The sequence below is a fragment of the Mammaliicoccus sp. H-M34 genome, from assembly GCF_022386495.1.
GTDB lineage: Bacteria > Bacillota > Bacilli > Staphylococcales > Staphylococcaceae > Mammaliicoccus > Mammaliicoccus fleurettii.
Genome location: NZ_JAJNIK010000006.1, coordinates 1 through 57,671, shown reverse-complemented (window position 1 = coordinate 57,671; position 57,671 = coordinate 1). Strand labels below are relative to the sequence as shown.

The 57,671-nt window shown below is 31.3% G+C and carries 57 protein-coding genes (1 of these 57 running past the window's edge); 42 read left to right on the top strand and 15 right to left on the bottom strand.

What is annotated here, in order from left to right; genetic code table 11:
- The 6 genes from LQ608_RS08870 to LQ608_RS08845 all read left to right on the top strand — a co-directional run.
- A protein-coding gene (locus tag LQ608_RS08870; protein ID WP_078358228.1) for a YerC/YecD family TrpR-related protein crosses the window boundary here: on the top strand, nt 1–11 show its final stretch. It extends 292 nt beyond the left edge of the window; the window shows 11 of its 303 coding nt (coding positions 293–303); its start codon lies off the left edge, out of view; the stop codon is at nt 9–11.
- Nucleotides 12–739: 728 nt separating this feature from the next.
- A complete protein-coding gene (locus tag LQ608_RS08865) occupies nt 740–1,441 on the top strand; it encodes a M15 family metallopeptidase (protein WP_239751369.1) in 702 nt (233 codons plus the stop codon).
- Between the two features lie 107 nt (nt 1,442–1,548).
- Nucleotides 1,549–2,232 (top strand): heptaprenylglyceryl phosphate synthase, encoded by a 684-nt coding sequence (gene pcrB, locus LQ608_RS08860; RefSeq protein WP_239734531.1) that lies wholly within the window; start codon nt 1,549–1,551, stop codon nt 2,230–2,232.
- A 12-nt stretch (nt 2,233–2,244) separates the two neighbouring features.
- Nucleotides 2,245–4,425, top strand: a complete 2,181-nt coding sequence (pcrA, locus tag LQ608_RS08855; RefSeq protein ID WP_078358233.1) for a DNA helicase PcrA — start codon at nt 2,245–2,247, stop codon at nt 4,423–4,425.
- A 3-nt stretch (nt 4,426–4,428) separates the two neighbouring features.
- On the top strand, nt 4,429–6,432 hold the full coding sequence (gene ligA / locus LQ608_RS08850; protein WP_239751367.1) for an NAD-dependent DNA ligase LigA: 2,004 nt from the start codon (nt 4,429–4,431) through the stop codon (nt 6,430–6,432).
- 11 nt (nt 6,433–6,443) lie between these two features.
- Nucleotides 6,444–7,631: a CamS family sex pheromone protein gene (locus LQ608_RS08845; protein ID WP_239751364.1), complete on the top strand. Its 1,188-nt coding sequence runs from the start codon at nt 6,444–6,446 to the stop codon at nt 7,629–7,631.
- 95 nt (nt 7,632–7,726) lie between these two features.
- Here the strand turns inward: LQ608_RS08845 and putP (LQ608_RS08840) are convergent, their stop codons facing one another.
- Both putP (LQ608_RS08840) and putP (LQ608_RS08835) read right to left on the bottom strand, forming a co-directional pair.
- Complete coding sequence (gene putP, locus LQ608_RS08840; protein ID WP_275583068.1) at nt 7,727–9,259, bottom strand: sodium/proline symporter PutP; 1,533 nt, start codon at nt 9,257–9,259, stop codon at nt 7,727–7,729.
- A gap of 256 nt (nt 9,260–9,515) precedes the next feature.
- The gene (gene putP / locus LQ608_RS08835) at nt 9,516–11,039 is read right to left on the bottom strand and encodes a sodium/proline symporter PutP (RefSeq protein WP_239751363.1); all 1,524 of its coding nucleotides are present in this window, start codon (nt 11,037–11,039) and stop codon (nt 9,516–9,518) included.
- Between the two features lie 165 nt (nt 11,040–11,204).
- Between putP (LQ608_RS08835) and gatC the strand changes: the two genes are divergently transcribed.
- The 10 genes from gatC to LQ608_RS08785 all read left to right on the top strand — a co-directional run bounded on the left by gatC (nt 11,205) and on the right by LQ608_RS08785 (nt 22,257).
- Nucleotides 11,205–11,504, top strand: coding sequence for an Asp-tRNA(Asn)/Glu-tRNA(Gln) amidotransferase subunit GatC (gatC, locus tag LQ608_RS08830; protein ID WP_078358244.1), 300 nt, complete (start codon nt 11,205–11,207; stop codon nt 11,502–11,504).
- A 3-nt stretch (nt 11,505–11,507) separates the two neighbouring features.
- Complete coding sequence (gene gatA, locus LQ608_RS08825) at nt 11,508–12,974, top strand: Asp-tRNA(Asn)/Glu-tRNA(Gln) amidotransferase subunit GatA (RefSeq protein WP_239751360.1); 1,467 nt, start codon at nt 11,508–11,510, stop codon at nt 12,972–12,974.
- A 6-nt stretch (nt 12,975–12,980) separates the two neighbouring features.
- Nucleotides 12,981–14,408 carry an Asp-tRNA(Asn)/Glu-tRNA(Gln) amidotransferase subunit GatB gene (gene gatB, locus LQ608_RS08820; RefSeq protein WP_078358248.1) on the top strand — a complete coding sequence of 476 codons (1,428 nt, stop codon included), beginning with the start codon at nt 12,981–12,983 and terminating at the stop codon, nt 14,406–14,408.
- A gap of 532 nt (nt 14,409–14,940) precedes the next feature.
- The gene (locus LQ608_RS08815) at nt 14,941–16,401 is read left to right on the top strand and encodes a helicase HerA-like domain-containing protein (RefSeq protein ID WP_239751358.1); all 1,461 of its coding nucleotides are present in this window, start codon (nt 14,941–14,943) and stop codon (nt 16,399–16,401) included.
- Between the two features lie 71 nt (nt 16,402–16,472).
- Complete coding sequence (locus LQ608_RS08810) at nt 16,473–17,438, top strand: diacylglycerol kinase (RefSeq protein ID WP_078358251.1); 966 nt, start codon at nt 16,473–16,475, stop codon at nt 17,436–17,438.
- Between the two features lie 60 nt (nt 17,439–17,498).
- On the top strand, nt 17,499–18,872 hold the full coding sequence (gene rlmD / locus LQ608_RS08805; RefSeq protein ID WP_239751356.1) for a 23S rRNA (uracil(1939)-C(5))-methyltransferase RlmD: 1,374 nt from the start codon (nt 17,499–17,501) through the stop codon (nt 18,870–18,872).
- 132 nt (nt 18,873–19,004) lie between these two features.
- On the top strand, nt 19,005–20,141 hold the full coding sequence (locus tag LQ608_RS08800; protein WP_239751354.1) for a PQQ-dependent sugar dehydrogenase: 1,137 nt from the start codon (nt 19,005–19,007) through the stop codon (nt 20,139–20,141).
- Between the two features lie 99 nt (nt 20,142–20,240).
- Nucleotides 20,241–20,786: a DUF3267 domain-containing protein gene (locus tag LQ608_RS08795; RefSeq protein ID WP_239751352.1), complete on the top strand. Its 546-nt coding sequence runs from the start codon at nt 20,241–20,243 to the stop codon at nt 20,784–20,786.
- Between the two features lie 69 nt (nt 20,787–20,855).
- Nucleotides 20,856–21,923 carry a DNA polymerase IV gene (dinB, locus tag LQ608_RS08790; protein ID WP_239751350.1) on the top strand — a complete coding sequence of 356 codons (1,068 nt, stop codon included), beginning with the start codon at nt 20,856–20,858 and terminating at the stop codon, nt 21,921–21,923.
- 118 nt (nt 21,924–22,041) lie between these two features.
- The gene (locus LQ608_RS08785) at nt 22,042–22,257 is read left to right on the top strand and encodes a hypothetical protein (protein WP_078358259.1); all 216 of its coding nucleotides are present in this window, start codon (nt 22,042–22,044) and stop codon (nt 22,255–22,257) included.
- 44 nt (nt 22,258–22,301) lie between these two features.
- Here the strand turns inward: LQ608_RS08785 and LQ608_RS08780 are convergent, their stop codons facing one another.
- Complete coding sequence (locus LQ608_RS08780) at nt 22,302–22,856, bottom strand: 3'-5' exonuclease (RefSeq protein WP_239751349.1); 555 nt, start codon at nt 22,854–22,856, stop codon at nt 22,302–22,304.
- 349 nt (nt 22,857–23,205) lie between these two features.
- On the bottom strand, nt 23,206–23,712 hold the full coding sequence (locus LQ608_RS08775) for a ferritin (protein WP_078358494.1): 507 nt from the start codon (nt 23,710–23,712) through the stop codon (nt 23,206–23,208).
- Nucleotides 23,713–23,859: 147 nt separating this feature from the next.
- Between LQ608_RS08775 and murT the strand changes: the two genes are divergently transcribed.
- Together murT and gatD are read left to right on the top strand one after the other, a co-directional pair.
- The gene (gene murT, locus LQ608_RS08770; protein ID WP_078358495.1) at nt 23,860–25,170 is read left to right on the top strand and encodes a lipid II isoglutaminyl synthase subunit MurT; all 1,311 of its coding nucleotides are present in this window, start codon (nt 23,860–23,862) and stop codon (nt 25,168–25,170) included.
- Complete coding sequence (gatD, locus tag LQ608_RS08765; protein WP_239751347.1) at nt 25,170–25,892, top strand: lipid II isoglutaminyl synthase subunit GatD; 723 nt, start codon at nt 25,170–25,172, stop codon at nt 25,890–25,892. Before murT ends, gatD begins: the two co-directional genes overlap by 1 nt.
- 110 nt (nt 25,893–26,002) lie before the next feature.
- Here the strand turns inward: gatD and LQ608_RS08760 are convergent, their stop codons facing one another.
- Nucleotides 26,003–26,998 carry an FUSC family protein gene (locus tag LQ608_RS08760; RefSeq protein WP_239751345.1) on the bottom strand — a complete coding sequence of 332 codons (996 nt, stop codon included), beginning with the start codon at nt 26,996–26,998 and terminating at the stop codon, nt 26,003–26,005.
- A gap of 98 nt (nt 26,999–27,096) precedes the next feature.
- Here LQ608_RS08760 and map point away from each other — a divergent pair, with 98 nt between their 5' ends.
- The 5 genes from map to LQ608_RS08735 all read left to right on the top strand — a co-directional run bounded on the left by map (nt 27,097) and on the right by LQ608_RS08735 (nt 30,841).
- A complete protein-coding gene (gene map / locus LQ608_RS08755) occupies nt 27,097–27,852 on the top strand; it encodes a type I methionyl aminopeptidase (RefSeq protein ID WP_239751343.1) in 756 nt (251 codons plus the stop codon).
- A gap of 214 nt (nt 27,853–28,066) precedes the next feature.
- Nucleotides 28,067–28,456 (top strand): hypothetical protein, encoded by a 390-nt coding sequence (locus tag LQ608_RS08750; protein WP_078358499.1) that lies wholly within the window; start codon nt 28,067–28,069, stop codon nt 28,454–28,456.
- A 15-nt stretch (nt 28,457–28,471) separates the two neighbouring features.
- Nucleotides 28,472–29,182, top strand: coding sequence for a cell wall-active antibiotics response protein LiaF (gene liaF, locus LQ608_RS08745; RefSeq protein ID WP_239751341.1), 711 nt, complete (start codon nt 28,472–28,474; stop codon nt 29,180–29,182).
- Nucleotides 29,179–30,222, top strand: coding sequence for a sensor histidine kinase (locus LQ608_RS08740; protein WP_239751340.1), 1,044 nt, complete (start codon nt 29,179–29,181; stop codon nt 30,220–30,222). The genes liaF and LQ608_RS08740 overlap by 4 nt, the downstream gene beginning before the upstream one ends.
- Complete coding sequence (locus tag LQ608_RS08735; protein WP_078358502.1) at nt 30,212–30,841, top strand: response regulator transcription factor; 630 nt, start codon at nt 30,212–30,214, stop codon at nt 30,839–30,841. The genes LQ608_RS08740 and LQ608_RS08735 overlap by 11 nt, the downstream gene beginning before the upstream one ends.
- A 496-nt stretch (nt 30,842–31,337) precedes the next feature.
- Here LQ608_RS08735 and LQ608_RS08730 read toward each other — a convergent pair whose 3' ends face one another.
- From LQ608_RS08730 to LQ608_RS08715, 4 genes are all read right to left on the bottom strand, one after another.
- A complete protein-coding gene (locus LQ608_RS08730) occupies nt 31,338–31,907 on the bottom strand; it encodes a beta-class carbonic anhydrase (RefSeq protein WP_107509732.1) in 570 nt (189 codons plus the stop codon).
- Entirely contained in the window at nt 31,891–32,958 is a 1,068-nt protein-coding gene (locus LQ608_RS08725; RefSeq protein ID WP_078358504.1) for a YihY/virulence factor BrkB family protein, read from the bottom strand. Before LQ608_RS08725 ends, LQ608_RS08730 begins: the two co-directional genes overlap by 17 nt.
- 72 nt (nt 32,959–33,030) lie before the next feature.
- On the bottom strand, nt 33,031–33,330 hold the full coding sequence (locus LQ608_RS08720) for a YtxH domain-containing protein (RefSeq protein ID WP_078358505.1): 300 nt from the start codon (nt 33,328–33,330) through the stop codon (nt 33,031–33,033).
- Nucleotides 33,331–33,491: 161 nt separating this feature from the next.
- On the bottom strand, nt 33,492–33,857 hold the full coding sequence (locus LQ608_RS08715; protein ID WP_078358506.1) for a PH domain-containing protein: 366 nt from the start codon (nt 33,855–33,857) through the stop codon (nt 33,492–33,494).
- A gap of 137 nt (nt 33,858–33,994) precedes the next feature.
- Between LQ608_RS08715 and LQ608_RS08710 the strand changes: the two genes are divergently transcribed.
- The 4 genes from LQ608_RS08710 (at nt 33,995) to LQ608_RS08695 (ending at nt 36,313) form a co-directional block, all read left to right on the top strand.
- Nucleotides 33,995–34,198 (top strand): DUF1128 family protein, encoded by a 204-nt coding sequence (locus LQ608_RS08710; RefSeq protein WP_078358507.1) that lies wholly within the window; start codon nt 33,995–33,997, stop codon nt 34,196–34,198.
- A gap of 19 nt (nt 34,199–34,217) precedes the next feature.
- Nucleotides 34,218–35,447, top strand: coding sequence for an aminopeptidase (locus LQ608_RS08705; protein ID WP_239751338.1), 1,230 nt, complete (start codon nt 34,218–34,220; stop codon nt 35,445–35,447).
- An 81-nt stretch (nt 35,448–35,528) separates the two neighbouring features.
- Nucleotides 35,529–35,708, top strand: coding sequence for a hypothetical protein (locus LQ608_RS08700; protein WP_078358509.1), 180 nt, complete (start codon nt 35,529–35,531; stop codon nt 35,706–35,708).
- Between the two features lie 92 nt (nt 35,709–35,800).
- A complete protein-coding gene (locus LQ608_RS08695; protein ID WP_239751336.1) occupies nt 35,801–36,313 on the top strand; it encodes an acyl-CoA thioesterase in 513 nt (170 codons plus the stop codon).
- 85 nt (nt 36,314–36,398) lie between these two features.
- Here LQ608_RS08695 and yfkAB read toward each other — a convergent pair whose 3' ends face one another.
- Nucleotides 36,399–37,526, bottom strand: a complete 1,128-nt coding sequence (gene yfkAB, locus LQ608_RS08690) for a radical SAM/CxCxxxxC motif protein YfkAB (protein WP_078358510.1) — start codon at nt 37,524–37,526, stop codon at nt 36,399–36,401.
- A gap of 137 nt (nt 37,527–37,663) precedes the next feature.
- On the opposite strand from yfkAB, the gene LQ608_RS08685 reads away from it, so the two are divergent.
- From LQ608_RS08685 to LQ608_RS08675, 3 genes are all read left to right on the top strand, one after another.
- Complete coding sequence (locus LQ608_RS08685; protein ID WP_088369017.1) at nt 37,664–37,825, top strand: SE1561 family protein; 162 nt, start codon at nt 37,664–37,666, stop codon at nt 37,823–37,825.
- A gap of 133 nt (nt 37,826–37,958) precedes the next feature.
- Complete coding sequence (locus LQ608_RS08680; RefSeq protein ID WP_239751333.1) at nt 37,959–38,474, top strand: type 1 glutamine amidotransferase domain-containing protein; 516 nt, start codon at nt 37,959–37,961, stop codon at nt 38,472–38,474.
- 92 nt (nt 38,475–38,566) lie between these two features.
- On the top strand, nt 38,567–39,454 hold the full coding sequence (locus LQ608_RS08675) for a nuclease-related domain-containing protein (protein ID WP_239751331.1): 888 nt from the start codon (nt 38,567–38,569) through the stop codon (nt 39,452–39,454).
- Nucleotides 39,455–39,646: 192 nt separating this feature from the next.
- On the opposite strand, the gene LQ608_RS08670 is transcribed toward LQ608_RS08675, so the two are convergent.
- Entirely contained in the window at nt 39,647–41,380 is a 1,734-nt protein-coding gene (locus LQ608_RS08670) for a pyruvate oxidase (protein ID WP_239751328.1), read from the bottom strand.
- A gap of 162 nt (nt 41,381–41,542) precedes the next feature.
- Here LQ608_RS08670 and sgtB point away from each other — a divergent pair, with 162 nt between their 5' ends.
- The 5 genes from sgtB (at nt 41,543) to LQ608_RS08645 (ending at nt 45,895) form a co-directional block, all read left to right on the top strand.
- Nucleotides 41,543–42,361 carry a monofunctional peptidoglycan glycosyltransferase SgtB gene (gene sgtB / locus LQ608_RS08665; RefSeq protein ID WP_107509726.1) on the top strand — a complete coding sequence of 273 codons (819 nt, stop codon included), beginning with the start codon at nt 41,543–41,545 and terminating at the stop codon, nt 42,359–42,361.
- A gap of 83 nt (nt 42,362–42,444) precedes the next feature.
- Nucleotides 42,445–43,248 carry a recombination regulator RecX gene (gene recX / locus LQ608_RS08660; RefSeq protein WP_239751325.1) on the top strand — a complete coding sequence of 268 codons (804 nt, stop codon included), beginning with the start codon at nt 42,445–42,447 and terminating at the stop codon, nt 43,246–43,248.
- Complete coding sequence (locus tag LQ608_RS08655; protein WP_078358480.1) at nt 43,241–43,558, top strand: YfhH family protein; 318 nt, start codon at nt 43,241–43,243, stop codon at nt 43,556–43,558. The genes recX and LQ608_RS08655 overlap by 8 nt, the downstream gene beginning before the upstream one ends.
- A gap of 12 nt (nt 43,559–43,570) precedes the next feature.
- Nucleotides 43,571–45,118 (top strand): ABC transporter ATP-binding protein, encoded by a 1,548-nt coding sequence (locus LQ608_RS08650; protein ID WP_239751323.1) that lies wholly within the window; start codon nt 43,571–43,573, stop codon nt 45,116–45,118.
- A 9-nt stretch (nt 45,119–45,127) separates the two neighbouring features.
- Complete coding sequence (locus LQ608_RS08645) at nt 45,128–45,895, top strand: ABC transporter permease (protein WP_078358482.1); 768 nt, start codon at nt 45,128–45,130, stop codon at nt 45,893–45,895.
- Nucleotides 45,896–45,976: 81 nt separating this feature from the next.
- On the opposite strand, the gene LQ608_RS08640 is transcribed toward LQ608_RS08645, so the two are convergent.
- Nucleotides 45,977–46,951, bottom strand: a complete 975-nt coding sequence (locus tag LQ608_RS08640; RefSeq protein ID WP_107509723.1) for a metal-dependent hydrolase — start codon at nt 46,949–46,951, stop codon at nt 45,977–45,979.
- A 93-nt stretch (nt 46,952–47,044) separates the two neighbouring features.
- Between LQ608_RS08640 and mutY the strand changes: the two genes are divergently transcribed.
- The 4 genes from mutY (at nt 47,045) to LQ608_RS08620 (ending at nt 52,171) form a co-directional block, all read left to right on the top strand.
- The gene (gene mutY / locus LQ608_RS08635; RefSeq protein ID WP_239751321.1) at nt 47,045–48,076 is read left to right on the top strand and encodes an A/G-specific adenine glycosylase; all 1,032 of its coding nucleotides are present in this window, start codon (nt 47,045–47,047) and stop codon (nt 48,074–48,076) included.
- Between the two features lie 81 nt (nt 48,077–48,157).
- A complete protein-coding gene (gene ntdP / locus LQ608_RS08630; protein WP_078358485.1) occupies nt 48,158–48,706 on the top strand; it encodes a nucleoside tri-diphosphate phosphatase in 549 nt (182 codons plus the stop codon).
- A gap of 67 nt (nt 48,707–48,773) precedes the next feature.
- Nucleotides 48,774–50,513, top strand: a complete 1,740-nt coding sequence (locus LQ608_RS08625; RefSeq protein WP_239751318.1) for an ABC transporter ATP-binding protein — start codon at nt 48,774–48,776, stop codon at nt 50,511–50,513.
- Between the two features lie 65 nt (nt 50,514–50,578).
- A complete protein-coding gene (locus LQ608_RS08620) occupies nt 50,579–52,171 on the top strand; it encodes an FMN-binding glutamate synthase family protein (protein WP_239751315.1) in 1,593 nt (530 codons plus the stop codon).
- 67 nt (nt 52,172–52,238) lie between these two features.
- Here the strand turns inward: LQ608_RS08620 and LQ608_RS08615 are convergent, their stop codons facing one another.
- Nucleotides 52,239–53,333 (bottom strand): FUSC family protein, encoded by a 1,095-nt coding sequence (locus tag LQ608_RS08615; RefSeq protein WP_078358488.1) that lies wholly within the window; start codon nt 53,331–53,333, stop codon nt 52,239–52,241.
- A gap of 95 nt (nt 53,334–53,428) precedes the next feature.
- Nucleotides 53,429–54,715 (bottom strand): glutamate-1-semialdehyde 2,1-aminomutase, encoded by a 1,287-nt coding sequence (locus tag LQ608_RS08610; protein ID WP_239751314.1) that lies wholly within the window; start codon nt 54,713–54,715, stop codon nt 53,429–53,431.
- Between the two features lie 84 nt (nt 54,716–54,799).
- Here LQ608_RS08610 and bcp point away from each other — a divergent pair, with 84 nt between their 5' ends.
- The 3 genes from bcp to perR all read left to right on the top strand — a co-directional run bounded on the left by bcp (nt 54,800) and on the right by perR (nt 56,748).
- Nucleotides 54,800–55,258, top strand: a complete 459-nt coding sequence (gene bcp, locus LQ608_RS08605) for a thioredoxin-dependent thiol peroxidase (protein ID WP_239751312.1) — start codon at nt 54,800–54,802, stop codon at nt 55,256–55,258.
- Nucleotides 55,259–55,263: 5 nt separating this feature from the next.
- The gene (locus LQ608_RS08600; RefSeq protein ID WP_239751463.1) at nt 55,264–56,217 is read left to right on the top strand and encodes a phosphoglycerate dehydrogenase; all 954 of its coding nucleotides are present in this window, start codon (nt 55,264–55,266) and stop codon (nt 56,215–56,217) included.
- A gap of 78 nt (nt 56,218–56,295) precedes the next feature.
- A complete protein-coding gene (perR, locus tag LQ608_RS08595) occupies nt 56,296–56,748 on the top strand; it encodes a peroxide-responsive transcriptional repressor PerR (protein ID WP_078358491.1) in 453 nt (150 codons plus the stop codon).
- 27 nt (nt 56,749–56,775) lie between these two features.
- Here perR and LQ608_RS08590 read toward each other — a convergent pair whose 3' ends face one another.
- Nucleotides 56,776–57,216 carry a YgzB family protein gene (locus LQ608_RS08590; RefSeq protein WP_078358492.1) on the bottom strand — a complete coding sequence of 147 codons (441 nt, stop codon included), beginning with the start codon at nt 57,214–57,216 and terminating at the stop codon, nt 56,776–56,778.
- Between the last annotated feature and the right edge of the window lie 455 nt (nt 57,217–57,671).

Genomic DNA, 57,671 nt, shown 5'->3' with positions numbered 1-57,671 from the left:
TTGAAAAATAAATAGTATGAATACTTTTTAAGATTAGGATATAAATGTCCCAGAAATTTATTAAGAACAGAAACTCATTATTAATAATGAATTTCTGTTCTTATTTTTTATGAAAATATTACCCGAAAAGTAATAGACTTTGTTGGCATTTTTTTATGCGCATGCTTTCCGCGGGCAGGTAAGAGGTACGTTAAAAGCAGATTTGAATACAAAATGGAGCTTAAGACATAAATATCCTAAAACTTTAAAAAGAGCAGAAATTCATTATTAAAATTGAATTTCTGCTCTTATTTTTGTATAAAAACGGATATTTCTAACGATTTTGTAAGTGCTGACGCCTGAGGGAATAGTATGCGTGAGAGACTACAGGCTCGAACCATACCCCTAGGCAAGCATGCACGAACAAAATCGTAAGATTTTATAAAAATGGTTATTAGTAGTGATTTTGTAAAGTGCTGACGCCTAAGAGAATAGTATGAGTGAGAGACTACAGGCTCGAACCATACCTAGGCAAGCATGCACGAACAAAATCGTAAGATTTTTATAAAACTAGTTTATTGGTAGTGATTTTGTAAAGTGCTGACGCCTGTGGGAATAGTATGAGTGAGAGACTACAGGCTCGAGCCATACCCCTAGGCAAGCATGCGCGAACAAAATCGTAAGATATGCTTATTTATTTTGATTAATTATTAAAATAGTAATATAATAATTAAATTCAGTAAATTAAGGAGCGTTACACATGAAGAAACTATTTTTAATCGTTGGAATAACTTCTATAGTGTTAAGTGCATGTGACGTAAATAATGATTCAAGCAATCATTCAAATACAGAGGATAAATCATCTACAGAAGAACAATCTAATGGTCAAAATAACAAAAGTAATCAAAAAAATGAGCAACCTAATATTAAGAAGAAAGATGGCATAACTTATGTTGATGGTCATGTTTTCGCAAATAAGAAAGTAGACTTACCTAGTGATTACGCACCAGGTGAAAATAGAACTGCAAGAAATCAATTGAACCAACTGATTCAAGATGCTAGAAATGATGGATTAGATGTTGTTTTTAGAAGTGGATACCGTTCATATGAAGAACAAGAACAGTTATATAATGATTATGTAGCAAGAGATGGAGAAAAAGCAGCAAATCAATATAGCGCGAAACCAGGTAAATCTGAACATCAAACTGGATTAGCATTTGATGTGGGATCTAATAAAGCGACTGATGATTTTAGAAAATCTTTTGGTAATACAAACGAAGGAAAATGGATTAAAGAGCATGCACATAAATATGGTTTTATCGTGAGATATCCTAATGGTAAAGAGAACATTACAGGTTATCAATATGAACCTTGGCATTTAAGATATGTAGGTAAAGATTTAGCAAATGAAATAAATAAGCAAAATACAACATTAGAAGAATACTATAATTATGGTATGTAAGAAGCGAAAAGTTCGCTTCTTTTTTTATGTGAATTAACCTATTTAGTTTCGGAATTTAAAGGTAAAAATGCTATAATTAATCTTATGATATTTAAAGGAGTTTAACTATGTACGATATAAAGTTATGGAAACATGTGTTTAAATTAGATCCTGCTAAATCCATTACAGATGAGGATTTAATGATGGTATGTGAATCTGGTACTGACGCCATTATAATTGGTGGTACAGATAATGTTACAGAAGATAATGTATTAAATCTTATGAGTCGTGTTAGACGCTATCCATTACCATGTGCTTTAGAAATTTCTAATATTGAAAGTGTTGTACCTGGTTTTGATTTTTATTTTGTACCGAGTGTATTAAATAGTAATAAAGTTGATTACCACAATGGTATACTTCAACAAGCAATAAAGAAATATGGTTACATGATGGACTTTGATGAAATATTTCTTGAAGCTTATGTCGTCATGAATGAGGATAGTAAAGTTGCTAAACTGACAGAAGCTAGAACTCAATTGGATATTGAAGATTTGATAAGTTATGCAAGAATGGTCGACAAGTTATATCACATGCCAATATTTTATTTAGAATATAGTGGGAAATATGGAAATGTTGATGAAGTGAAAGAAGTGAAAGAACATTTAGAAAATGCTCAGTTAATATATGGTGGGGGCATTAACAATAAAGAAAAAGCTAAAGAGATGGCTGAATTTGCTGATACAATCGTTGTTGGCAATATTATATATAAAGATTTGAAGAAAGCTTTACAAACAGTAAAAGTAAAACAATAAAGGAAGGTTTTTATGAACGCATTGTTAGATAGAATGAATGACGAACAAAAACAAGCAGTCCAAACAACTCAAGGCCCATTACTTATTATGGCAGGTGCTGGTAGTGGTAAGACAAGAGTGTTAACACATAGAATCGCATATTTATTAGATGAAAAAGAAGTTAATCCTTACAATGTGTTGGCTATTACATTTACAAATAAAGCAGCTAAAGAGATGAAAGAAAGAATTAGTCATTTAGTTGGACCTGAAGCTGAAAGCATTTGGATTTCAACATTCCACTCAATGTGTGTAAGAATCTTAAGACGCGACATTGATCGAATAGGAATTGAAAGAAACTTTACTATTATTGATCCTACTGACCAAAAATCTGTTATAAAAGAAATTTTGAAAAAGGAAAACATAGATAGTAAAAAGTATGAACCTAGAACATTTATTGGAGCAATATCAAACCTCAAGAATGAATTAAAGACTGCTGAAGATGCAGAAAAAGAAGCAAATGATTTCTATGCAATGATGGTTGCACGTGTATATAAAGGATATCAAAATAAATTATTGAGAAATCATGCGTTGGATTTTGATGATTTAATTATGATGACGATTCAACTGTTTGATCGTGTACCTGAAGTATTAGAATTTTATCAAAATAAATTCCAATATATTCATGTGGATGAATATCAAGATACAAACAAAGCGCAGTATACACTTGTTAATTTATTAGCAAGTAAATTTCAAAATATTTGTGTAGTGGGTGACTCTGACCAATCTATTTATGGTTGGAGAGGCGCGGATATTAAAAATATTTTATCGTTTGAAGAAGATTATCCAAAAGCACAAACAATCTTTTTAGAACGCAATTACAGGTCTACAAAAACGATTTTAACAGCTGCTAATGAAGTAATACGTAATAATTCAGAGCGTAAACCAAAAGCTTTATGGACAGATAATACATCAGGTGAAAAAATTAAATATTATGAAGCTACAACTGAAAGAGACGAAGCGGAATACGTTATTCGTGAAATCTTAAAGAAAAAACGAGAAGGCTATAATAATCAAGATATAGCTATATTATATAGAACGAATGCTCAATCTCGTGTACTTGAAGAAACATTCTTGAAATCAAATATTCCTTATACAATGGTTGGCGGAACGAAATTCTATGATCGTAAAGAAATTAAAGACATACTTAGTTATTTAAGATTAGTATCAAACAGTAATGATGATATAAGTTTTGAAAGAATTATTAATACACCTAAACGTGGTGTAGGTCCAACATCTGTTCAAAAAATCGCACAATATGCAGCTATGAATAACTTGAGTTACTTTGATGCTTTAGGTGAAGTTGATTTTATAGGATTATCTAAAAAGGTCACTCAAGAGGGTGCTGATTTTTATGAGATGATGAATAACTTAATGCAACAGCAAGAGTTTTTATCTATTACTGAACTTGTTGAACAAATATTAGATAAATCTGGATATAGACGTATGCTTGAAAATGAACAAACTATTGAATCTCAAAGTAGACTTGAAAATATTGATGAATTCTTATCAGTTCCTAGAGACTATGAGAAAAATACACCTATAGAAGAACAATCACTTATGAATTTCTTAACAGATTTATCATTAGTTGCAGATGTTGATAATGCTGATCTAGAAGCGGGCGTTACATTGATGACAATGCACTCTGCAAAAGGATTAGAATTTAAAGTTGTCTTTATAATTGGTATGGAAGAAAGTATTTTTCCACACTTTAGAAGTTTACAATCTGGCGAAGAACATGAAATGGAAGAAGAGCGAAGAATAGCATATGTTGCTATAACACGTGCTGAACAAGAGCTTCATTTATCTCACGCCACAACGCGTACTTTATTTGGTAGATCTCAAGCTAATATGAAATCTAGATTCTTAAAAGAAATTCCAGAAGATTTACTGGATGGTGTTAAGCCGAAAACTTCATTTAAAACAAAACAGACTTCTGCACCGAAACGTGGATTTGCAGGACGTATGAATACGCAACAAAAACCAGAAACTTCATGGAATGTCGGTGATAAAGTTACTCATAAATCATGGGGAGAAGGTATGGTCAGTGCTGTAAATGATAAAAATGGTTCAGTTGAATTGGATATTATATTCAAAAAAGAAGGACCAAAACGTTTATTAGCTCAATTTGCACCAATTGAGAAAAAGGGAGAGTAAACTATGGATGAATTAAAAACAAGAGTTGAAGAACTCCATCAACTGTTACATCGTTATAATCGCGAATATCATGTATTAGATAACCCAACTGTACCTGATAGTGAATACGATAAGTTATTAAATGAATTAATTTCTATAGAAGAACAGCATCCTGAATTAAAGACGGCTGATTCACCAACTGTTAGAGTTGGTGGACCACCGTTATCTCAATTTGAAAAAATTAATCACGACACGCCTATGTTGTCTTTAGGGAATGCTTTTAATGAGGAAGACTTAAAAAAGTTTGACCAACGAGTTAAAGAAAAAGTAAATCATGTTAAATACACTTGTGAATTGAAAATTGATGGGCTTGCAGTTTCACTAAAGTATGTTAACGGACGCTTTGTGCAAGGCTTAACACGAGGTGATGGTACAACAGGTGAAAATATAACCGAAAACTTAAAAACAATACATGCAATCCCTTTAACAATTAAAGAACCACTATCTATAGAAGTTCGTGGTGAAGCATTTATGCCTAGAAAGTCATTTATGTCTTTAAATGAAATTAAAGAGCAAAAAGGTGAACAACTTTTTGCCAATCCAAGAAATGCAGCTGCAGGTTCTTTAAGACAGCTCGATTCTAAATTAACCGCAAAAAGAAAACTTGATATATTTCTATATAGTGTAAATGATTTGACAGAAATAGAAGCGGCTAGTCAATCTGAAGCATTGAATAATTTAGACGAATTAGGATTCAAAACGAATAAAGAAAGAGAAACTTTTGATGATATTGATGGGGTCTTATCTTTTATTAGTAAATGGACGGAACAAAGAAATCAACTGTCCTACGATATTGATGGTATAGTCATAAAAGTAGATGACCTCAGTCAGCAAGAAGAACTGGGCTTTACACAAAAGTCTCCGAGATGGGCAATTGCATATAAATTCCCAGCTGAAGAAGTGTTAACAACTTTAAAAGATATTGAGCTTAGTATTGGAAGAACTGGTGTCGTAACACCTACAGCAATACTAGAACCTGTTAAAGTAGCAGGGACAACTGTATCAAGAGCATCTTTACATAATGAAGACTTAATACACGAAAAAGATATTCGTATAGGTGATAAAGTTATTATCAAAAAAGCTGGAGATATTATACCTGAAGTTGTTAGAAGCATTGCTGAAGATAGAACTGACGATAGTGAAGTTTACCATATGCCAACGCACTGTCCTAGCTGTGAACATGAGCTAGTCAGAATTGAAGGAGAAGTTGCGTTAAGATGTATAAATCCTAAATGTCCTGCACAACTTGTTGAAGGTATGATTCACTTTGTTTCTAGACAAGCAATGAATATTGATGGTCTAGGTGATAAAATAATAGAACAACTTTATCAAAATGATAAAATTAAAGATGTTGCTGATTTATATTACTTAACAGCAGAAGATTTGTTACCTTTAGAACGTATGGGTGAGAAAAAAGTTCATAATTTATTAACTGCAATCGAAGCATCAAAAGAAAAGTCTTTAGAACATTTATTGTTCGGATTAGGTGTTAGACATCTTGGAACAAAAGCTAGTAGAATTATATCTGAAAAATATGAATCAATTGATCGATTATTTGAAGTGACAATTGATGATTTAACATTAATACCTGATGTAGGGCATAAGATGGCTCAATCACTTGTTACTTATATGGAAAATGAAGATATTAAAGTATTAATAGACAAGCTAAAAAAGAAAAATGTTAATATGTCTTATACAGGTACAAAACAATCTGAAATAGAAGGTCATCCTGATTTTAGTGGAAAAACATTTGTGTTAACTGGTAAAATGGCAGAGATGTCAAGACCAGAAGCTACAAAAGTAATCCAATCACTTGGTGCAAAAGTAACAGGAAGTGTAACAAAAAATACAGATGTTGTTATTGCTGGTGAAGATGCAGGTTCCAAACTAGAAAAAGCTGAAAAATTAAATATCGAAGTTTGGTCAGAAGAAGATTGGTTAAACAAATATCGTAATATCAATGAATAGAGGTTAAAGATATGAAAAAAGGGTTTCTTATTTTAGCGTCTGTAATATTGCTTTCAGCATGTTCATCAGATACTACTCAAAAAGCAGATCAAGAAAAATCTGATAAAGAAAAAGAGCAAACAAAACAAATATCTACAGGTATGCAAATTTCTAGCGATTATTACCGTACTTTATTACCATTCAAAGTCAGTGCTGCTAGAGGATTAACACAAGACAACATGATTTCAAGTTATAACAGTGAAGCATTCGAAAGTGGTTTGTTAGATATAAGTAAACAAACATTTTCACCAGATGATTACCTATATAGAGATGGACAGTTTTTAGATAAAGATACTGTAAGTGCGTATTTAGCACCTAAATATACTAAAGCAGAAATTAAAGATATGAGTGATGAAGAAAAAGAGCAAAGTAAAGCTAAAGAAAACCTAGGACTCAATCCAACGCATGATGGAGAAACAGATCCTGAAAAAATAGCAGAAAACTCACCTACATACTTATCTCATATAATCGAACAAGATTATTTCACAGAAAGTGATGCTAAAAAACAAAAAATATCTGGAATGACAATTGGATTAGCAATGAATAGTGAATATGTTTATCAAAAAGAAGATTATGGTGAAACTTATACTAAAAACTTAGATAATAAAGAAGTTCAGAAAAAAGGTAAAGAAATGGCTGAAGAAATATTATCTCGCTTACGTGTAAGAGATGATCTTAAAAATGTTCCTATTAATTTCGCTATCTTCATTCAATCAGGTGAAGGTGATATTAAACCTGGAAAATTTGTTGCCCATGCATCTAGTGAAGGCGGTAAAAGAACAGTAAAAAGTTGGGAAAAAATTAATCAAAAACATGTTACACTCCCATCTTCTGAAGCATCAAACTTAGATAAAAATTTAAATACTAATTTTGAACAGTTTAATCAAGACTTACAAAAGTACTTCCCGAATTTCACACAATCAGTTGGTACTGGTAAGTTTGATGATGATAAACTTACTGAACTTGAAGTGAAAATTCCACTTGATTATTATGGAAAAGCTGAAGTAATAGGGGTTACACAATATGTAGCTGATTTATCTCAAAAATATTTCAAAGGTGTAGATGATATTGAAATATCAATTGTTGATGGGGAAGAACCACAAGCTTTAATTACAAAAGATAAAGACGATGATGAACCACAAATTCATATTTATAAATAGTGATTAGAACAGAAATTTGTTTTATAAAAATGTTTCTCTATAACAAAAAAAGCTCTGAACAACCTTTAATAGGGTGTTCAGAGCTTTTTGTTTAATTAGTCTTCTTTTAAAATACGATTCATATGATCTAAACTATCAATAACTTCTTTTGTTGGTTTTTTAGTAAATGAACTTACTACTACTGTAACAACGATGTTCGTAAAGAAACCTGGAATGATTTCATATAGTTCGAATATGCCGCCATGACTCTTCATCATAATCCAGAATAATACAACGATAGAAGAAGTAACCATACCTGCAATAGCACCGTTCTTAGTTAAACCTTTCCAATATAATGACATTAATACAAGTGGACCAAATGCAGCACCAAATCCTGCCCAAGCATTACCTACAAGGTTTAAGATTGTGTCGTTTGGTGTCCATGCAAGTAATATAGCTATAATTGCAACTAATAATACTGCAAATCTACCTATCAAAACAAACTCTTTATCACGGTCTGCTTCAAGACCACGCTTTTTAGTTATGATTCTGTAGAAGTCTTGTGTTAAAGCACTTGATGTTACTAATAATTGTGAAGATATTGTACTCATAATAGCTGCTAAAATAGCTGCTAAGAAGAATCCACCAACTAATGGATGGAACAATACTTGACTCATTAAAATAAATATTGTTTCTGGATTATCGATTGTATGACTTGTTTCATGAATGTAAGCAATACCTGTTAAACCTACTAAACATGCACCAATTAATGAAATAGCCATCCAACCTATACCAAAACGTCTAGCTTTAGGTAATAATTTGTGAGATTTAATTGACATAAATCTTACTATAATATGTGGTTGTCCAAAATAACCAAGTCCCCATGCAATTAGACCAATAATACTAATAGCTGAAGTACCTTTAAATAAATCTAAGTTTGATGGTTTAACTTCTGCCACTGTATTAAAAGTGTCTAAACCATTTAATGTTAATAATGCCGCAATAGGTACCATTACCATTGCTATTAACATAATCACACCTTGGAAGAAGTCTGTAAGTGAAACAGCTAAATATCCTCCAAAGAATGTATATAATACAACTATACCACCCGTTATGATAATACCTAGTCTGTAGTCAACTCCGAAAGCACTTTCGAATAAAGTACCACCAGAAACCATACCTACTGAGGTATACAACGTAAAGAATACTACGATAATAATCCCTGAAATAATTTTTAATACATGTGTATCATCTGCGACACGTTTCTCAAAGAAATCTGGAATTGTAATTGCATTTCCAGTATGTTCAGTATAAACACGTAATTTCGGTGCTACTAATATGTAATTTAACCATGCACCTACTGTTAAACCGATTGCTAACCATGTTGCTGATAATCCAATGTTGTAAACTTCACCTGGAAGTCCCATAATCATCCAACCACTCATATCGGATGCACCAGCGGATAATGCTGTTACGTAAGGACCTATACTACGGCCACCTAGCATGTACTCATCTAAATTGCTTGTTGATTGTTTATAAGCATAATAACCAATTGCTAATAAAACTACAAAGTAGACTATAATCATGAAGTAAGTCTGCCAGCCTGAAGCAACTCCAGAACTAGCGTCAATTTGTCCTAAAATAAACATATTCCCGCTCCTTTATTTTTTATATTTTTTAAAGTTGCACGTTGACCATTATACACAACTGAAATAATAATCAAAGGGTAAAAAGTAACTTTTGTGCATATCCAGTCTACCATGTTTATTAAATTGTGTCACAATTTGTCCACAAATATAAATTATGATAAGTTGCTTAATAGCTTGTACTATAAGCGTTTCCGCAAGATGTGATTTAATATTTTTATAAGTCTAAATTTTAATGAATAAAATTTTAAAAAGAATTTTAATTTTTTAATATTTTTTCCATTTCGCCGAACTTTTTAATGTCTTCAGGAGCTTTCGTAAATAGACTGACTAATATTGTTAATACGAGACTTGATATAAATCCTGGAATAATTTCATAGAATTCAAAAATGCCACCGTGATCTTTCATGTAGATCCAGAAAATAACAACGATTGAACCAGATAAAATACCTGCAATTGCTCCATATTTAGTGAGTCGTTTCCAATATAAAGATAACAAGACGAGTGGGCCAAAAGCTGCACCAAATCCAGCCCATGCATTACCAACTAAATTTAAAATCGTATCATTTGGGTTCCAAGCTATGTACATTGCAACTATTGAAACGATTAATACTGATAAGCGTCCTACAAGAACGAATTCTTTTTCGTGATCTTTATCTTGTAATGTTTTGCCTCTCATTAACATATAAAAATCTTGAGTTAATGCACTTGAAGTTACAAGAAGTTGAGAAGAAATTGTACTCATTATGGCAGCTAAAATTGCTGCTAAGAAGAAACCAGCAATTAATGGATGAAACAAAATCTGGCTCATAACAATGAATATTGTTTCAGGATTATCCACTTTTACATTTGTTTGTTCGACAAAAGCAATGCCAAGAAGTCCTGTAATACATGCTCCGATTAATGAAATTGCCATCCAAGATATTCCAATTTTACGAGCTTTAGGCATAAGTTTATGTGATTTAATAGACATAAAACGTACTATTATATGTGGTTGTCCAAAATATCCTAATCCCCAAGCAAGTAAACTGATAATGCCAACAGTCGTCGTACCTTTAAACCAATCTAAGTTCGTTGGCTTGAGTTGACCGACTTCTGCAAAAGTATCTAGTCCATTTAATTTTAATAAAGCTACTATTGGAACAAGGACTAAAGCAAGTATCATAATGACACCTTGAAAGAAATCAGTTAATGAAACGGCGAGATAACCACCAAATAATGTGTATAGAATAACGATACTCGCAGCTATTAATAGACCTACGTGGTAATCTATACCGAAAGCACTGTTGAATAACACACCACCTGCAACCATTCCTGAATGTGTGTATAAAGTGAAAAATACTATAATAACTAGTCCGGAAATCACTTTTACAATTCTTGTATTATCTGATAAACGCTTTTCAAAATAGTCAGGTAAAGTTATCGCATTATCGGTTAACTCAGTATAAATTCTTAATCGAGATGCAACGAGCATATAATTTAACCAAGCACCGATTGTAAGTCCTATCGCTATCCAAGTTGCAGATAAACCAGTACTATAAACGGAACCAGGTAACCCCATGATCATCCAACCACTCATATCTGAAGCACCTGCTGATAGGGCAGTTACTAATGGCCCTAAGTCTCTACCACCCAACATATATTCATCGAGCGTACTCGTCGAACGTTTGTAAGCATAAAATCCAATTGCTAGTAGAATTGCAAAATAAACAGCAATCATGACATATGTTTCCCAAGTAGTTTCGACCTTAACATTCTTAAATGCATTTCCAAGTATAAACATGAAAAACCACCTCTCACTCATTGACATAAAATTCAGAAAAAATTCTGATAATTTATTATACACAATGTATACGCTTTCATGAAGCTAATTTTCAATAACTTTAGATTTTTATATGAAAATTTGGTAAAATTGTATGATGTTAGATTAACTAAGGAGGCGTCGCACATGACGAAGGTAACATCTGAGCAAGTTGAACATGTTGCTAATTTAGCTAGACTTGAAGTTTCACAAGACGAAGTCAATGAATTCACAAAATCTTTAGAGAAGATCTTAAACTTTGCAGGACAATTAGATGAAGTAGATACTGAAAATGTTGAACCAACATTCCATGTATTGGATTTACAAAATGTTCTAAGAGAAGATAAGAGTGAATTAGGAATTCCTCAAGAACAAGCATTACTTAATGCTAAAGAAAAAGAAGCGGGACAATTTAAAGTTCCAGCTATTATGAATGAGGAGGACTAAGGCATGACAATTCGTTATGAAACAATTGAGCGTTTATCAGAAATGATTAAAAATAAAGAAATTAAGCCATCTGAAATTGTAAGAGATATTTTTGAAGCAATTGAAGCAGATGATATAAATGTCAAAGCATTCTTAGCTTTAAACAAAGAAGAAGCAATTAAAAAGGCTGAAGAACAAGATAAACTACAAGCTGAAGATAAAATGGAAGGTAAGTTGTTTGGTATTCCAATGGGTATCAAAGACAACATTATTACTGAAGGTGTAGAAACTACATGTGCAAGTAAAATGTTAGAAGGCTTTATTCCTATTTATGAATCAACAGTGATGAAACAATTAAATGCTGAAAATGGTATTTTAGTTGGTAAATTAAATATGGATGAATTCGCAATGGGTGGTTCAAATGAGAACTCTTACTTTAAGACAACTGTTAACCCATTTGACCATAAAGCAGTACCTGGTGGATCATCAGGTGGTTCAGCTGCAGCAGTAGCAGCAAGCTTAGTACCATTTGCTTTAGGTTCAGATACAGGTGGCTCAATTCGTCAACCAGCATCTTATTGTGGTGTAGTAGGTATGAAACCTACATACGGTCGAGTATCACGTTTTGGTTTAGTAGCATTTGCATCTTCACTAGATCAAATTGGCCCAATTACACGTAGTGTTAAAGACAACGCATTAATTTTAGAAACTATTTCTGGACATGATGCTCAAGACTCAACAAGTGCACCAATTGAAAATGTGGATTTCACATCTGAAATTGGTAAAGATATTAAAGGATTAAAAATAGCTGTTCCAGAAGAATTTATGGGATCTGGTGTTTCTGAAGATGTTAAGAACTCAGTTAATGAAGCAGTTAAGACACTTGAGTCACTTGGTGCAACTGTAGACCGTGTATCATTACCAAATACGAAATATGGTGTTGCGAGTTACTATATTATTGCCTCTTCTGAAGCTTCAGCTAACTTAGCTCGATTCGATGGTATCCGTTATGGTTATCATTCAAAATCAGCTCATACACTTGAAGAATTATATAAAAAGTCTCGTGGAGAAGGTTTTGGAGATGAAGTTAAACGACGTATTATGTTAGGAACATTTGCATTAAGCTCAGGTTATTACGATGCTTACTACAAAAAAGCTCAAAAAGTACGTACTTTAATAAAACAAGATTTTGAAAAAGTATTTAATGACTATGATGTTATCGTAGGACCAACTGCACCAACAACAGCATTTAACATTGGTGAACAAGTTGATGATCCATTGACAATGTATGCTAATGATATTTTAACAATCCCAGTTAACTTAGCAGGTGTACCTTCTATCTCAATTCCTTGTGGTAAATCAAATGGTCGTCCAATTGGTTTACAAATTGTTGGTAAACCATTCGATGAAAAAACATTATACAAAGTTGCTTATCAATACGAAACTCAATTTAACTTACATGATGACTATAAAACATTACAAGGAGTGTGAATCTGAATGCATTTTGAAACAATAATCGGCTTAGAAGTACACGTCGAACTAAAAACAGAATCAAAAATGTTTTCACCATCACCAGCTCATTTTGGTGCGGAACCTAATACAAATACAAACGTAATTGACTTAGCATATCCAGGTGTCTTACCAGTAGTTAACAAGACTGCTGTGGACTGGGCTATGCGTGCAGCAATGGCATTAAACATGGACATTGCTAAAGAATCTAAATTCGATAGAAAAAACTATTTCTATCCAGATAATCCAAAAGCTTACCAAATTTCTCAATTCGATCAACCAATCGGCGAAAATGGTTGGATTGATATTGAAGTAGACGGAGAAACAAAACGTATCGGTATTACGCGTTTACACATGGAAGAAGATGCGGGTAAACTATCACATAAAGATGGTTACTCATTAGTGGATTTAAACCGTCAAGGTACGCCATTAATTGAAATCGTATCAGAACCAGATATTCGTTCACCTAAGGAAGCTTATGCTTATTTAGAAAAATTACGTGCAATCATCCAATATACAGGCGTCTCTGACTGTAAAATGGAAGAAGGATCTTTACGTTGTGATGCAAACATATCATTACGTCCATATGGTCAAGAAGAGTTCGGTACTAAAGCAGAGCTTAAGAACTTAAACTCATTTAACTATGTACGTAAAGGTTTAGAACATGAAGAAAAACGCCAAGCAGAAGTATTATTAGCAGGCGGAGAAATTTTACAAGAAACACGTCGTTTTAACGAATCAACAGGAGAAACAATTTTAATGCGTATAAAAGAAGGTTCAGATGATTATCGTTACTTCCCAGAACCAGACTTAGTACCATTATATGTTGATGATGAATGGAAAGAACGTGTTCGTAAGACAATTCCTGACTTACCAGACGTACGTAAAGAACGTTACGTAAATGATTTAGGGTTGCCAGCATATGATGCTCATGTATTAACTTTAACTAAAGAAATGTCAGATTTCTTTGAAGAAGCTATTAAACATGGCGCAGATGTTAAATTAACTTCAAACTGGTTAATGGGTGGCGTAAATGAATACTTAAACAAAAATCAAATAGAATTAAACGATACTGCACTTACACCTGAAAACTTAGCAGGAATGATTAAGCTAATAGAAGACGGTACAATGAGTAGTAAAATCGCTAAAAAAGTATTCCCAGAATTAGCACAAAATGGTGGAGACGCTCATCAAATTATGAAAGACAAAGGTCTTGTTCAAATTTCAGACGAAGCGACATTATTAGGATTTGTTACTGAAGCTTTAGATAACAATCCACAATCAGTAGAAGACTTTAAAAATGGTAAAGGTAAAGCAATGGGCTTCTTAGTTGGTCAAATTATGAAAATTTCAAAAGGACAAGCTAACCCACAAGTTGTTAACCAAATACTAAAATCAGAATTAGAAAAAAGATAAATATAAAGATATAAGTTAGAATTGAGAGACTTATATTAATTAACGCTCATTCATTAGCTAAACCTAATGTATGAGCGTTTTTTTGTATTGTGTAAGGTACAAAATTCCGAGAAATGTCCGTAAGAGGGGTGCTAAGGGACAAAATTCCGAGAAATGTCCGTAAGAGGTAGTGTAAGGGACAAAATTCCGAGAAATGTCCGTAAGAGGTGTTGTAAGGGACATAATTCCGAGAAATGTCCGTAAGAGGTGTTGTAAGGGACAAAATTCCGAGAAATGTCCGTAAGAGGTAGTGTAAGGGACATAATTCCGAGAAATGTCCGTAAGAGGTGCTGTAAGGGACAAAATTCTGAGAAATGTCCGTAAGAGTGGTGCTGTTAAGGAGCACAATTCAGAATTCTGCCAGTAAGAACAACCTATTTACGCTCTATTATTTGCTGAAAATAACTTTCTTCATTTATGTTATTGCTTGCATGGTCGTTGAGTTAAAGTACAATGGTAATAAATCATATTGATAATGGAGGACTGACTGCACATGACACAATTAAAAATTGCTAAAAATGAAAATGAAGTTAATTTAGAATTAAGTCAAGCTAATAGACATGGTTTAATTGCTGGTGCTACTGGTACTGGGAAGACAATTACTTTAAAAGTTTTGGCTGAGCAATTCTCAAAAGCTGGTGTTCCTGTTTTTATGTCTGATATTAAAGGGGATATTTCTAGCATAGCTGAATCTGGTTCTATCAATGACAAAATTCAAGAACGACTAGACTTATTAAAGCTTGATGATTATAGCAATAATGCCTATCCTGTAACTTTATTTGATGTTTTTCAAAAAAATGGTGTTCCTGTAAGAACAACTATTACAGAAATGGGTCCTCTTTTAATTGGTAAATTATTAGACTTGAATAATACTCAGCTTGGTGTTTTAGATATTGTATTTAAAGTTGCTGATGAGAGTGGACTATTACTAATTGATATGAAAGACTTTAAAGCACTCTTAAAAGAAATAAATGCTAATAGGGCAGAGTATGCTGAAAAGTACGGAAATATTTCTTCTGCTTCTATAGGTGCGATTCAACGTTCGTTGTTAAGATTAGAATCTGAAGGTGCAGAAACTTTCTTTGGTGAACCAGCGCTAGAGTTAGAAGATTTTATTAAATTTGATGAGTCTGGTAAAGGTATGATTAACGTATTAGACGCATCTGTTTTGTATCAAAAACCAAAATTATATGCAACATTCTTATTGTGGTTATTATCTGAATTATTCGAGAGTCTACCTGAAGTTGGAGATCCTGAAAAGCCTAAAATTGTGTTCTTCTTTGATGAAGCTCATTTATTATTTAATGATAGTTCCAAGGAACTTATTGAAAAAGTTGAACAAGTTGTACGATTAATTCGTTCTAAAGGTGTAGGGATTTATTTTGTAACTCAAAATCCAATTGATATACCTGAATCTGTTCTCGGACAACTTGGTAACAGAGTTCAACATGCATTAAGAAGTTATACACCTAAAGACCAAAAAGCAATTAAAAGTGCAGCACAAACATTCAGACAAAATGAAAATTTTGATACAGCTCAAGTGATTGGAGAACTAAAAACTGGTGAAGCTCTTATTTCATTTTTAAATGAAGAAGGACAACCAAATATAGTTGAACGTGCATTTATCCGTCCACCAGAAAGTAAAATTGGTGTAATTGATGAACATGTTAAAAAAGACCTTATAAATAACTCACCATTGAACGAAACTTATAAAGAAACATTTGATCGAGAAAGTGCTTTTGAAATGCTGCAGAAAAAAATAGAAAAGCAACCAGAAACATCTGAAGAAAGTAAAAGTTCTAAGAAAACTAAAAATACACAAAAAGACTCAGAACCAAAGAAAAAAGAGAAGTCTTCCCAATTCCAAAAAGAAACATCAAAACTACTTTCTACGGTAGGGAGACAAATTGGAAGAGAAATTGTGAGAAATATTTTTGGAACAAAAAGACGCTAATCATTTTTTACTTTCTTATATTTAACATTTGCTTTAATATAAAGATATAAGAAAATACAAGAGGGATCACAATGAAGAAAAAAGCTAGGATCATTTATAACCCAACATCAGGAAGAGAAGTATTTAAAAGGGCATTACCTGATGTGTTAATTAAATTAGAACAAGCTGGATACGAGACAAGTGCACATGCTACCACAAGTGCTGGTGATGCAACAAATGCAGCTAGAGAAGCTTTAAAGTACGATTATGATGTTATCATTGCAGCTGGTGGAGATGGTACATTAAATGAAGTGATTAATGGGATAGCAGAAGCTAAAAAACGTCCTAAATTAGGATTAATTCCTATGGGTACTGTAAACGATTTTGGTAGAGCGCTACTTATACCGAATAGTATTATGGAAGCCGTTGATACGATTATTAAAGGTGATTTAGTTCCAGTTGATGTAGGTAAAATGAATAATCGTTATTTTATAAACATTGCTGGTGGCGGAAAAATCACAGAAGTATCATATGAAGCACCAAGTAAACTTAAAACGATGGTAGGTCCATTAGCCTATTATATTAAAGGTTTAGAGATGCTACCTCAAATTAAAGCAACAGATATTCGCATTGAATATGATGGAAATGTATTTCAAGGTGAAGCAATGATGTTCTTAATTGGCCTAACAAATTCTATCGGAGGATTTGAAAAGCTTGTACCTGATGCAGATATTAATGATGGAAATTTCACATTGCTCATTTTAGAAAAAGTGAACATTGCTGAACTAGGTCATATTATGACGCTTGCTTCAAGAGGAGATCACATCAATCACCCTAAAGTTCATTATTCAAAAGCTAAAACAATAAACGTTTCATCATTTGAACAAATTCAATTAAATGTTGATGGAGAATTTGGTGGCGTATTACCTGCTAATTTCTTGAACTTAAAACAACATATAGAAGTATTCTCTAAACTTGAAAGAGTGAAGAGGGAGCATGGTATTGAAACGGTAGAAAAAGAACGAGAAAGATTACACGAAGAACTAACAGAAGAATAAATACATAGGGACATTATTTTGTCCCTTTTTTCTATGTTTAACGTGAAAGAAGGAGTTATTATGGCAGGTATAGTTAATAAAAACGAAATATACACAGGACAAGTGATCGATTTTACACATGAAGGACATGGTGTTGTTAAATTTGATCGTTATCCTATTTTCGTACCTAATGCAATAAAAGATGAAACGATTGAATTTAAAGTTATTAAAGTAAAAAAGCAATTCGCTATCGGTAAATTAATAACAATTAAAGAAGCATCTGAAAAAAGAATTGAACCACCATGTGAGTATTATAGCGTGTGTGGAGGATGCCAACTTCAACATTTGAGCTATAGGGCGCAATTAGAAATGAAAAAAGAACAAGTTGTAAACTTATTTAAACGTAAATCAAACTTTGAAGATACGGTTATTCATGAAACAATCGGAATGGAAAATCCATGGCAATATCGAAATAAATCACAAATACCAGTGGGTAAGAATGAACAAGGCGAAATTGAGTTGGGTTTCTATAGACAGAGAAGCCATGATATCGTAAATATTGACCATTGTATGATACAAGATGAAAAACATGATCAAATTATGATTAAACTTAAAGCTTTATTAGAGCAAATTAATATAAGCATTTATAATGAGCGAAAACATAAAGGTGAGTTAAGACATATCATATTGAGAAGCGGATATTATACTGGAGAAACAATGGTTATATTTGTAACAAACAGCAAACAATTAAGCCATAAAAACAAAATTATAGAATATATCACGTCAGAATTTGATAATGTTGTAAGTATTAAACATAATATAAACTTAGAAAAATCAAACGTTATAATGGGTAATACGTCACATACATTGTATGGACAAGACACGATTTCTGACAAACTCTCAGAATTTCAGTTTAAAATATCTGATTCTTCTTTCTATCAAATCAATCCAGTACAAACAGAGAAATTATATAACAAAGCTTTAGAATATGCACAATTAGATGGAGAAGAAACAGTTATAGATGCATATTGCGGAATCGGGACAATAGGATCTTATATGTCACCAAAAGCTAAACATGTTTACGGCGTTGAAGTTGTAGAGCAAGCTATAGAAAATGCGAAAGAAAATGCAGAAATCAATCATATAGATAATGCGACATGGGAAGCAGGAAAAGCAGAAGAAGTCATTTTAAAATGGCAAAAAGAGGGTATAAAGCCAGAAGTCGTAATGGTCGATCCACCAAGAAAAGGATGCGATCAAACATTTATTGAAACTTTAATAGAACTTTCACCTAAGAGAATTGTGTATATATCATGTAATCCAGCAACACAAGTAAGAGATGTAGAGATATTAAAAGGAAGCGGTTATCAATTAAAAGAAATCACACCTGTAGATATGTTTCCACATACAACACATGTAGAGACAGTTGCTTTAATAGAAAAAATAACTGATTAAACAGCTAGCCATTATTACTAATATAATGAGAAGAGGCAGAGACAATTAATTTGTTTCTGCCTCTTCTTTTTTGAGCTATTTCATTGTATGAATACGCATACATCTGTATAAATAAATTAAGGAGGGTTGTTTATGAAAAACGTATTAATGAGTGCCATATCGGTCTGTTTTTTATTGTCTGCTTGCGGTAGTGATTCGAGTAAAGATGCTAGTGAGAAGACAGAAGAAACAAATAACCAAACCCAAAATAATGCAACTAAACAACAGGGTGAATCGGATAATCAAAAAGATAGCAAGGAAACTAAAGGTGTTGAAACAGTGGTTGATAACTTAGATACGCCATGGAGTATTGCGAAGACTAGTGATACTTTTTATTTAACTGAGCGTCCTGGCAAGATTGTTAAGATTAAAGGGGATAAGAAGATAGAACAGAAAGTGAACTTAGAAGAAGATGTATCAACTGCTGCTGAGGCTGGTCTATTAGGTTTAGTTCTTGCACCAGATTTTGAGAATTCTAATGAAGCCTACGCGTATTATACGTATGAAAATAATGATGGACAGTTCAATCGCATCGTGAAGTTGAAACTAGACGGCGATACATGGAATGAAGAAGCATTATTGTTAGATGATATTCCAAGTGGTCAATATCATCATGGCGGAAGACTGAAAATTGGACCTGATAATAAGTTATATGCAACAACCGGTGATGCTTCTGATGAACAAAATGCACAAGATAAAAATTCATTAGGTGGAAAAATTTTAAGATTGAACCTTGATGGTAGTAAACCAAGTGATAATGCATTTTCTAATTCTTATGTTTATAGTTATGGTCATAGGAATCCACAAGGCATGGTTTGGACTTCAGATGATAAGATGTATGCGAGTGAACATGGCAATCAAGCGAATGATGAAATAAATGAAATTACAAAAGGACATAATTATGGATGGCCAGTAATTGAAGGTAATGAAGAAAAATCTAATATGGAATCTCCATTATTCACTTCAGGAGCAGATGATACGTGGGCACCATCAGGTCTTGCTTATCATGATGGGATAATTTATTCTGCTGCATTGCGTGGTGAAGGTATCATGAAGTTTGATATAAATAATAATAAAATGAATAAAGTTGCTTCTGATTATGGAAGAATTAGAGATGTTTATATCGTAAATAATGAAATATATTTCATTAGTAATAATTCCGATGGTAGAGGAAACCCTTCAGGTAATGACGATAAATTGTATAAAGTATCTTTAAGTCAATTGAAATAATAAAATGACATAAATTGTGTAATGATTAGTAATAACGGCATTTATATTTTATAATAAGCATGTAAAGATTATTAAGACTTGGTTTCATGGGGGAGTTAGATGCTTAAAATTGACTTAATTAACAACGTTTCTATTTTAAAAAGATTAGCGTTATTACAGTTTGTTCTATTTCTTTCACTAATACTAATTAGTTTTAAAGTTATAGCAAATGTTGTATATGTTTATGATGAGGGGTTTTTAAGGAATATCGTAACCGGGATAATTGGTTTGATTGTACTAGTATTTGTACATGAATTGATTCACGGTATTTGCTTTAAATTATTTAATCCTTCTTCTAAAGTTAAATATGGTTATATGAATGGTATGTTTTATGCGACAATGCCTCATGCTATATTTAATAGAAAGCAGTTTTATATTATTTTGCTAGCACCTTTTGTCATAATAAGTTTAGCTTTACTTGTTTCTTTATTATGGCTACAAGTATCTTCTATCATTTATATCTTTTCTTTTCATGGTGCAGCTTGTATAGGGGATTTCTATATGGCTCAAATTATTTATAGTAATAAACAGATGAAATACGTTGAAGATACTGAAGTAGGAATTAATCTATTTTCAGAGAACAAAGACTTACAATCAACAAGTTAATAGAAATTTTGATATAATATATAGGAATTTGGGCAACCAACTTCCTATTTTTTTGTAGAGGTGTATACAATGGAACGGCGAATAATTCATATCGATATGGATGCTTTCTTTGCTCAAGTGGAAGTGAGGGATAATCCAACATTAAAAGGTAAACCAGTCATTATAGGTGGACGAGCTTCTGGTAGAGGTGTGGTTTCAACAGCTAGTTATGAAGCTAGAAAATTTGGTGTACATTCTGCAATGCCAATGGCTCAAGCACATAAACTATGTCCTGATGGTTACTATGTTCGTCCAAGGTTAAATCATTATAGAGAAGTTTCGAATGAAATCATGGCTATCTTTAAGAGCTATACAGATATCGTTGAGCCATTATCATTAGATGAAGCATATTTAGATGTTACAGATCTCGTTAGAAGAGACTTACCAGCTTCAATGATCGCACAGTATATCCAAAGAGATATTTACGATAAGACGCATCTTACATCATCTGCAGGTGTATCTTATAATAAATTTTTAGCAAAACTCGCCAGTGGGATGAATAAACCGAGTGGAAGAACAGTCATAGATTATGAAAATGCACACGATTTATTGATGTCATTACCTATAGGAGATTTTGCAGGTATTGGAAAAGTAACCGAAGAAAAAATGAAAGAAAAAGGTATTCATACTGGGAAAGACTTATATCAATATAATCAAATGGAAATGATTCAGCTATTTGGAAAAAGAGGCGTCAGTTTTTATAATAAAGTGCGTGGTATTGATCACTCTCATGTTAAGCCTACAAGAATTAGGAAATCAATCGGAAGAGAAACAACCTTTGAAACAGACCAAAATGATGATGAATTCATATTAAACACTATACGTAAGTTAAGTGGAGAAGTTGCTAATAGAGCAGATAGACATGAATTAGCCGGAAGAACAATTACAGTTAAGTTAAAAACACATGACTTTGAAACACTTTCTAAACAAACTAGTAGCAGTACACCAGTATACGATGAAGTGGAAATATATAATATCGCATATGATTTGTATAATTCTCTTAAAGATACCGACATAGCTATCCGCTTAGTTGGCGTATCCATTGGGAATTTAGTTTCTAGAACTTACCGTAATTTAACGATATATGATTTCATATAAACACTTAACTTGATATTTAATTTTATCCTTAGTATTCTAATATAAGTTATGAACGTGTTTCATTTAAAAGAAAAAAGGGTATTATTTAATACTTACAAATAAGAAGGTAGAGATTGATATGAAATTTAAATTTTCAATTATAGCGATTACAGTGTTATTGATTATATTATTTATTAAAAGCTCCATTGATACAGGTACATTTGATGTAATAAAATTACTAGGAATTGTTGCAATTGCAATATTGTTATTCTGGTTAGATAAAAAACTAGAAAGACCTGTTAACAAAGCAAGCTTGAGAAGAGATTTAAAAAAAGAATTTCAACACAAAGAATAATATTGAAAAACAGTGAAGAAATATAACATTTCTTCACTGTTTTTTTATACATATTTTTTATCAGATAATGATTTGCCATATATACTTAGGACTGAATCTAAATCTGGGTAATGTTTTAAGAGTCGGTACGTTATAATCGCACATGCTTTTGCATCATTTAAGGCATGGTGATGTCCTTTAAAATCAATATTATAGTACGACATCATAGGTGCCAAGCCATATCGTGGGTTGTTTATAGTTTTTCTTGCTAATATACATGAACAAAAATAAGTTAAATCAGGAATCTCAATATTAAGTTTAATGAGTGATTTAAACAATACATTCATATCAAATTTAGCATTATGAGCAACGACTGGTAAATCGCCGATAAAGTCCATCATATATGGAAAGACAATATCAAATGTAGGTGAATTAGTTACGTCTGAAGGTTTGATTGTATGAATTTTAATATTCATACTAGAAAAATAATCTTCAGGATTCACTAAAGTATAAAAATTTTCCGTAATTTGATGATCAACTACTTTAACCATCCCTATAGAACATATACTTTCGGGACTACCGTTAGCAGTTTCAAAATCTAGTGCTACGAATGAAGACATTTCATCACTTCCTTTAGAACGTAATTATAATCATATAAGGACATAAAGTAAATAATGATGAATTATAAATATATGGTGTTAAAAGTTGATTGAATGAACGAAAGTAAGTGTGTGCAAGGGACAAAATTCCGAGAAATGTCCGTAAGAGGTGCTGTAAGGGACAAAATTCTGAGAAATGTCCGTAAGAACTAGTATCTAAGGAGCACAATTCGGAATTCTGCCAGTAAGCCCCACAACCAAGCCCCGCAACCAACCCTCACAACCAACTCCACCCTCATTTTCCACACAAAAACCGAGCTAGGACAATTAATTTGTCCTAGCTCGGTTATATAATCCTAAATAATCAATTTTATTCAGAGCCTTCATCAAAGCTACGTGATGCTAGTTCTTTTTCATATATAAATAGTGCGTTGTTGTCTTCTTGAATTCTTTCTAAGTAATCAATATGCGTTTCAAACATTGATTCTTCTTCAACTTGTTCATCTAAGAACCAATTTAAGAATGAAATTGTAGCAAAGTCTTTTTCATCTTTAGCAATTTCAGATAAATTATAGAAACGACGTGTTACATCTTGTTCTTGTGCTAAACCATCTTTAAATGTTTCTAATAAAGAATTGAATTCTGTTTTTGGAGCATCTAGTGATGTGAAGATAGCTTTTTCACCACGATCATTAATATAGTTATATATTTTCATGCCATGGAAACGTTCTTCTTTAGCTTGTTGAATATAGAAGTTTGCAAATCCATCGTAACTCTTGTCTGCACAATAAGCTGCCATTGCCATATATGCATGTGCTGCGTAAAATTCATGATTTAATTGATTGTTTAAAGCATCTAGAATATTTTTTGATAACATAAAATATCTTCCCTTCTATAGTGAAAATCTATTACATCTTTATTATACAATAACAACAATTGGAAACCAACGAATTAACATAGTGAAACTCTTTTTTTAAAGCTTTTGAACGTGGTATAATAATGTGACAGAATAAGGAGGTAACGTATGAAGAAGTATGTTGCGAAAAATGTAGCGAAACTTGCGCGTTATGCAAGTAGAAAAGTAGGTAAACAGGGTACGGATCTTCCGGGACAATTAGCACGTAAAATAGACCCACTTATTTTAAGAAAGTTAGCTAATGATGTAGATGAAATCGTGATGATCAGTGGTACGAACGGAAAGACTACAACTTCTAACTTAATCGGTTATACATTAAAGAAGAATAATATCGATATTATACATAATACTGAAGGTGCCAATATGGCCGCGGGTATTACTTCAAGTTTTATTGTGCAATCTAATAAAAATACTAAAATTGCAATAATTGAAATAGATGAAGGTTCAATTCCAAGAGTGTTAAAAGAAATGACACCTACAATGATGGTTGTAACAAACTTCTTTAGAGATCAAATGGATAGATTTGGTGAGATTGATACGATGGTTGATAATATTGCTAATTCTATTAAAGATAAAGGTATTAAATTGTTACTAAATGCAGATGATCCTTTTGTTAGTAGATTGAAAATAGCTAGTGATGATATTGTTTATTATGGCATGCAAAAGGGCATTCATGACTTTGAGCAAAGTACGATGGTTGAAAGTAAATATTGCCCGAATTGTGGACGCTTATTAAATTATAGTCATGTCCATTACAATCAAATAGGTCATTATACATGTGAATGTGGATTTAACAGAGCAACACCTCAGTATGAAGTAACTTCGTTTAAACAAGAACCTTTTATACATGTTGGTCTAAATGATGCACATTTTGATATGAAAATAGCAGGTGATTTCAATGTGTTTAACGTTATTGCTGCTTATACAGTATTAAGAGAATTAGGACTTAATGATCAATCTATCAAAACTGGGTTTGAATCTTATACATCAGATAATGGTCGTATGCAATATTATAGAAATAACAAAAAAGAAGCATTAATTAACTTAGCTAAAAATCCAGCGGGACTAAATGCTAGTTTATCTGTAGGTGAGCAAGTTGACGGTGAAAAAGTTTATTTAATTAGTTTAAATGATAATGGCGCTGATGGTAGAGATATTTCTTGGATTTATGACGCTGATTTTGAAAAATTATCTAGACAAAATATTAAAGCAATTATTTGCACAGGACAAAGAGCTGAAGAGTTAGCTTTAAGATTAAAATATGCAGAAGTCAATGCAGACGTTATAATTGAAAATTCAATAGAAAAAGCAACTGAACTTTCAATGACTTATTCTCAATTTACAGTTGCGATACCTAACTATACATCATTGGCACCAATGCATAGGACGTTAAATAAATCCTTTAAGGAGGAAGCATAATGTCATCTATAAAGATATTTCATTTTATGCCGGATAAATTAAATTTATATGGAGATATAGGCAATATTATTGCACTTAAACAACGTGCAAAATGGCGCGATATTGAAGTTCAAGTAGTAGATATAACAGATACTGAGAATTTGAGCTTAGATGATTGTGATATCTTCTTTATTGGTGGAGGTAGTGATAGAGAGCAAAGTCTTGCTACAGAACAATTAAAGAAAATTAAATCACAACTTAAAAATGCTATAGAAGACGGTATGCCAACTTTAACGATTTGTGGAGGTTATCAATTTTTAGGTTCAGAATATGTAACACCAGATGGTACAAGATTAGAAGGATTAAATATTCTTGATATATACACAGAATCTAAGAAAGATCGTTTAATTGGCGATATTGTAATTGAATCAGAAACGTTTGGACAAATCGTAGGATTTGAAAACCATGGTGGAAGAACATATCACGAATATCCAACATTAGGTAGAGTAGTTGATGGATTTGGAAATAATGATAATGACAAACGTGAAGGTATTCACTATAAAAATCTATTAGGTACATATTTACATGGGCCGATTTTACCAAAGAACCATGAAATTACAGATTACTTATTAAAACAAGCATGTATTCGTAAAGGACTAGAGTTTAAACCTGAACAATTAGACAATACTGTTGAAGAAGCTGCTAAACAAGCTATCATTAAAAGGTTGTTAAAAGCTAAATAGCTGAAGTCGAACATAATACAAACAACCTCCCAATCGAGATGATTGGGAGGTTGTTTGTAGTTCTAACGATTAAGATTAGTAAACAAATTCATTAGAGTGCATTTTGAATATTATTTAGATATTTTAGAATATCTATCATTCAATATTTTATTGATCATCAATAGCTCATAAATGACATGACTTTTAATTTGATTTTCGTCAAATTCATCAAGGCCTTTTACACTATTTTTAAGTGTTGATGCTGCTTTTTTCTGTTTCATAAATTCATTGGTTGATTCTAGGTGTTCGTACGATTTCAAGAAATTCGAGAGTGCTATACGCTCTTTTTCTGTAAAAATAATATGAGTGTTCTCAGGTAAATAAATTAAATTTAATAAATGTGCATTGAGTAAACGATTTGTATGATATTTCATTTCAACTTTTCTTATATGCGATTTTGATTCTTTCTTTGTTCGATGATAATCATATTCTTCTTTTTGATATTTAATGAGTTGTTCTATTTTTGTAGCTGACTGTTGCAACGTTGTCATATTTTTCATTGAAGTAGCAGATTCATATTCACCAAGTAAAAGTTCTTTAAGTCTGTTTATGTATATCTTCAATATTTTATTATCCATTTCACTATTAATACTTTCAATTTGATAAATATATTTAGGAGGTAAAATTATAAAATTAACGATACCTGCAGTAGCAAGCCCGATAGTGGTAGTTGCTAATCGAGAAACAAAGTTATAAACAAATGCTTCATGAATAACAGGCACCATAGCAACTGCAGTAATAGCAGCCACTAACATACCATCCATTAATTTAAGTTGAAAGCATATTAAAATAGTTACAGTAGCTGCTAATGAATAACTTAAAGGCGATTCACCAAAGAAATATGTACTAATGACAGCAATGAATGCGCCAAGTATAGAAGCGGGGAAACGAACATAAGCTTTCTTTAAAGAAGCTTTAGCTGTAGGTTCTATTGTTACGATAGAAGTAATTACAGCAAATATAGGGTTTAAAGTTAAAGACATACAAATTAATGCAGTTAAAAATGTAGCCAATCCTGTTTTAATAATTCTTGCACCGATAATTCGAGATAACCAATTTTCCTTCATACACAAAACTCCGAAATCATTTTTTTATAGTATAACATGCATTTTCTGATATAATTAAAAACGACAAAAAAATTTTAAAAAGAAAGAACGGGATTTAAATGATAATTCAAAACAATGAAGAACTTGAAGGCCTAAAAGAAATAGGCAAAATATGTGCAATAATTCGTGATGAGTTGAAAGCAGCAACTAAACCCGGCATAACAACTAAAGAAATAGATAACATTGCAAAGGAAAGATTTGAAGAATTAGAAGCTGAATCAGCTCCTATTGCAGAATATGATTTTCCAGGGTATACATGTATAAGTGTAAACGAAGAGGTAGCACATGGTATTCCTGGTAAACGTGTAATAAAAGAAGGTGATTTAGTTAACATCGATGTATCAGCACGTAAGAATGGTTACTATGCTGATACAGGCATCTCATTTGTTGTAGGTGAAGCAGATGATCCTAAGAAACAATTAGTTGTTGATGTAGCTGCCATGGCGTTTGAAGAAGCTATGAAAAAAGTTAAACCTGGTTCTAAGTTATCTCAAATTGGTAGAGCAGTTAATTCTACAGCACGTAAACATGGCTTAAAAGTCATCAAAAACTTAACTGGACATGGTGTAGGTTTATCTTTACATGACTCACCACAACACGTCATGAATTATTTTGACCCATTAGAAAAACAATTACTAAAAGAAGGAATGGTTCTTGCAGTAGAGCCTTTTATATCTTCTAATGCAACAATTGTAAGTGATGGAAAAAATGACTGGGCATTTGAAACGAAAGATAAAAGTTATGTAGCTCAAATTGAGCACACAATTGTCGTTACTAAAGATGGTCCATTATTATTAACTAAACTAGAAGATTAATATTAGAGGCTGGGACAAATTAATTGTCTCAGCCTCTAATTAATATATTGGCAGTAGATGACTGGGGCGACGAAATCTTTTTTATGACATTAGATTTCTGTCATAATCCCTTTTCTAAGACTAAGGACCGATTGTAATTTCGTCCCTAGGTCCATTTTGAAATATTGAATAACATTTTATAATAGAGTTTAATCTGACAGAAGTAGGTGATTCTATGTTTAATGTTGTTTCAAATCAATTAAAACAACTCATTCTTGTTTCTTATTATGAAAGTTTAGATACATGCGCTAAGCATTTAGATGTTAAAATAAAAGCTATGAAGCAATATATAAGTTATTTAGAACAGAAGAAATGTCAATTAAGTAAATTAATTGATAATTATACTTTAGAATTAGACAATAAGTATATGGATAAAATAGAAGACTTTAAAATTACTTGTGCTAAAAAACTTGAAGACTATGATTTACAATTTTTGCAAAAACAAATTAACATGTTAGAAAGTGAATTAGCTAAAATAGAAGAAGCAATTAAATGTACTTTAGACCAAATAGCTAATACGATTGCAGAACGTTCTATGCTTACACAAATGAATTCACTTCTCTAAGATTGGGGTGGTAAGTTGAAGAATAAATTTATATCAACAGAATTGTTAATTATACTCACTGTATTAATTCTGTTGTCGAACATTTACTATATTTTCTTTGAAAAAATAGGATTATTACTTGTCGTAGTAATGGGGATTATTTTTATTTATGTAGGTTATTTATATTTTCATAAATTACGAGGATTAATTATATTTTGGATTGGCGCTATATTATTAATTTATGCCTTACTTTCTAATCCATATATGCTTGCCATTTTATTTTTATCACTCATTTTTTTAGTAGTAAGATATATTATATATCGAAAAAAACCGCTAAAAGTGGAACATGTAGAAAATACATCCAATAAAAATATAAATGAATCATTTATAAAACAGAGATGGTTTTCACCACAAAAAACACCTCACTACATTTATAAATGGGAAGATATACAAATTCAACAAGCAATTGGAGATATAGAATTAGATTTATCATTAGCTGCTAATTTATCCGAGAATAATGTAATTGTTGTAAGACAATATATTGGTAAGACACAAATAATTGTACCTTATAATTATCATGTGAATGTCCATATAACAGCATTATTCAGCAGGTTGTATATGAATGATCAAGTTTATAGAGTAAGAAATGAGACTGTGCATTACGAAGAAAACAGTCATAAAAATACTTTTAAAGTTAATATTTTCTTCTCAACATTTATGGGTGATGTTGAGGTGATATTCCGATGAATAACTACACTAGAATAATTGGGTCAATGCTCATTCTTATATATACAATTGTCGGTATATTATTTTTCTTAGATCGTATATTTATTAATATCATATATTTTCAAGGTATATTTTACACACAAATTTTAGGTGTACCTGCATTTTTATTTATAAATATAGTTGTCATCCTGTTATGTATTATTATAGGTTCAGCTGTAGCTTATAAAATTAATCAGCAACACCATTGGATAAAAGAACAAATAGAAAGATCAATACAAGGTGAAATTTTAGGCGTGAATAATCATGAAATAGATTTACACCAAGAAACATTGGAAATTTACCACACTTTGATACCACTTCATGAAGAGCTTTATACTTTGAGATTGAAGTCACAAAAGATTATAAATGAATCGTATCAAATGCAAGACTCAGTCGTAAAAAAAATTATAGAAGATGAAAGACAACGATTAGCAAGAGAGTTACATGATTCAGTGAGTCAGCAATTATTTGCTGCTAGTATGATGCTTTCTGCTATTAAATCTTCAAATCTTGATGAACCACTTTCTAAACAAGTTGATTTATTAGAAAAAATGATACAAGATTCTCAATTAGAGATGAGAGCCTTATTATTACACTTAAGACCATTAGGACTTAAAAATAAATCATTAGGTGAAGGAATAAAAGATTTAGTAATAGACTTAAAACAAAAAATCCCTATGAAAGTTGTCTATGACATAGAAGATATAGATATTGCAAAAGGTACAGAAGACCATCTTTTCAGAATTACACAAGAAGCAATTTCAAATACATTGCGTCATTCTAAGGGTTCAAAAGTCTCAATCGAGTTAATTGAAACGAGTGATTATGTTATATTACGTATACAAGATGACGGAATAGGATTTGATACGTCGAATAGAGATTCACAAAGTTATGGTCTAAATACAATGAACGAACGCGCATTAGAAATTGGAGCAACTCTAAATATTATTTCAATGCCTAAATCGGGAACACGTATTGAAGTTAAGGTACCAAATAATAAGGAGGAACAGTATGACAATTAAAGTATTATTCGTAGATGATCATGAGATGGTTCGTATAGGTATTTCCAGTTATTTATCTACTCAAGAAGATATATCAGTCATAGGGGAAGCTGCTTCTGGTAGAGAAGGCATTGAAAAAGCCGAACAACTCGAACCCGATGTTATTTTAATGGATTTAGTAATGGATGATATGAATGGTATTGAAGCTACAGAACATATAAAGAAAAACCAACCAAGAGTTAAAATTGTTATGCTAACTAGTTTCATTGAAGATAGTGAAGTGTACCAAGCTTTAGATGCAGGTGTAGATAGTTATATATTAAAGACAACTTCTGCAGATGACATTGCAAATGCAATACGTAAAACATACAACAAAGAATCAGTATTTGAACCAGAAGTTTTAGTGAAAATGCGTAATAGAATGAACCAAAAAGCAGAATTATTTGAAATGCTTACTGAGCGTGAAATGGAAATCTTACTATTAATTGCAAAAGGGTATTCAAATCAAGAAATAGCAAGTGCATCTCATATTACAATTAAAACAGTAAAAACACATGTAAGTAATATACTTAGTAAGTTAGAAGTTCAAGATAGAACCCAAGCTGTTATTTATGCATTTCAACATAACTTAATATCATAGGAAAAAGAGGCTGAGACAAATATACTATATATTTAAAAGAGCAGAAATTCATTGTTAAAATTGAATTTCTGCTCTTTTTCTTGTATAAGCTTTTACACTTCTTTTGACTTGTGTGAGCATGGGTATCCATAGTTACACATCTTTCGACTTGTGTGAGCATGGCTATCCATAGTTACACATCTTTCGACTTGTGTGAGCATGGCTATCTATAGTTACACATCTTTTGACTTGTGTGAACATGGGTATCCATAGTTACACATCTTTTGACTTGTGTAAGCATGAGTATCCATATTTAGACATCTCCTGACTTGTGTGAATATGGGTATCTATAGTTACACTTCTTTTAACTTGTGTGAATATGGGTATTCATAGTTACACTTCTTTTAACTTGTGTGTGCATGGGTATCCATATTTACACATCTTTTAACTTGTGTGAGCAAGGGCATCCTATAAGAAAAGAGGCTGAGACAAATTAAATTGTCTCAGCCTCTTTGCATTATTTTGTAAATTCATATCCATTTTGAATGACTTCTAAATCACCATTGTGTGGATCAATCACGAATCCATGAATTGGAACGGATTGATCAAATAATGGATGGTTATAAACTTTTTGAATATTAGATTGTACGTTTTGTGTGACATCATCAAAGCCTCTTAAGAACTGTTGAATATCAATGCCAGAATGTTCTATCGTATTCAATGTATTATCAGTAACACCACGACTTTTCATAGTATCAATTACTGAATCAACATCTAAATTACCCATTCCACAATCTTTATGACCCATTATTATGATTTCTTCAGCACCAAGTGCATAAATTGCAACTAACAAACTACGCATTGTTGACCCATATGGATGTGAAATTGTAGCTCCTGCATTTTTAACAACTTTCACATCACCATTTTTAAATCCTAATGCACGAGTAGATAGTTCTGTTAATCGAGTATCCATGCAAGTTAATAATACTGCTTTAGCGTTTGGTTTCTTTGTTGTAATAAAATTTTTGTATTCTTGGTTGGATACAAAAGTTTTGTTAAATTCTAATATATCATTCAATAGAGGCATTAGTCATTTCACCATTTTCTGTTAAGTTATTAAATGCTTGTTCTTCCGGTGACCCGTTCTTAAGCATTTTCTTTTGATGTAATACAGCATTAATTTCTGCACCTATAATTACGATTAATCCTGTTAGGAATAACCAAAGCATAAGTACGATAATACCACCGATACTACCGTATGTTTTAGAATAGTTCGCAAAGTTATTTACATATAATCCGAAAAGTGCACTTGAACCAAGCCACACAATTGTAGTGAAAGCTGCTCCAGGAATTACGGATAATACTTTAATTTTAATGTTAGGTGCTAACGCATAAAGTGTAACAAATACGATAAACGTAACTATTAGTGGTAGCACAACTTTTATTAAGCTAAAGACCCAACGTAGTTCAGATTCTAATCCTAAAGGTCCAAATAATAAATTACCTATTTGTTGACCGAAGATAGGTAATGCAATAGCAATACCAAAGACTACCACCATGATAACTGTGAAGAATACGCTCATGATTTTTAGAACAACTGCATTTCTACCATCTTCAACATCATATGCAACATTGAATGCATTCATCAAGGCAGTCATACCATTTGAGGCTGACCATAATGCTGCAATTAAACCAAATGAGAATAGTCCGCCACTCGCATTACTCATGACGTCATCAATTATTCCAGTTATAAGTGAAGCTGTATCTCCTGGTGCATTATCTGAAATCATTTTTGTGATAGTGTCAGGATCAACTTGGAATATTGGAATTAACGTCAAAATAAAAATAAGAGTAGGGAATAATGCAAGTAAGAAATAATAAGATAGTTGTGCTGCTAATCCAGTAGCATTATCTTTACCTATTCTATAAATTAATGTAGATAATATATTTCCATCTTTAGTGAACTTTGCTGGTTTATTAATTTTAGATACGAAAAATATTTGGTTATCCTTCTTAGCTGTTTTCGATTCAAATCTCTGTGGTGGAATATAATTTTCTTTTTTTATAGATTTCTTTTGTTCATCTTTAAAGTTTTTAGCTTGTTCTAAAAACTTTGAACTTGATTTATCATTTCCCATAAGAATTCTCCTAATTTAATATAATGTTAAAAAAGACTAGGTTATTTGAATAAGCCTAGTCTTTACTATAAATTATGAATGATTTGGACCTGAGATTTGTCTTTCGTTCTTTTTCTCAATGAATGTATCTTTTGCATCCATAATTGATTGTTCTAATTCTGGATTTTTACGACGAATTTCTTCTATAACGTCTTTCCAATATAGAACTTCATCTTTAATTTGATTTACTTTAGAAGGTTCTTTAGAGCTTTTACCTTCTTTAACGTTTTGAACTTGGTTAGATAATGATTGGCGTGTATTCTTATCAGCTAATGCGATAATTGCACCAATAGTACCACCTATTAAAATAGCAGGAACTAATTTGTTTTGCATAATGTTTTTCCCCTTTCATATATATAACTTTAAAATTAACATTGACCTACATATCATATCATAAATATTTATTGATTTAGAGAATATAGGCACTAATACATTAAAATTATCACTAATCCTATTCATTCCCATAATTTCAAAGATGTAAACACAATTGTAAATTATAATAAAGCATTAGACAATAACTTTTCAAAAGGCATAATATCTAAGTTTCTGCCGATTTTAATTTTGAAATGTCCAGCTCGCGTCCATAAAGTGATTTCACCGCTTAAATCGAGCAATTTACCAGCGTTCTCAGTAGACCACATGAGTATGATGTTATAAGGTATAGAGTATGTTTCAATTTTTTTACCTGTAATACCTTGTATATCACGTATGATGATTCGTTTATTAGTAAATACAGCTGTGTCTCTAAACGTTTTGAATGCACTATATGCTTGTTCACCATCAACAAGATATTGACTTATATTATCAGGTACAGCAACTTGTTCGAATAGAGTCCATGAAAGGATATCTTGTACTGCCATAATAAATCACTCCTAATGTAACGATTTGTATATATTGTATAAAAGTTTCATATTAATTGTAAAGCGAATATACTAGTTTGGTAGTTTTAATTGTAAGTACTTTTTGCTAAACTTAAATTTGAAAGGATGATAAAAAGATGACTGAATCAATTGAACAAATGGTAGATGATATAAAAGGCAAGTTAAGGCTCGTTAATACAAGCGTATTAAATAAAGATACGATTCCTGAAGAAAAGAAAGATGAATTAAAGGAAATACATACTATGGTCATGTCTAGAAAAAACATTTCAGCTAGTGAAATGACTGCAATTACTCAAGCATTAGGCGACCTTAGAAAATAATCAAAGGGTGGTAATACAAATGGGATTTGAAAAGCAATTGCAAAAATATGCAGAACTATTAGTAAAAGTCGGGTTGAATGTTCAGGAGAAAGAACCTGTATATATTCAAGCTTCAATCGATGCAAGTGAGTTTGTTCACTTAGTTGTTGAAGAAGCATATAAAGTAGGGGCATTAGACGTTAAAGTAAAATATAAAGACGATAGAATTTCACAATTGAAATATCAATATGAGTCAGAAGAATTTTTCGAAGACGTTAAACAATATGATATAGATGAAAAAATGGATTATTTAAATAGAAAAGCAGCATTTTTATCTATTATTTCATCAAGTCCTGATAGCTTAAAAGAAGCAGATCCTAAAAAGATAAGTAAAGCGATGGCTGCTAATGGAAAAGCCTTTAAAGATTATATGGTAGCAGTGCAAAGTGACCATATGAGTTGGTGTGTTGCATCATACCCATCAGTAGGTTGGGCGAAAATGATGTTCCCAGAATTAGATGATCAAGAAGCGGTGAATAAACTTCTAGAAACAATTTTAAAAACTGTTCGAGTTGATCAAGAAGATCCTGTTAAAGCATGGGAAGAACATGATCGTTTATTACATGAAAAAGCAAATTACTTAAATCAAAAGAAATATAAATCACTACACTTCAAATCTGAAGGTACTGATTTAACGATTGACTTACCAACTGGACAATATTGGTCTGGTGCAAGTTCAATAAATTCTAAAGGTAATAGCTTTGTTGCTAATATGCCTACAGAAGAAGTATTTACTGCCCCACATAAAAATGGTGTTAATGGGACTGTAAGCAATACCTTACCATTAAGTTATTCTGGTAATATAATTGATGACTTTACATTAACTTTTAAAAATGGCGAAGTTGTAGATTATAAAGCTGGAGTAGGTGAAGAAATTTTAAAAAGTATTCTAGAGACTGATGAAGGTGCTAAAAGATTAGGTGAAGTAGCCCTTGTACCTGTAGATTCACCAATATCAAATATGAATACTTTATTCTATAATACGTTGTTTGATGAAAATGCATCTTGCCATATTGCATTAGGTTCTGCATATGCATTTTGTATTGAAGGCGGTAAAGAAATGTCAGCAAAAGAGTTAGCAGAAAATGGACTAAATGACTCTACAACACATGTTGACTTCATGATAGGAAGTAAATCGTTATCTATAGATGGCGTATTAGAAAATGGTGTAAAAGAGCCAGTATTTAGAGATGGTAATTGGGCATTTTAATATATAGCCATTTAAGATTACATCATGTATAATATAGATAAATAAGGTCATTATAGTTAGTCATTCAAAGGAGGGGATATCATGAGTACACCAATGGAATGGAGTGTTATGATTGCATTTGTGTTCGCAATATTTACATTTGGCGGAGCATTAATGATGTATCTAGTTGTTACATTCGATAGTAAAGAATCTGTACGAATTGATACTGCTGAAGAAGCACTAGAAAAGAAAGTTTTTGATGATGAGGAACATTATCATTAAAATAAGTGTTGGTGAGGCTGGGACAAATTAATTGTCTCAGCCTTTAATCATTATTATGAGTAAATAAGTAAACAACAAGTGGGGTTATTAAAATGGAAGAAAAAAAAGCAATGAAAAAATCAAGAAGTGTTAAATCAATACAAATTTTTCCAGAAGATACAAATCATCATAATACAATGTTTGGTGGTAAATTAATGGCTGAAATTGATGAAATAGCTGCTATAGCTGCGATGAGACATAGTGGGAACTCAGTTGTTACAGCTTCTACAGATTCAGTTGATTTTTTACAACCAATTAGAACAGGTGAAGTACTTTCGTTAGTGTCATTTGTTACACACGCTGGAACATCTTCAATGGAAATATGTGTGAAAGTAATCAGTGAAGATAACATAAATCATAAAAAACATTTAGCAGCTTATAGCTTTTTAACATTTGTAGCTTTAGATAAAGACGGTAAAAAAGCAAAAGTACCTGCTATTTATCCCGAATCAGAAGATGAGAAATGGTTTTATGAAAGTGCAAAAGAAAGAGTTAAATTACGTCATGAAAGAAGACATGAAAGTAAGAAAACGTTAGACTTTATGTCAACGAAGTTATATATATAATATAGAACATAAAAAACGCTCAATCTGTTGAAAAACTTTACAGATTGAGCGTTTTTTATGAAGTGATTTACACTTTCAATAATGGTTATTGATTCATTCTTAATTCATTTGCTTTAAAGTCTACATCCTTATAATACATATCTTTTACAAGTAAGTTAGGACCAAGGCATCTTACTTTAGGGCAATGGCAATTTAAAGATTTTGCTAAAGATGAATTCATCCATGTTTGATAAACATCTTCTAGCTTATCTTGCTTAATATTTGCGATTGAACCTGTTTCATCTCCGAAATCTGTAACGATTACGTCACCTGAAAATACATTAACGTTTAGACGGCTTCTTCCATCTGGATCATTTCTTAAACTAACATTTTTTGCATCTTTTAATCTAGATAATAAATTTTGATCTGATTCATTCATAAAGCAAGGATAGAAAGGTAACGTACCAAATAACATCCATGTATCTTCATTTCTAAAATCAAGTATTTCATGAATCGTTTCTTTCATCTCATCTAAACTCATAATATTTAATTGACTAGCAAAGTCTGATGGATACATTGGATGAATTTCATGTCTACTACATTTCATGTCGTGAACAATCTCGTTATGAATTTTATGTAAATATGGTTTTGTACTTTTATTTAACATCGTCTCAGCAGATACAAACATACCTTGCTCTGACAAAGTAGCTGAGTTTTGAATCATTTGTTCATAAAGTTTATATCTTGCTTTTAAAGGTGGTTTTTTATCCATAACGTGGAATCCAACTTCACTGAATTCATCAATTGTTCCCCAGTTATGAGAAATATGCATAACGTCTATATATTCAGCAATTTCTAAATAACGATCTAACGGTAAAGTTAAGTTAGAGTTCATTTGCGTATATATACCTCTTTTATGAGCATATTTCAAAAGTGGTACAACGGTTTCTCTTATTGATTTTTTACTAAACATTGGCTCTCCGCCAGTTATAGAAATTGTCTTTAAATGAGGTACTTCATCTAATCTTTTTAAAATAAGTTCCATTGGTAAAGTATCTGGATCTCGTAATTGTAAAGTATATCCAACAGCACAGTGAGCACATCTCATATTGCATAGTGTTGTTGTAGTAAATTCTATATTGCTTAATTGCAATGAACCATGTTGATCTATATCATTGTAAGCTTCCCATGGATCATTTTGAATTGAGATAGGACTTTTTAAGTCGTATATCATGCTATATCCTTCTTTCTGAATTTTTTCCTATCTATGAGCGTACCACTTGTGAATAGATTTTCCAATACTGTTTTATGATTGTTTTTATACTTGTAATCATTCATAATAAAATTATTAAAAATAAAAGGAGTATTTAAATGAGTAAAAAAACATCACTCAATGAAATTAAACAAAGATTATCTGAATTTTTAGATGAGATGGAAGCAATGAACCCAGAAGATATGGAAGTGTCTGACGTTGATGAATGGATTGCTTTATTAGACGAACTAGAGAAAAAAGTACAATCTATGCATGATTAAATGCTGACTAGTGATTCCTTTTTTTTAAAAAAAGGTATTTAAAATGATGAGTTGTATATAAAACATACGTTTAAAACTTTTCATAAGTGGTATACAAGTATTAGAATCATTATGAAAGGAAGAGATTGATATTATGAGTAAGAAAATAGCAGCAGTCGTAACTGACTTATTTGAAGATGTTGAATTAACGAGTCCACAAAAAGCATTAACAGACGCTGGACATGAAGTAGTCATTATTGGTGAAGAAAAAGGAAAAGAAATCACTGGTAAAAAAGGCGAAAAAGTTAAAGTAGACTTAGGTATAGATGAAGTAAATGCTGCAGATTATGATGCAGTCTTAATTCCTGGCGGTTTCTCGCCAGACTTATTACGTGGAGATGAACAAGGTCGTTTTGGTGAATTTGTTAAACATTTCGTACAAAATGAAAAACCATCATTCGCAATTTGCCACGGACCTCAATTATTAATAGATACTGATTTATTAGAAGGAAAAACTGTAACAAGTTTCTTATCAGTTCGTAAAGATCTACAAAATGCAGGTGCTAAAGTCGTTGACGAATCTGTAGTCGTTGACAAAGGCATCGTCACAAGTCGAACTCCAGATGACTTAGAAGACTTTAACCGCGAATCACTTGCATTGCTACAATAGATGCTTTTGATTGCCACTCACCTTTATGGTGGGTGGTTTTTTTGTATTTCATATTATATATTTTTTTTATAATATGAAAAGGAGTACGAATTATGGAGATAATTAAAGATGAAAAATATTTAAAATCAATAATAGGACGTGCTGAATTAAGCGACAATTTATTTAACAAAGTACAAAATAAATCTAGTGGAAATGATGGTGAAAGATATTTTAACGCTATTTTGAAATGTATGGAGCATATCGTTTATATAAATGATTTTCAATTTACATTAAATAACCAAGTACAAATTGATATGCTAGTTATTGATGATCGAGCAATATATTTATTCGAAATCAAAAACTATAAAGGCATTTATTACTTGGAAGATACCTTCTTTAAAAATAATTATGGTAATTCTATCACATCACCATTAATTCAAATCGAAAGAGCAAAGAATGAATTTCATAACCTGTGTAAATATCTCGAGATAGATAGACCCATTATATCTAAACTAGTATTTACGAACCCTTACTTCAACTTCAAAAATCCAACCCCTTATAAAGAAAGAATCATCTTACCCTCGGAATTAGGCATTATAAATCAAATTTTTTCAAATCAAAATCCTGAAGAAAATATAAAAATAAAACAAAAGCTATTAGCAGAAAGAATTAGTTTTGATAATCAATACTATAAAAGCAATACATTACCATTTAAAAACATAAAGCCTGGAATTAAATGTCCAAAATGTAACCATATGTTTACAGTAAAGATAAAACATAAAAGACAAAAATGTACTTGTATGTATTGCGAATCAATAATGGATAAAAAATTTGTATACGAATATAACTTGAAAGAATTATGGTATTTAAAACAAGACAGTTTCACAATTTCAGAAGCAATTTGGTGGTTAGGAGGGGGAAATGACAAGACTATCAGAAGGTTATGTGATCAAATATTTTCCTACATTGGTAAGAGAAATAAAAATTACTTTCTTGATTAAAAATAGCTGAAAATAAGGGACAAAATTCTGAGAAATGTCCGTAAGAGGTGCTGTAAGGGACAAAATTCTGAGAAATGTCCGTAAGAAGTGTTATCTCTATGCACCACAATTCGGAATTCTGCCACTAAAGCCAAACCTTAGCCTCATACAAAAAAGTGCGGTTCACGTCACATGTGAACCGCACTGCTTTATTTAGAAGAATCTTCTTATGATTGTTTTAAGAGGTGGCATTTTTTCGAGTCTGTTTTCTTCCATTGCTGTTCTTATTTCAAATTTTGCATATCCTTTAGCTTCATCCCATATGATTTTACCTGGGAGTGGAGCAGCGTCTGGATCTACTTTTACATTTATAACAACTGGTTTATTTGCATGTTTAGCTTTCTCTAACGTTGGTGCTAAATCTTCTACAGCTGCCACGTTATAACCAATACCACCACAGCTGTCTGCGAATTTAGCGAAATCAATATCACCTAAATCGATTGCATATTCTAGTTCGCCAGCTGATTGTTGTTCATATTTTATGAATGATAATTCTTGGTTATTAAGTACAACTACAATAATTGGTAGTTTATAGTTAACAGCTGTAACGAAGTCTTGCATGACCATTGCAAAACCACCATCACCAGCTATAGCAATTGCTTGTTTATCTGGGTATGCTATTTTACTTGCGATAACACCAGGTAAGGCACATCCCATTGTTCCTAGCCATGATGATGTAATGAATTGATGATTATGACCTAATTGTAAATATCTTGTACTCCATACTGTAGAAGTTCCGACATCAACAGAAAATACAGTGTCATCATTAGAGATTTTTTCAATCTCTGACATTAATAGTTCTGGTCTTATTGGTAAACTCTTATTATTACGATCTTCATCTAACCATTTATTCCAACTCTGCATATTTTGCTGACAGGCTTTAAGGAATTTACGGTCATCAACTTTATTACTTGCTAGAGTTAATGCTGCTAAGACATTTTTTGTATCTCCTATTAAGCCTACATCTACATTAAATCTGTTACCGATATTATTTTTGTTGATATCGATTTGAATACAAGGGATATCTTTGTCTGGTAAATAATCTACATATGGATAATTCGTTCCGACTAGTATTAAGAGATCTGCATCTTTTGAAGCTTCAAAGGCTGGTTTAGTACCAATTTTACCTAAGTTCCCCATGAAGTTAGGGTGCTTATCAGGAATAATACCTTTTGCTGGTAATGTTATAAGTCCTGGTGCATCTATATGATCTATAAATTCTAATAGTTCATTTTTAGCATTTTTTGCACCGGCACCAGTTAACACAACTGGTTTTTTACTATTGTTAATTAATTCTGCTGCTTTAGAGATATCTTCATCTTTAGCAAAAGTTACTGCATTTTCAAATCTATATTTTTCTCTTGGTACGTTATCTTCAATTTTTTCGCCTAAAATATCACTTGGAATAGTTAATACTGCTACACCTTTTTTAGCGTAAGCTGTCTTGATTGCTTCATCCACAATTTCGTGAACATTTTCAGCAGAGTCTAATTGTTTATTATAAACTGCTACATCTTCAAAAAGAGCTGTTAGATTAACTTCTTGGAAATATTTTGTACCTAATAATTTAGAATCGGTTTGTCCAGCCAATACAAGCATAGGTACGTTGTCCATTTTTGCGTCATACATACCATTTAACATATGTATCGCTCCTGGACCTCCTATACTTAAAGCAACAGCTAATTTGCCAGTTAACTTGGCATAGCTACTTGCAGCTAATGTGGCAACCTCTTCGTGTCTAACGTCATAGAATTTAATGTTATCTTCTTCGGTTTTTAAGGCATCTACTACTTTATCTATAGAATCACCAGGAATACCATAAACATGGTCAATCTGCCAATTTTTTAAAACTTGTACAAGTGCATTATTTGCTTTAATTTTTGCCATTTAAAATTCCTCCTCATGTTTAATGTATACCCGAATAGGCTAAAAGTTATACTTCAATATAAGACTCTGGACTGATTTTAATGATTTTAAGTAAAAAGAAGTGTTTAAAATACATATTACAAGCTATAATGATGTAAGAAATACTAATAAGGGAGAATAAAGATGGGTCTATTTAGCAAAAAGAAGAATGATATTCCACAACCTAATTCTCAAGAAGAAGTTCAATATAGACGATATCAACACTATTATCAAGAACCTGTACAACCGAGAAAAAGAAAAAGGGGATCAAAGCTGTTTCTCTTTATAGCAATATTAATTATACTTGTTATTGCATTCTATTTAGCAGTAATGTATATGTGGTCAAGAACTTCTGATGTAGATGAATTAGTTAAAATAGAAGATAAATCAGCATTTGTTCAAGTTGAAGATATGCCTGACTATACTAAAAATGCTTTTGTTGCCGTTGAAGATAAAAGATTTTACGATCATGAAGGCATAGATTTAAGAGGTGTGTCTAGAGCACTTGCAGTTAGTTTGAAAAATGGACAATTAACACAAGGTGGTAGTACCATCACCCAACAAGTCGTGAAAAATTATTTTTACTCTAATGAAACGCAATTAACAAGAAAAGTTAAAGAAATGTTTGTTGCGAAACGTGTAGAAGATAAATATAGCAAAAATGATATTTTAAGTTATTACGTAAATAATATTTACTTTGGAGAAAATAATTATACTATTGAAGAGGCTGCAAATTATTACTTCGGTGCAACTGTAGATAAAAACAATCCGAACTTACCTCAAGTTTCAGTATTACAAAGTGCTATACTAGCAAGTGTTGTTAATGCACCATCTAACTTTGATATTAACAATATAAGTGATAGTTATATGACGAGAATAAAAACTACTCTAGAAAAAATGAAACAACAGAACTATATTACTGATTCTGAGTATACACAAGCTATAAATGAATTAAACCAATAATAAAACACGCTGAGTTAAGTGATTAAACTTTTAAACTCAGTGTGTTTTATTGTATCCTATTAATATGTGTGGAGGGATGTAAAGTGCTTAAAATTACTAAAATAGAAGTACAGAAGAAAAATAAAGAACGTTTGAATTTATTTATTAATGATGAATTTGAAATGGGTATTGATCAAGCTACATACATCTACTTTAACTTAAGGAAAGATTTAGAAATAACTAAAAGTAAGTTGCAAGAAATAAAAGATTATGATCAATATAGACAGGCATTAAATCAAGCAATTATATATTTGTCGCATAAAAAAAGAACGACACATGAAGTTGAAAAATACTTAGTAGAAAAAGAGTACTCCATAGAATTGATTTCTCAAGTTATAGATTATTGTAAATCAAATAAATACATAAACCACGAAGATTATATTGAAAGTCTAAAAAATACAATATTAAAGACAACCGATAAAGGTCCGGATCATTTCGAAAGAGTAGCAAAAGAAAAAGGACTTGAACCAGAATTGATTTTTACTTATAAAGAAAAATTCGAATTGGAAATGTCTGAAGATAGAATACCTAATATTGCTAAAAAAATAATGCAAAAAAAGAAACAGCCTCCAAATCGACTTAAACAAACAATTGTGCAAACTTTGCAACAAAGAGGCTATGCATTTTCACTAATTAATGAGCATTTAACTGATTTAAATATTGAACCCACATCTGATGATGTAGAAAATATTTTGATGAAAGATTTAGAAAAGGTATATAATAAATATCAAAAGAAATATAATGGATATGAACTCAAATCTCATGTCATTCAAGCTTTAGTGAGAAAAGGGTATACATTTGATATGATTAATGACAAATTAAGAGAAAGTGGTATTGTAGATGAATAACGAAAAGAAATTAGTAGAAATGAATGAATTTGAACTTAAAAATGTAATCGCTGAATATAGAGAAAAGATGAGAAAATCAGAAATGATGGGTATACTTAATGAATATGAAGTTTATAAAAGAAAAGCGCTCATAGCAGAAAGTTACCTTGTAGATACTTCGAAAATTGAAATTGGAAAAGTATATGGTTTAGTAGGTGACACACCGAGTTACTTTAAAGTTGAACGTATTAAAGGCGTATTTGCTTGGGGATTTAGATTAAAAGGTTCAAAAATTGAAGAAGGCATTCCTGTAAGTCTTCTACAACTATAATGGTGGTGCAGAATGACACAGCAAATATTACTGAGAGTTGTAAACGCAACTAAATATTACTATGAAAATAAACAACAAAATAAATTTAAATCATTGTTTAAATTAAAACATTTAGATAAAAATATTGTGTTAAAGAATGTAACTGTTCATTTATATAGAGGTGAAGTTCTAGGAATTATTGGTGATCATGAATCAGGTAAAGAAATGATTAGTAAACTGATGATTAAAGAAGTTGCACCTAACTTAGGAAAAGTAACAAATAAAGAACAAACATTTTTAGCAGACGTTACTCATAAAGCTAATGATCATCAAACACTTAATGAATTGATAATTCGGACATTGAGCTTATCAGGAGTTAAATTAGAAGATATTTCAACAATTCAAAAGCAGATTTTAAGCTTTGCTAAGTTAACAGATAAAGGGACAAAGACTTGTAAAGAAATAAACGAAACAGAATATGCACAATTATTAGTTAGTATTGCAAAGTATATGAGACCTACAGTAGCTATTTTCACTAATATTATTCAATATTTAGATGAATCATTTCAAAAAAAATTCAATGAATTTTTGAATGAACAAAAAGAATACGATAGAGCAGCTGTATTAATAGATGATCATTTACATTCAATTGAAAAAATGAGTAATTATCTTATTTGGTTAACGTATGGTCAAGTAAGAAAAGAAGGTACCGTAAAAGAAGTATTAGGTGCTTATCGTGATTATCAAATGAAATATAATCAAATTCAAGACAAAAATCAAAAAGAATTATATGATTTGAAATGGAAAATCGATAAACAAGAATTACCTGTAGCACGTGGTGAAGGTTATAAAAGGATGCGTAAATATCAATATGGTAGAATTCCGAAATCCATTGAAAAAACAATATTATATGCTATTACATTTATAATTGGAGCAGTATTTGCAGCATTTTTTATGTTTATAGGAGTTGGAAGTTCACCGACAGATAAAGATGTAGCTACGAAGCAAGTTATTACAACGAATAGTGAACCTAAATACATAGATAAATCAGCTTATGTGCTTTCTTTAAAACATGATACTGTACTAACACCATCATCAAAAGGAAATAAAGTAAAAATTCCACAATATAGCTTTTTAGATGTTACTGGTGAGAATCAATCAAACTACAGACTTGAAGTAGATAATAAAGCATATATATCTAAGAAAAACAATCTGTATTACTTTAATCCAGCAGGGCTTTATGAGGATGTTGACTGGTCAGAATTAGAAGACTATGTTGATGGAAGTTATTTAAACTATATAGATTTTTATAATAGCTTTATGCATCAAGATCATAAGAAAGTTTCAGAAACGATAAATGCTGATAAATCAAATCGTTTCAATGAGCAGATGGAAGGCCAAAACGTGCATATGGTGTTCAATAGTGATAATGAATTAACTGGATTTACTTTTGATATTAAAGATAAGCAAAAGTTAATTAAAAAATTTAATATTTCAAGTGATACTTGGGTAGTAAAATCAAAAGACGGTTATATGATAGCAGATTTAGTAGAAAATAAATGGATATTTATTCAATTGTAGGAGGACTTTATGAACGAATTATTTGAACAGCATATTAAACATTTTCCACATATGATCAAATATTGCTTCTTTGAAGTTAAAAATCATTATAAATATTATTTGTCTGCTTTTGCTATTATGTTACTACTATTATTAATTACTTATTTTAAACTGTTCGTTACTGATGCAATAGATGTGCAACAATCAACTTCTTATTTTAAATTAGTAGGACTATTTGCTTATATGTGGATATTTTTATCGCTCTTTAATTCTGAAAAGACAGTTAGAAAACAAGGGGCATTATACAAACGGTTGTCAGTACCATATTACGTAGGTGCCTCATCACAAGTGTTATTAACGATGCTTATGTTCTTAATAGTCGTGACTTTGACAGGTATTGTTTCAACAAGTACTACTAACATTATAGAAATCAATCATTTAGGTTTCTTTTATTATTTAGTTATGGCTTATATTTTACTAGTGCCGATTGCTTCTATTATTGGACTGCTTGGTAAGTATTTATATTCCGCTAGATTCGTCGTTTTCGGATTATTAATATTATTGCTGTTTATAGTGCCAATCTTATATGTACCTAATAACATGTATGCAGTATGGGTAAATGTATTAAAATTGAATCCACTATTTTATATTATTAATGGTTTTCAACAATCAATGATTCTTGGAAATGATTCAGTCACGAACTTACCTTATCACATACTCTTTTACTTTGAAGTAGCATTTATCTACTTATTCTGGATAAATATTAATAGAGCATATAAAACAAGATACTTTGAATAGAATATAGATATTAGTAAATTAATTAAATTTAAAAACCCGCTCAATCCAATAAATGTTGGATTGAGCGGGTTTTTATGTCTATTATATTTCTAGCTTTTTCATTAATTTTTCTTCGGTAAATACCCATCCAATATAAGAAGTAGTGACTTTCATATCATCATCTAAATGCAATATTGCCACAAATGGATAGTGGCCATTTTTTAAATATCTTAAATCGATAAATCTAAGTTCAGTTGTTTTTTTATCAATTCTAGTAACTTCCCAACGATAAATAGAACTAAAACTTAAAAATGATCTTAAGTTTTTATCATATTTTGCATATGCCATTATATGATCATTAGGAAATGATTGTCTTTTAAATACATCATTAAAAGCAACGTTTCTACCATAACTTCGTCCTACATAATCATGTGTTTCTGTTTGTATAGCTATACGCCACTCCATAAATTTAATTGTAGGCGCAACAAATATTTTCACAGGATTATGCTCTTGTTGTATTTGCTTTAGTGCTTGATTCTTAATGGCTTTTTGTAACATGAAACGGACTACATAATAAAAAGCTAACAATAAATATAATGTTCCAAAGGCTAATCCAGGATGAACACCAAGTGTCCAAAATAAAATGGCAATTAAGTGTGCAACGAAAATAATAGGATCAAATGTATTAATAATACTTAATTGGATCCACTTATTGGATATGGGTCTGAGTGCTTGTGTACCATATGAATTAAAAATATCTACAAAAACATGAAAGAATACAGCAAACTGTGTCCATAACCAAATATGCAATACATCTACATTTGGAAAAATAACAAAAATTAGAAATGTTAATATCAAGGGCCATAATAATGTAAAAGGAATTGAGTGTGTTATACCTCTATGGTTTTTAACATAAACAGCATTATTTTTAAATTTTAAAACTGTGTCAATATCAGGTATTTGTGAACCAACCATTATACCAGTCGCCACTGCGGCAAATGTAGGTGTAACATTAGGATCCAATGTTGCAATACCAGTTAAAGCAACACCCATGACAACGTGTGTACCAGTATCCATAAAAATCACCACTTTACTTTAATCTATATGATATATATTATATATCATAAGTACGGTAATCTGAAAGCAATTCACAAGAAAGTAGTGTCATAGATGATAGAAAAGAATGAATTCAAAGATGATTTGCTTAACTGGTTTCATGAAAATAAGAGACAAATGCCTTGGAGAGAAACCAATAATCCTTATTACATTTGGTTAAGTGAAGTTATGTTACAACAAACACAAGTTAATACTGTAAGACCATATTACAATTCTTTTATAGATAGATTCCCAACAATTCAAGAATTGAGTAATGCTAAAGAAGAAGATGTTTTGAAATATTGGGAAGGACTTGGCTATTATTCAAGGGTTAGAAATTTTCATGAAGCAGTTAAAGAAGTCCAAAATGAATATAATGGAATTGTTCCTGATAATCCAGATGAATTTAAAAAATTAAAAGGAGTCGGACCATATACCAATGCAGCAGTTATGAGTATTGTTTACAATCACCCTATACCAGCTGTTGATGGAAATGTATTGCGTGTATGGAGTAGGTTAACTTGCAATCAACAAGATATAGCGTTACCTAAGACGAAAAAAGATTTTGAAAAAGAGTTGCAACCATTTGTAAAAACCGAATCCGGTGATTTTAATCAAGCAATGATGGAATTAGGTGCTACGATATGTACACCTAAAAAAACGCTTTGCATAATGTGTCCAGTACAAAACCATTGTTTAGCATTTGCTAAAGGACAAGTATCTGAATTACCAGTTAAAAAGAAAAAAGTGAAGAAAAAAACTATTGAGTATTCAGTACTATATATAACGAATAATGACGGAGAAATTCTAGTACGTCAAAGAGATTCAAAATTATTAAATGGTATGTGGGAATTTCCAATGTTCGATGCTGAAGATAGCATACATACAATTGAGGAAGAACTAGAAGCGGTTATAGATGTTCAACAAGAACCAATGTTTACAACTAAACATATATTTACACACATGACATGGAACATGAAAATATATAGAGCATATACTCAGAAAAATAACTTTGAGCATCCTTATAAATGGATAAAAAAAGATGATAAAGATAGTTTGTCATTCTCAACTTCCATGACTAAAATTTTTAATAAAGTAAATGAGTAAATTAATAATAAACATAATTTTAGCTTATTTATTTAAATATGATATAATAACTTGGTAAATATTTAAAAGGTGGTGTGGAACATGGTCAAAGAATCCATACCAAAAGAAGGCCAGGTAATTAAAGTACAAAGTTATAAACATGATGGTAATATACATCGTGTATGGTCTGAAACAACAATTCTTAAAGGTACGAGTCATGTTATTATCGGTGGGAATAATCGAACACTCGTAACAGAAAGTGATGGCAGAACTTGGGTAACAAGGGAGCCAGCGATTGTTTATTTCCATGCAGAATATTGGTTTAATGTCATTTGTATGTTCCGTGATGATGGTGTTTATTATTATTGTAATTTATCTTCACCTTTTGTTTGTGATGAAGAAGCTATTAAATATATCGATTATGATTTAGACATCAAAGTTTATCCAAGTGGAAAGTATCATTTATTAGACGAAGATGAATATCGTCAGCATATGAAGCAAATGAATTATCCTAAAGACATTGATGTTATTCTGAGAAGAAATGTTGATATTCTTCAACAATGGATTGAACGTAAAAAGGGACCGTTTGCGCCAGATTTTATTAAAGTTTGGCAAGAAAGATTTCATTCAATTGATAGAAGGAATTCATGAGAATGAAAACATTACAGCCTAGCAATAGCTAGGCTGTTTCGTTTGGACTATGATTGGGGGAACAGAAATGATCAAAAGGTATTTACAATTCGTTAAACCATATAAATGGCATATTGTAGGTACGATTATCATTGGGATTTTAAAATTTGGAATTCCGCTGTTGCTTCCATTATTAATAAAATATGTAATTGATGACGTTATAAATAATGGAGCATTATCAGTTGGGCAAAAAACAGAAAAATTGGCCTATGCGATGTTAATTATGGGATTTATCTTTGTGGTTTTAAGACCACCAATAGAATATTTCAGACAATATTTAGCGCAATGGACATCAAATAAAATCCTCTATGATATTCGAAAAAAATTATATACACATTTACAAGCACTCAGCTCGAGATTCTATTCTAATAATAAAGCAGGAGAAATAATATCTCGTGTAATCAATGACGTTGAACAAACAAAAGACTTTATCCTTACTGGTTTGATGAATGTCTGGTTAGACTTAGTTACTATCGTAATTGCTTTAAGTATTATGTTTGTACTAGATGTCAAACTTACTTTTACAGCAATTGCAATATTCCCGTTATTTATTTTTAGCATTTATTATTTCTTCGGCAGATTACGTAGTCTTACGAGAAGAAGATCTCAAAGTTTAGCAGAACTTCAAGGATTTTTACATGAACGTGTTTCTGGCATGTCTGTTATTAAAAGTTTTGCTATAGAAAAAAATGAAGAAGAAAGATTCGACAAAAGAAACCAAAACTTCTTAACAAAAGCAACTGACCATACTAAATGGAATGCTAAATCTTTCGCTGTTATTAATACTGTTACAGATATTGGACCATTACTCGTTGTAGGTGTAGGTGGGCTACTAGTTATTCAAGGTAATTTAACAGTAGGTACATTAGCTGCATTTGTTGCATACTTAGAACAATTATATGGACCATTAAGAAGATTAGTTGCGTCATCAACAACCTTAACGCAAAGTATCGCTTCTATGGATAGAGTATTTCATTTGTTTGATGAAAAGTATGATGTAAAAAATGAAGATGATGCACAAAATATTAACATTAAAGAAGGACATATTACTTTTGAAAATGTTTCATTCAAATACAATGAATATGAAGACGAGGTACTTACTGACATTAACCTTGATATTCAAAAAGGTGAGACAGTTGCCTTTGTAGGTATGAGTGGTGGAGGTAAATCAACCTTGATCAGTTTATTACCTAGATTTTATGATGTGACTAAAGGAAGTATCAGCATTGATAATCATAACGTAAAAGATTTCACGACTGAAAGCCTTAGAAATCAAGTAGGTATGGTTGAACAAGATAATATTCTTTTCTCTGATTCAATAAAAGAGAATATTTTATTAGGTAAACCAGATGCTACTGACGAAGAAGTCATCGCAGCTAGTAAAAAAGCTAATGCACATGATTTTATTGTATCTTTGCCTAATGGCTACGATACTGAAGTTGGTGAACGAGGCGTAAAACTATCAGGTGGACAAAAACAACGTGTTTCAATCGCTAGAATTTTCCTTAATAATCCTCCTGTTCTAGTACTTGATGAAGCTACAAGTGCGCTAGATTTAGAGAGTGAAAAAATCATTCAAGATGCTTTAGAAATATTGAGTTCAGAAAGAACAACACTAATTGTTGCACATAGATTATCAACTATTACCCACGCTGACAAAATTGTAGTGATTCAAAATGGTCAAATTGATGAAGTTGGATCACATAAAGAATTAATGCAAGCTAAAGGTAGTTATTATAATTTATACAATATTCAATCCTTCGGGTAAAATTACAATCCTTCTTATTCTATGCTATTATTAAATTAATAGAGATAGAATAAGGGGGATTTTTTATGACATTTTTAAGCATATTGCAACTGATTGTGAATATTTTATTTTTTGTAATCATTATAGGTGGATTGATCACATGCATAACGATTTACGTTATAGATAAAAGGCAAAAAAATCACAGTGTATTAAGAAATTATCCTTTATTAGGAAGAGTTAGATACTTTTTAGAAATGATAGGACCTGAATTACGTCAATATCTTATATTAAATGATAACGATGGCAAACCATTTTCTAGAAAACAATATTTAAATATCGTTATGCCCGGAAAATATAAAAGCAGAATCGAAAGTTTTGGTTCATTAAGAAAATTTGAAGAACCTGGATTTTATTTACAAAATGCTATGTTTCCAGTAGATTATGACGAACTAGAAATTAACCAAGAAGAGCTAATGACTACATATGTTTATAATATTTCGAATGAAGGTCTTTTTGAGCGAAAAGAAAAACAAATACAACAAGAAGTAGAACCTTATAAATTAACGCATAATAATGAAATAATAATTGGGGAGAATTTGAAATATCCCTTTAAAGTTAAAAGGTTAGTAGGACAGTCCGGTATGAGTTATGGTGCATTAGGTAAAAATGCGATAACAGCACTATCAAAAGGTCTAGGAAGAAGTGGTTCTTGGATGAATACTGGAGAAGGTGGTTTGAGCAAACATCATTTAGCAGGAGATTGCGATATCATCTTTCAAATTGGGCCAGGTCTATTTGGAGTTAGAGATAAAGAAGGTAACTTTGATGAAGAAGAATTTATCGAAAAAGCCAATATTGATCAAGTTAAAGCATTTGAATTAAAATTAGCCCAAGGTGCTAAAACAAGAGGGGGACATATTGAAGGAGCAAAAGTTACAGAAGAAATTGCGGAAATTAGAAACGTAACGCCGTTTGAGACAGTGAACTCACCTAATAGATTTGAATTTTTGCACAACAACAAAGAGTTATTAGAATTTGTAGATAAATTAAGAACATTATCTAATAAACCTGTTGGAATTAAAATTGTTGTAGGTAATATAAATGATTTAAAAGTACTGATTCACGAAATGGTTTCTACAAACATTATTCCAGATTTTATAACAGTAGATGGTGGAGAAGGTGGGACAGGAGCAACTTATCAAGAATTGGTTGATACTGTAGGATTACCACTCTTTACTGCATTGCCAATATTAGATGTAGAATTAAAAAAACAAAAGATAAGAGATAAAGTAAAAGTATTTGCTTCAGGAAAATTAATCACGCCTGACCAAATAGCTATTGCATTAGGTTTAGGTGCTGACCTAGTAAATGTAGCAAGAAGTTTAATGATTAATGTAGGATGTATAATGGCACAACAATGTCATACTAATAATTGTCCAGTTGGCGTAGCTACAACAGACCCTAAAAAAGAAACAGCATTAGTCGTTTCAGAAAAAGAATATAGAGTTTCAAATTATATTGTTAGTTTACATGAAGGGCTGTTTAATTTAGCAGCTGCAGTAGGAGTGAAAAGTCCAACCCAACTCAATGAAAAACATTTATTATATAGAAGTTATAATGGAGATTTGATGAATATCATACAGTACAAGAAATATCTATATAAACAAGACTTAGTATAAATAGAACTCGAAAGAAGTGTTCATCTATAAACTAAAAACAACCCACCATTGATTTGGCGGGTTGTTTTTATAGATCGAAATCTTCATCTTCAATTTTTATTTCACTATCATCAGGGTGATATTTAAAGTAACTAGATGATAGTTTTTCTAAATGTAATATAGTAGCTTTATAATCTAACATTGCTGATAGGACTTGCATAACATTCTCAATATAATAGTCTTCTTGATTTGGATTATCTGTAATATCTTTTATAAAGATTTTGATTAGATCTTCTTTATAAGGTTCAACTAAATAATCAGGAACTTGGTCAACTTCATGTTTAGCATTTTGGGATATTCTAACCAATATCTGCTCATGTTGTGCCATCAGTTCATCAAGTTCAAATTTTATTTGGACTTTTATATCATCATTTAAATTATGGATATCATTTTCATAGCGATTCATTTTTCTTAAAACTTCATATGCTCTTCGTGTTGCTGCAATTATTTCTTTGAAAAGGATCTTTTTACGCATTTGAGCAAAAGATTGCTTTTTAGTGTAGGCTCTTTCTTCTTTATAATAAAGATAGAATTGTTCAAGCTTTACTATTCGAGTTCTAATATTCTCTAAGTCTTGTTTTACATAATGAAATTCAGTTGTTCCATTCAAGACTAATCTAAACCATTTGAATATATCTGTTGATATGTTCAATGAATTATAATACATTTTCGTTTCAAATTTAGGTGGTAGAAATGTGAAGTTAACTATAAATGCACTAAGTACACCAATCATTACTAATACAAATCGGTAAAATGCTGATATATAGAAATCTCCTTCATGATGCCCAAGTATAATTAGGGCTGTAACAACTGCTAAGTTTGAAACGTGTTGTAGGTTAAACTTGTATAATATTGAAATAATGATAATTGCTGTTAAACCAATAAATACAACATGGTTACCGAATATAGAAAATATTGTAACAGCAGTTATTGCACCTATAACATTACCTTGAAATTGCTCTACTATCGTTTTAAATGAGCGATAGACGCTTGGCTGCATTGCAACCATTGCAGCTACACCAGCTATTGAAGTTATCATTGCTGGCCCTGGCAGTAAATTTGCTAGAAATATTGCTAGGACAATCGCGATACCAGTTTTAAAAATTCTTGCCCCAAATTTCATAGAACCATTCCTTTTAGTTATTAAAACAGAGTTGTAACAAATATCACAAGCCTAGTATATATTGTTTATACATCGTTTTTAATAACTTTTCAAGTTTATAGTTGAGAAAATGCATGATCAACAGCAATTAATGTCTGTTTTATGTCTGATTCAGTGTGTTCAGTAGTTAAAAACCATGCTTCATATTTAGAAGGAGCTAAATTAATACCTTGGTTTAACATTGCTTTAAAGAATTTGGCAAATTTTTCACCGTCAGTATTTTCAGCTTGTACATAGTTTTCTATTTTTTCATCTGTAAAGTAAAGCGTTAGTGCACCTTTAACTCGATTAACTGTAGCTTGAACGTTATGCTTTTGAATTAATTCTAGCAATCCTTCTTCAAGCTGTTGACCTAATTGGTCTAATTTTTCATATACACCCGGTTGTTCTAAGATCTCTAACAATGCGATACCAGCTCTCATAGATAATGGATTTCCAGCCATTGTACCTGCTTGATATGCAGGACCTAGTGGAGCGACATGTTCCATTATTTCTTGTCTTCCGCCATAAGCACCAATTGGTAATCCACCACCGATGACTTTACCAAAAGCTGTTAAGTCTGGATAAACACCTAATAAATCTTGAGCAGCACCATAATGGAATCGGAATGCCGTGATAACTTCATCATAAATAACTAATCCACCATGTTCATGAGTAATGTCATTTACAGCTTCTAAAAAGCCTTCTTTAGGTTCAACCATACCAAAATTACCTACAATTGGTTCAACTAATACACCAGCAATTTGATCTCCCCAATGGTCCATAGCTTCTTTAAATGAATCAATGTCATTAAAAGGTACAGTTATAACTTCTTGCGCAACGCTTTTCGGAACGCCAGCTGAATCTGGAGTACCAAGTTGTGAAGGACCACTACCAGCAGCTACAAGTACGAGATCTGAGTGACCGTGATAACAGCCCGCAAATTTAATGATTTTATCGCGATTTGTATATGCACGAGCTACTCTTATAGTAGTCATGACTGCTTCGGTACCAGAATTTACAAATCTTATTTTTTCTAATGATGGAATTGCATTACGTAATTTTTTAGCAAACGTAATTTCATATTCTGTAGGTGTACCGAATAATACACCATCTTCAGCAGCATTTTTAATCGCTTCAGTAATATGTGGATGTGCATGTCCAGCTATGATTGGACCATATGCTTGTAAATAGTCGATGTATTTATTATCGTCTACATCGTAGAAATATGCACCTTTCCCTTTTTTCATAACAACAGGTGCGCCGCCTCCAACAGCTTTGTAAGAACGAGATGGTGAATTAACACCGCCTAAAATATATTCGTCTGAAAGTGTTTGTAAATATTCACTTTTTGTAAAATTCATGATATCAACCTCTTTTAATTTAATTATTTTCATTTATATCGTATCATAAAATGAAAGAACTATCGTTTATAAGGAGTGTATATAATGATACAAATAGGTGAGAAATTTCCAAAATTCGAATTAAAAAATCAAAATGGTGAAATTGTTAATAGCGAGGATTTAAAAGGAAGTAAAACTATAATTTATTTTTATCCTAGAGATAACACACCAACTTGTACTACAGAGGCTTGTGATTTCAGAGATAATTTAGAGAGCTTTAATGAATTGAACACTAAAGTTTATGGAATTAGTGGTGATAGTGAGAAGAAACATTCTAATTTCTCAGAAAAGCATAGCTTGAATTTTGATTTGTTAGTTGATGAAGATTACAAGTTATCTGAACAAGTAGGCGTTTATCAATTAAAAAAATCGTTTGGAAAAGAATCAATGGGGATTGTTAGAACAACATTTGTTTTAGATGAAGAAGGAAAAGTGATACATACGATTGAGAAAGTAAAAGTCAAAACACAAATAGAAGAATTGAAAAACATAATAAAGGGATGATAATGATGAAAGTCGTTACTTTAATGAGACTAAGAGATCAAGAAGAAAGACTGAAAGAAACATTTCCTAATATAGAGTTTACATTTTATAAGCATCCTGATGTTGCTGATGAAAAAGTTCTAGAAAAAGCAGATGTATTAGTAAGTTATCATACCGAAGTAAATGAAACATTTTTAGATAAGTGCAAAAACATTAAATTGATCGCTTGGTTCGCTACAGGTGTAAATCAATTACCTCTAGAATATATACGAGATAGAAACATTAAATTAACTAATGCAAGAGGGGTACATGCTATACAAATAGCAGAATTCATATTTGCATATATACTGAATGACATTAAAGTGTTTAAACAATCTTATGAATCTCAAAAGAGAAAAGAGTTTAATCATAAACTTAATCCTGAATCAATAAATGATAAAACGATATTATTTATTGGAACAGGTAAAATACCACAAAGAACTGCAGAAGTTGCAAAAGCATTTAATATGAAAGTAATTGGTATAAATACAACAGGACATGAAGCACCGGGTTTTGATGAAGTATATTCTATAGAAGAAAGACGTCAAGTTTATAAAAAAGCAGATTTCGTAGTGAATGTATTACCTGAAACAGAAGATACTATTCATTTGTTGAAAACAGAAGACTTTAAACAAATGAAAGATAGTACGCATTTTATTAATGTAGGTAGAGGTTCTGTTGTATCAGAAGCGGTTTTAATAGAAGCATTAGAAAACAAAGAAATAAGATATGCCTCACTAGATGTGTTTGAAGGAGAACCTTTATCATCTACTTCTCAACTATATGATTTGGATAATGTGTTTATTACTGCTCACATAACAGGAAATGATAAAAATAATATAAAAAGAAGCACGGATATATTAGTTAAAAATTTAAATCTAATAAATAATGAAGATGTAGAAGGTTTATTTAATGAAGTTAAATCAAAAGCTGGATACTGATTAATTGTTTGACAAAATGCTACTAAAAGGGATATATTATAAATAATAATCATTATAAATTAGAAGGTGGGTGTAAGGATGCAACAAAATGTTGAGAATGTTGAACACATGTTAGACGATGCTATAGGTACTTTAAGAAGTACAGGTGTTAGAATTACGCCACAGCGTCAAGCGATTCTTCAATATTTAATAGAAACAGATAGTCATCCTACTGCTGATGAAATTTATCAGTCACTTTCACCACAATTTCCAAATATGAGTGTTGCTACAGTTTATAATAACTTAAAGGTTTTTAAAGAGACTGGGCTTGTTAAAGAATTAACATATGGTGATGCATCAAGTCGCTTTGATTTTGAAACACATAATCATTATCATATCATTTGTGATCAATGTGGTAAGATATCTGATTTTCACTATCCGAGGTTAGATGAAGTTGAGCAATTAGCTCAACATGTTACTAGTTTTTCAGTTACTCACCACAGAATGGAAATATATGGTGTTTGTCCAGAATGTCAAAGTAAGAATAAATAAAGAAAAAAAGCTAAAGGTATTTAACCTTTAGCTTTTTTTCTTTTCTTCATTAGTATCTTCTATTTCTTGTTCCTCTAACTTCTTAGATTTACGTTTGTTATTATAATCTTGATTAAATGCTTTACCTTCCAAGTTCTTATCCAAAGTAAGTGGTTGATTACAGTTTGCACAAATATCTGCACGACCTAACATTTTTGTATAATGATCACAGTTTGGACATTGAACCTGTATTGTTCGCGAACTAAGCATACCAATCCAGAAATAAACGACAAATGATAAACCAAGAGCCAGCATTCCTAGTACTAAGAAAATACTAAATACAATTTGGCTTTTGAAATAGTAAAAGAAGAATACACCTACATACATTACAATCATACCTAAAAAGATTAATCCTAATGCAAAAGATCTTATTCTGTTAATTTTACTAGTAGGTTTCTTTCGAAATAGCTTCAATTCTATTCCCTCCATACTAATTAATACTGATAAAGTATAGCATAATTTCTATTAAAATATATAGTACCTTATAAAGCGAAATAATACACAATTTTGTTTATATAAACCGTTGACGTGTTCAATATATCTTGATATTATATAAAAGTCGTCAAAACAGACAGACGAAACAAAATTAATACATTGTTAAAAAGGTTAATAAAGTGTAAATTTAACGCTTGAAATTAACTAAATAACAATGTAATATAAATTATGCAAGTTGATTGATTCGAAAAAGACATCTTGATAAGATTGGTTGATTCGAAAAAAACAAAATATTATTTTTTAAAAATAATACTTGCATTGATATTTAATAACTGGTATAATTGTTTCTTGTAGCGGTTAAAATGAACATTGAAAACTGAATGACAATATGTCAACGTTAATTCCAATAATTGAGTACTTATAGTACTTCAAAGAGTGATTGGCTTAAC

Excerpts from the sequence above, each read along its gene's own strand:
- LQ608_RS08865 (WP_239751369.1), top strand. The coding sequence starts at position 740 with ATGAAGAAACTATTTTTAATCGTTGGAATAACTTCTATAGTGTTAAGT.
- pcrB (WP_239734531.1), top strand. The coding sequence starts at position 1,549 with ATGTACGATATAAAGTTATGGAAACATGTGTTTAAATTAGATCCTGCT.
- pcrA (WP_078358233.1), top strand. The coding sequence starts at position 2,245 with ATGAACGCATTGTTAGATAGAATGAATGACGAACAAAAACAAGCAGTC.
- ligA (WP_239751367.1), top strand. The coding sequence starts at position 4,429 with ATGGATGAATTAAAAACAAGAGTTGAAGAACTCCATCAACTGTTACAT.
- LQ608_RS08845 (WP_239751364.1), top strand. The coding sequence starts at position 6,444 with ATGAAAAAAGGGTTTCTTATTTTAGCGTCTGTAATATTGCTTTCAGCA.
- putP (WP_275583068.1), bottom strand. The coding sequence starts at position 9,259 with ATGTTTATTTTAGGACAAATTGACGCTAGTTCTGGAGTTGCTTCAGGC.
- putP (WP_239751363.1), bottom strand. The coding sequence starts at position 11,039 with ATGTTTATACTTGGAAATGCATTTAAGAATGTTAAGGTCGAAACTACT.
- gatC (WP_078358244.1), top strand. The coding sequence starts at position 11,205 with ATGACGAAGGTAACATCTGAGCAAGTTGAACATGTTGCTAATTTAGCT.
- gatA (WP_239751360.1), top strand. The coding sequence starts at position 11,508 with ATGACAATTCGTTATGAAACAATTGAGCGTTTATCAGAAATGATTAAA.
- gatB (WP_078358248.1), top strand. The coding sequence starts at position 12,981 with ATGCATTTTGAAACAATAATCGGCTTAGAAGTACACGTCGAACTAAAA.
- LQ608_RS08815 (WP_239751358.1), top strand. The coding sequence starts at position 14,941 with ATGACACAATTAAAAATTGCTAAAAATGAAAATGAAGTTAATTTAGAA.
- LQ608_RS08810 (WP_078358251.1), top strand. The coding sequence starts at position 16,473 with ATGAAGAAAAAAGCTAGGATCATTTATAACCCAACATCAGGAAGAGAA.
- rlmD (WP_239751356.1), top strand. The coding sequence starts at position 17,499 with ATGGCAGGTATAGTTAATAAAAACGAAATATACACAGGACAAGTGATC.
- LQ608_RS08800 (WP_239751354.1), top strand. The coding sequence starts at position 19,005 with ATGAAAAACGTATTAATGAGTGCCATATCGGTCTGTTTTTTATTGTCT.
- LQ608_RS08795 (WP_239751352.1), top strand. The coding sequence starts at position 20,241 with ATGCTTAAAATTGACTTAATTAACAACGTTTCTATTTTAAAAAGATTA.
- dinB (WP_239751350.1), top strand. The coding sequence starts at position 20,856 with ATGGAACGGCGAATAATTCATATCGATATGGATGCTTTCTTTGCTCAA.
- LQ608_RS08785 (WP_078358259.1), top strand. The coding sequence starts at position 22,042 with ATGAAATTTAAATTTTCAATTATAGCGATTACAGTGTTATTGATTATA.
- LQ608_RS08780 (WP_239751349.1), bottom strand. The coding sequence starts at position 22,856 with ATGTCTTCATTCGTAGCACTAGATTTTGAAACTGCTAACGGTAGTCCC.
- LQ608_RS08775 (WP_078358494.1), bottom strand. The coding sequence starts at position 23,712 with ATGTTATCAAAAAATATTCTAGATGCTTTAAACAATCAATTAAATCAT.
- murT (WP_078358495.1), top strand. The coding sequence starts at position 23,860 with ATGAAGAAGTATGTTGCGAAAAATGTAGCGAAACTTGCGCGTTATGCA.
- gatD (WP_239751347.1), top strand. The coding sequence starts at position 25,170 with ATGTCATCTATAAAGATATTTCATTTTATGCCGGATAAATTAAATTTA.
- LQ608_RS08760 (WP_239751345.1), bottom strand. The coding sequence starts at position 26,998 with ATGAAGGAAAATTGGTTATCTCGAATTATCGGTGCAAGAATTATTAAA.
- map (WP_239751343.1), top strand. The coding sequence starts at position 27,097 with ATGATAATTCAAAACAATGAAGAACTTGAAGGCCTAAAAGAAATAGGC.
- LQ608_RS08750 (WP_078358499.1), top strand. The coding sequence starts at position 28,067 with ATGTTTAATGTTGTTTCAAATCAATTAAAACAACTCATTCTTGTTTCT.
- LQ608_RS08740 (WP_239751340.1), top strand. The coding sequence starts at position 29,179 with ATGAATAACTACACTAGAATAATTGGGTCAATGCTCATTCTTATATAT.
- LQ608_RS08735 (WP_078358502.1), top strand. The coding sequence starts at position 30,212 with ATGACAATTAAAGTATTATTCGTAGATGATCATGAGATGGTTCGTATA.
- LQ608_RS08730 (WP_107509732.1), bottom strand. The coding sequence starts at position 31,907 with ATGCCTCTATTGAATGATATATTAGAATTTAACAAAACTTTTGTATCC.
- LQ608_RS08725 (WP_078358504.1), bottom strand. The coding sequence starts at position 32,958 with ATGGGAAATGATAAATCAAGTTCAAAGTTTTTAGAACAAGCTAAAAAC.
- LQ608_RS08720 (WP_078358505.1), bottom strand. The coding sequence starts at position 33,330 with ATGCAAAACAAATTAGTTCCTGCTATTTTAATAGGTGGTACTATTGGT.
- LQ608_RS08715 (WP_078358506.1), bottom strand. The coding sequence starts at position 33,857 with ATGGCAGTACAAGATATCCTTTCATGGACTCTATTCGAACAAGTTGCT.
- LQ608_RS08710 (WP_078358507.1), top strand. The coding sequence starts at position 33,995 with ATGACTGAATCAATTGAACAAATGGTAGATGATATAAAAGGCAAGTTA.
- LQ608_RS08705 (WP_239751338.1), top strand. The coding sequence starts at position 34,218 with ATGGGATTTGAAAAGCAATTGCAAAAATATGCAGAACTATTAGTAAAA.
- LQ608_RS08700 (WP_078358509.1), top strand. The coding sequence starts at position 35,529 with ATGAGTACACCAATGGAATGGAGTGTTATGATTGCATTTGTGTTCGCA.
- LQ608_RS08695 (WP_239751336.1), top strand. The coding sequence starts at position 35,801 with ATGGAAGAAAAAAAAGCAATGAAAAAATCAAGAAGTGTTAAATCAATA.
- yfkAB (WP_078358510.1), bottom strand. The coding sequence starts at position 37,526 with ATGATATACGACTTAAAAAGTCCTATCTCAATTCAAAATGATCCATGG.
- LQ608_RS08685 (WP_088369017.1), top strand. The coding sequence starts at position 37,664 with ATGAGTAAAAAAACATCACTCAATGAAATTAAACAAAGATTATCTGAA.
- LQ608_RS08680 (WP_239751333.1), top strand. The coding sequence starts at position 37,959 with ATGAGTAAGAAAATAGCAGCAGTCGTAACTGACTTATTTGAAGATGTT.
- LQ608_RS08675 (WP_239751331.1), top strand. The coding sequence starts at position 38,567 with ATGGAGATAATTAAAGATGAAAAATATTTAAAATCAATAATAGGACGT.
- LQ608_RS08670 (WP_239751328.1), bottom strand. The coding sequence starts at position 41,380 with ATGGCAAAAATTAAAGCAAATAATGCACTTGTACAAGTTTTAAAAAAT.
- sgtB (WP_107509726.1), top strand. The coding sequence starts at position 41,543 with ATGGGTCTATTTAGCAAAAAGAAGAATGATATTCCACAACCTAATTCT.
- LQ608_RS08655 (WP_078358480.1), top strand. The coding sequence starts at position 43,241 with ATGAATAACGAAAAGAAATTAGTAGAAATGAATGAATTTGAACTTAAA.
- LQ608_RS08650 (WP_239751323.1), top strand. The coding sequence starts at position 43,571 with ATGACACAGCAAATATTACTGAGAGTTGTAAACGCAACTAAATATTAC.
- LQ608_RS08645 (WP_078358482.1), top strand. The coding sequence starts at position 45,128 with ATGAACGAATTATTTGAACAGCATATTAAACATTTTCCACATATGATC.
- LQ608_RS08640 (WP_107509723.1), bottom strand. The coding sequence starts at position 46,951 with ATGGATACTGGTACACACGTTGTCATGGGTGTTGCTTTAACTGGTATT.
- mutY (WP_239751321.1), top strand. The coding sequence starts at position 47,045 with ATGATAGAAAAGAATGAATTCAAAGATGATTTGCTTAACTGGTTTCAT.
- ntdP (WP_078358485.1), top strand. The coding sequence starts at position 48,158 with ATGGTCAAAGAATCCATACCAAAAGAAGGCCAGGTAATTAAAGTACAA.
- LQ608_RS08625 (WP_239751318.1), top strand. The coding sequence starts at position 48,774 with ATGATCAAAAGGTATTTACAATTCGTTAAACCATATAAATGGCATATT.
- LQ608_RS08620 (WP_239751315.1), top strand. The coding sequence starts at position 50,579 with ATGACATTTTTAAGCATATTGCAACTGATTGTGAATATTTTATTTTTT.
- LQ608_RS08615 (WP_078358488.1), bottom strand. The coding sequence starts at position 53,333 with ATGAAATTTGGGGCAAGAATTTTTAAAACTGGTATCGCGATTGTCCTA.
- LQ608_RS08610 (WP_239751314.1), bottom strand. The coding sequence starts at position 54,715 with ATGAATTTTACAAAAAGTGAATATTTACAAACACTTTCAGACGAATAT.
- bcp (WP_239751312.1), top strand. The coding sequence starts at position 54,800 with ATGATACAAATAGGTGAGAAATTTCCAAAATTCGAATTAAAAAATCAA.
- LQ608_RS08600 (WP_239751463.1), top strand. The coding sequence starts at position 55,264 with ATGAAAGTCGTTACTTTAATGAGACTAAGAGATCAAGAAGAAAGACTG.
- perR (WP_078358491.1), top strand. The coding sequence starts at position 56,296 with ATGCAACAAAATGTTGAGAATGTTGAACACATGTTAGACGATGCTATA.
- LQ608_RS08590 (WP_078358492.1), bottom strand. The coding sequence starts at position 57,216 with ATGGAGGGAATAGAATTGAAGCTATTTCGAAAGAAACCTACTAGTAAA.